The sequence below is a fragment of the Actinacidiphila alni genome (genome assembly GCF_900112845.1).
Classification (GTDB): Bacteria; Actinomycetota; Actinomycetes; order Streptomycetales; family Streptomycetaceae; genus Actinacidiphila; species Actinacidiphila alni.
On sequence record NZ_FONG01000015.1, the window covers coordinates 173,014 to 215,856 of the forward strand.

General features: G+C 71.3%; 18 protein-coding genes (1 of these 18 only partly in view). 7 read left to right on the plus strand and 11 right to left on the minus strand.

Annotated features, from left to right (window positions below):
- On the plus strand, positions 1 to 14,078 hold the 3' portion of the coding sequence (locus tag BM076_RS23960; RefSeq protein WP_093715746.1) for a hypothetical protein. 2,488 nt of this gene lie to the left of the window's left edge; only the last 14,078 of its 16,566 coding nucleotides appear in the window; the start codon falls outside the window, past its left edge; the stop codon is at positions 14,076 to 14,078.
- A 362-nt stretch (positions 14,079 to 14,440) separates the two neighbouring features.
- Entirely contained in the window at positions 14,441 to 17,821 is a 3,381-nt protein-coding gene (locus BM076_RS23965; RefSeq protein ID WP_093715747.1) for a right-handed parallel beta-helix repeat-containing protein, read from the plus strand.
- A 130-nt stretch (positions 17,822 to 17,951) separates the two neighbouring features.
- Here the strand turns inward: BM076_RS23965 and BM076_RS23970 are convergent, their stop codons facing one another.
- From BM076_RS23970 to BM076_RS23980, 3 genes are all read right to left on the minus strand, one after another.
- Positions 17,952 to 19,361, minus strand: coding sequence for an FAD-binding oxidoreductase (locus tag BM076_RS23970; protein WP_093715748.1), 1,410 nt, complete (start codon positions 19,359 to 19,361; stop codon positions 17,952 to 17,954).
- A gap of 230 nt (positions 19,362 to 19,591) precedes the next feature.
- Positions 19,592 to 20,056, minus strand: a complete 465-nt coding sequence (locus BM076_RS23975) for a MarR family winged helix-turn-helix transcriptional regulator (RefSeq protein ID WP_093715749.1) — start codon at positions 20,054 to 20,056, stop codon at positions 19,592 to 19,594.
- A 42-nt stretch (positions 20,057 to 20,098) separates the two neighbouring features.
- On the minus strand, positions 20,099 to 20,356 hold the full coding sequence (locus BM076_RS23980) for a hypothetical protein (protein ID WP_093715750.1): 258 nt from the start codon (positions 20,354 to 20,356) through the stop codon (positions 20,099 to 20,101).
- A gap of 317 nt (positions 20,357 to 20,673) precedes the next feature.
- Here BM076_RS23980 and BM076_RS23985 point away from each other — a divergent pair, with 317 nt between their 5' ends.
- Both BM076_RS23985 and BM076_RS23990 read left to right on the plus strand, forming a co-directional pair.
- Complete coding sequence (locus tag BM076_RS23985; protein WP_093715751.1) at positions 20,674 to 21,276, plus strand: sigma-70 family RNA polymerase sigma factor; 603 nt, start codon at positions 20,674 to 20,676, stop codon at positions 21,274 to 21,276.
- A 163-nt stretch (positions 21,277 to 21,439) separates the two neighbouring features.
- The gene (locus BM076_RS23990; RefSeq protein WP_322936186.1) at positions 21,440 to 21,946 is read left to right on the plus strand and encodes a MarR family winged helix-turn-helix transcriptional regulator; all 507 of its coding nucleotides are present in this window, start codon (positions 21,440 to 21,442) and stop codon (positions 21,944 to 21,946) included.
- Here BM076_RS23990 and BM076_RS23995 read toward each other — a convergent pair.
- The 6 genes from BM076_RS23995 to BM076_RS24020 all read right to left on the minus strand — a co-directional run bounded on the left by BM076_RS23995 (position 21,916) and on the right by BM076_RS24020 (position 29,668).
- A complete protein-coding gene (locus BM076_RS23995) occupies positions 21,916 to 23,010 on the minus strand; it encodes a trypsin-like serine peptidase (protein WP_093715753.1) in 1,095 nt (364 codons plus the stop codon). The genes BM076_RS23990 and BM076_RS23995 overlap by 31 nt on opposite strands.
- Positions 23,011 to 23,121: 111 nt before the next feature.
- A complete protein-coding gene (locus BM076_RS24000) occupies positions 23,122 to 24,180 on the minus strand; it encodes an esterase-like activity of phytase family protein (RefSeq protein WP_093715754.1) in 1,059 nt (352 codons plus the stop codon).
- Between the two features lie 28 nt (positions 24,181 to 24,208).
- Positions 24,209 to 25,162: a carbohydrate ABC transporter permease gene (locus tag BM076_RS24005; protein WP_093715755.1), complete on the minus strand. Its 954-nt coding sequence runs from the start codon at positions 25,160 to 25,162 to the stop codon at positions 24,209 to 24,211.
- Positions 25,159 to 26,523, minus strand: a complete 1,365-nt coding sequence (locus BM076_RS24010) for an ABC transporter permease (protein WP_093715756.1) — start codon at positions 26,521 to 26,523, stop codon at positions 25,159 to 25,161. Before BM076_RS24010 ends, BM076_RS24005 begins: the two co-directional genes overlap by 4 nt.
- 7 nt (positions 26,524 to 26,530) lie before the next feature.
- Entirely contained in the window at positions 26,531 to 27,850 is a 1,320-nt protein-coding gene (locus BM076_RS24015; protein ID WP_093715757.1) for an ABC transporter substrate-binding protein, read from the minus strand.
- A 177-nt stretch (positions 27,851 to 28,027) separates the two neighbouring features.
- A complete protein-coding gene (locus BM076_RS24020) occupies positions 28,028 to 29,668 on the minus strand; it encodes a glycoside hydrolase family 13 protein (protein WP_093715778.1) in 1,641 nt (546 codons plus the stop codon).
- 486 nt (positions 29,669 to 30,154) lie between these two features.
- Here BM076_RS24020 and BM076_RS24025 point away from each other — a divergent pair, with 486 nt between their 5' ends.
- Together BM076_RS24025 and BM076_RS24030 are read left to right on the plus strand one after the other, a co-directional pair.
- Positions 30,155 to 30,919, plus strand: a complete 765-nt coding sequence (locus BM076_RS24025; protein WP_093715758.1) for an ABC transporter ATP-binding protein — start codon at positions 30,155 to 30,157, stop codon at positions 30,917 to 30,919.
- A 4-nt stretch (positions 30,920 to 30,923) separates the two neighbouring features.
- Entirely contained in the window at positions 30,924 to 33,224 is a 2,301-nt protein-coding gene (locus BM076_RS24030) for an ABC transporter permease (protein ID WP_093715759.1), read from the plus strand.
- 21 nt (positions 33,225 to 33,245) lie between these two features.
- On the opposite strand, the gene BM076_RS24035 is transcribed toward BM076_RS24030, so the two are convergent.
- Entirely contained in the window at positions 33,246 to 33,782 is a 537-nt protein-coding gene (locus BM076_RS24035) for a PadR family transcriptional regulator (protein WP_093715760.1), read from the minus strand.
- 163 nt (positions 33,783 to 33,945) lie between these two features.
- Complete coding sequence (locus tag BM076_RS24040) at positions 33,946 to 41,337, minus strand: hypothetical protein (protein ID WP_093715761.1); 7,392 nt, start codon at positions 41,335 to 41,337, stop codon at positions 33,946 to 33,948.
- A 1,312-nt stretch (positions 41,338 to 42,649) separates the two neighbouring features.
- Here BM076_RS24040 and BM076_RS37090 point away from each other — a divergent pair.
- A partial coding sequence (locus BM076_RS37090; RefSeq protein ID WP_218160113.1) for a hypothetical protein occupies positions 42,650 to 42,843 on the plus strand: 194 nt, incomplete at its 3' end.

Below are 42,843 nucleotides of genomic sequence, written 5' to 3' on the forward strand. Positions count from 1 at the left end.
AACTCGCGGCCGATCTCGCGCGGCCGGTCGAACGGCAGGTGCTGTGGCCGCAGTACGCACCACTGATCGCGAACGCGAGCGCCCACGCTCCCGGAGCCGGCTCGGTCGGCACTGATCCGCGCCGGATCATCACGGCCATGCGCACGCCTGGCCAGTACGACAACGTGGCCGGCGACCTCGCCCCGTACCTGGCCGCGCACGTCTACCGGCTGCCGTTGCGCATCGTCGGGGTGGACCGCCGGGTGTCGGGCGGCCGGTCGCAGTACGCCTTGGGGAGCGGCCACGTCATCGGGGAGGAGGACGCCTCGACGGTCACGCTGGCCCGGCGGAACTACCGGTCGGTGGACGGGCCCGCCGTCGCCGAGACGTCCGGCCTCGAACACTGGATGATCGTGCGCGTGCCCGCGCACATGGACCGCAACGACCCGCTCCTGTGGGCGGCGGACAGCACGCAGGCCCGCATGCGGCAGCTGCTCGACGCCGCCGGGGTACGGCCGCCCGCGCCGGCCGGGGACGCACCGGACGACGCGGCGCACACCGGGCTCTACCGCGATGCCGTTCGTGAGATGTTGCGCGAGCTGCGAACGGGTGACGAAGAGACCGCAGGCCAGTTGGCCATGGCTTTCGGCATGTCATGGCCTGATCACGCACCGTATCGGACCGAGGACGCTCCGTCCGACGCCGATCCGCTGCCGCCGCCGCATGCCGTCCCGACGGTCTCGGAGGACGGTGGGCACGAGCACGACGACGCCGCGAGCGCCTCGAGCCACGCCACGGAAGCAGAGCCAGAGCACGACGAGGCGGTCACGGCCTTTCTCCGGGCATGGGCGAAGTCACCGATCATCCTCGACGGGACGCATCCGGTGCACGCGGCGCTGAGGAGGGCGCACAAGGCGGTGCTGGGACGCGGATCGTGGACCGAAGTCGCCGCACGCCTGTATGCGGCGGACGGCCGTCGACCCACGGCGGCGGACCGGGAGATCCTCGCCACCGCCTCGCTCCTGCTCCTGCGGCCCGATCGCGCCGAGTCCGAGCCCGCCGATCGCCGGACCGAGCCAGTCGAATCCGAGCCCGCCGATCCCGCGCTGACGCCCGACACGGCAGTGCCCGACCGGGAGACCGTCCGGCGAGCCGTCACCGTCGATCCGGCGGAGCCCGGGGTGCCGGACGAGCCGGCGGAACCCGGGACGCCGGACGAGCCGTCCCCCGCCGACGTCCCGGCCGCCGGAAACCCCTGGTACAGCGAGCACCGCATGATGGGGGACGCCGCCGTCCTGCGTGCGGCGGACTGGACCGCCGAGGAGGCGGGAGCGGCGGCGCGGGGCACCGTCGCGCAGGACGCCGCCGTGGACGCGCGGCTGCGGGCCGAGATCGAGGCCGGGGTCGCGGCCGTGCTCGCGGAGAACGACGTCAAGGCGTGGCGCGAGCTGCTGACGCACGGTGTCATGCGGGTCATGCGTGGCAGACTGGTGTGGATCCGGCCCGTGCTCGACGGGATCGCCCCCACCGCGACGCCGTCCGCGCCGTCCGCGGTCCGCGAGTACGGCGTGTCCTTCGGGTCCACGGCCGCCGCGCGCGAGCAGAAGAAGATCACGGTGAACACCGCGGACGCGCTCATGTTCAACGCGCTCCACATCGGCTCCGCGGTCGCGTCCGGCGTGGTGCCCGGTCTGCCCATCATCTCCGGCCGGTCTTCCGACGCACGGCAGACGGGGGCCAAGCAGACGGTCATCTCCGGCCGCAAGCAGTTCGTCCAGGCGCGCGGCGAATTCGACAGCGGCGTCCGGATGCTCGTCCATGTGGACGGTCGGCCGGTCGGCAGCGACAAGCCGATCGCACGGGCCCTGACCGTGGCCTTCCCCGCCGCGCACACCGGCCCGCAGGAGCCGCGCCCCGGCGTTCTGCCTCCCGTCGACGCAGCCGAGGGAGCCGGGCCCGCCCGACCGCGGCGGGCCGGCGAAGTGCTCAACGCCATCGACCTGATCCCGCTGATCGCGCAACTCCAGGCGGATCTGCGGCAGTCGAACCTCCCGGCCGCCGCTGTCCGTGACATCGTCGCCCAGGCGCAGAGCACGCTCAACGAGACCACCGCGCGCAACCGCGGCCGGTGGTGGCTCGGCGGTGGGGACACCGCGAACCGGATCTCCTACGGAGTCGCCCTGCCCGGACTGCACGGCTTCCGCGGCCACTTCCGGGTCCGCGCCGAACCGGAGAGCGTCCAGCTCCTCACGGTCACCGACGCGGTCCGCAACCGGGACGACACCGGCCTGACCTCGGCCGCGAGCGGCAAGCGCGGCGGCGGCAGCGCGGCCACCCTGATGGGCAGGGTCAACGGGGCCTGGCTGCCGGTGCCCGCGCCCACGCCCGGCTCGCACCGGGTGGCGGCCGCGCCGGTCGGACCGCTCTTCTCCGTGGCGGGCACGTCGGAGCGCGGCTGGAACTACGGCCTGACGTCACAGGCCCAGACGCACACCATCCTCAACGGCGCCGAACCGCAGGCCCGTTACCGCACCGTGCTGCGCGTCGTGCTGGAGTGGACGTCCAGCACCCACCCGGGTCTGCGGGCCACCAGCGCCTCGGTGAACGCCGACATCGGCGTGCCGTGGCGGGACGGGAAGGGGGCAAAGGAGTTCGAGACGAGGGCGCTCGGCGCCGTCCGCTCGCCGTTCCTCGCCGACCACCTGAGCCGTCCTCCGGTCCGCCCGGGGCCGGTCGCCGCCCAGCCCCACGTCCGGGCGCTGCTGCGGGCGTCCGGCCTCCCGCCGGTGCGCCGGACGGAACGGCCGGACCGGCTGCTGCCGGGGTACGCGGTCATCAAGGACCCGCGCGAGCCGTTGGCGCTCGCCAGCAGACGCGGACTGGGATTCGCGGCGGAGGTCGGACTGCCGGGCGCGGAACAGGTCGGCGACCACTTCCACGCGGCGCTGCGCGAACTGGCGGGGCGGCGACGGCTGTCGGGGGTGAAGTGGGCGGACGTGGACCGCACGCTCGCCGTCCACTTCGGCCGGCCCGCTCTGGAAGGCGACCTGACGCGACTGTTGGCGGGTGTCACGCACACCCTGACCGTCGACGGGGTTCCTGTGACGCTCAGGGCTCGCGCGCACCTGCTCGACTCGCGCGGTGTCAGCTCGTACCCGCTGACCGTCAATTCCCGTGCGGTGATGGGGGAGACGGTGACCAGCGGGAAGGACCTCCACCGGTCGGTCCAGGTCGGAGCGGGGGCGGGGGTGCGGCTCACCGTCAAGGAGTGGTTCCGGCTGCAGCTCGGCGGCCTGCGGCTGCTCGGCGGCTACGGGCGCGGAACCGCGGACTCCTTCACCGGCGCCAGCAAGACGTACCGCCGGATGGAGAACGTCGCCGGGGTCGACGAGCACCTGCTCGACGTCGTCTACGAGTTGGTCATGGACGCCAAAGGCGAAGCGGGGCCGAGCCGTTGGTATCTGGAGGACCCCGGGAACCTGGTCGCGCAGATCGTGGTGCCGCACGAGCACGTGCCCGCGCTGCCGGTGCCGGCGCGGGAATCGGAGGACGCGGGCCGCCTCACGGGGTCCCGCTCCTGGCCCGCCGGACGGGACCGGTTCGACTTCTCGCACGGTACCTCGGCGCTCTACCCGGCGTTCCTGGCCCTGCCGCCGCTCGCACACGTCACCGCGCGGCTGTACGCGGGACTGCACGGCCTGTCAACGGCCTGGCTCGGCAACGAGGCGGGCTGGCCCGCCGCCATCGCGGGCCTGGCCCAACCCCGCACGCTGGCGGCCTACTTCGGGCCGCTCACCAGCGAGCGCGGCTGGAGCGTCGAACTGCCGGAACGCAACGGCTGGCACACCACCCTGCGGGTGCGGCTGCGGGCGTACCGGCCACGGCCGCTGCCCGCCACCGAGGGCGAGACGGAGATCGAGCAGTACTCGCAGGCCCAGGAGAGCCACACGCGGGAGAAGATGCGCTCCCGTTCTGCCGGACTCGAAGGCACGATCGGCTTCCTCTTCGGCGTCGGGAGCGACACGTTCGGCGGCAGCGCCTTCGACGCCGCGGAAGCGGGCGACGGTACGTTCGGCGGCGACGAGCTGGCAGGCGACGGCGGGACCGCGCCGGGCCACGGCCACGGGGGCGCGACGCCCGGAGGGCGGATCGCCCTACTGGCGCGGGGCGAGGCGGTCAAGGGGTGGCACAGCGGCGACGGCACGACCCGAGGCGGTGTGGACATCAGCCGGGCCACGTACGGCGGCGCGCGTACCTACCGCGTCGACCCGGTCTTCGAGGTGGCGATCAGCCGGTCCAAGGGGCACCGGGTCGAGGAAGAACAGCCCCGGTACCTGTCCTTCGCCGACGCGATGGACCTGCTGGTGCCCGAACGCCGGGTGGCGGACATCCTGCCCCCGTCATCGGCGCCGGAGGTCTCCTCCGCGCCGCCGCTCTCCGCCGCGCCGGAGGCGTCCTCCGTCCCGCCGCTCTCCCTTACGCCGGAAACGTCCTCCCTCCCGTCGTCTTCCGCCGCGCCGGTCGCGGATCCGGCGCCGCCGCCTGCCGAGAGCTCGGCGCCCGCGGTGACCCGGACCTATCTGGACGGCGGAAAGCTTCCCCGAACCCTCGTCCATCCCGAACTCCTGAACGCCGACAGGGTGTTGGACGCGATCGTCGGCCGGCTGCGGGCGCGCGGGCTGCTGCCCGCCGCGCCGAAGGGCGGGGTCGGCGCGGCGAGCCCGCTGCTGCGGTCGCTGGAGGCGACTTTCCGCGGCGAGTCGTTGATCGCCCGGTTCAGGAGTCTGCTCAGCACCGGAGTATGGGCCTGGTTCCCCGTGACGGGTTTCGCGGGGTCCACCCACTTCCTTTTCGTGCGGGTGTCCGTGGCGCATGTCGGCGCGGCGACCTCCGAACACCCGCGGCCCGGAGTGAAGTTGACGCTGCGCGCCGAGAAGCTGACCACGACCTCGGCGCAGACCGCGAGCAGCCGTACGCTCATGGCCGCGCTCACCGCCATCGCGCGGGGCGGCACCCATGCCGTGGCGCCGGACGGCACCAGACGCGGCGGTCACGGTGGGCTGGACTACACGGCGGGTTACCTCGACGTCGTCACGGAATTCGAGGAGAGCGCCACCAAGACCCTGGCCATCGCCCGCGCCGGCACGCTGGGCGGCGAGGCGATGCACGAGTTCGAGCACGACCTGACGTTCACCGTGGAAATGGGTGAATCCCGTCAACTGCCCGAAATCATCAGTGCTTTGACACGCGGCGCACACGCCGGGGTCGGCAAGGCGGCCCGATTGCTCGGCGCGGGCGACGGCTGGGAGCGCTTCTGGCAGTCGCACGAACCCTGGCACTGGTACGAGGACGGGGCGAACCGGCCGGTGTCCGGCAGCGTCCGGCTGCTGGTCCCCACCCATATGACCGTGCCCACGGCCCATAGGGCCCCGCCCACACCGCTCCCCGCCCTGTCGGCGGGCCCGACCTTCACCCGATCCTACGGTGAGAATCCGCGGTGGGAGCCGTTCACCGGGCCGCCCGCGCCCCGGTTGTCCCAGGATCTGCTGGGCGTCCATCCCTGGGACGTGCCGGCGGCCGACGCGGTGAACAGGTGGGCGCACATGGCGGCATCGCGAGCCGTACGGGCTCCCGCGCTGGACGGCACCACCGTGCTCAACCACCGCGGCCGGGACTTCAGCACTCCCGCGGGGCTGGTCTACGACCGCCGGACCAGCCACAGTGCCCTGCGGCCGGACATCGCGGCGCTGCTCACCATGACGTATCCGGTACGGGTGGGCGACCGTGACGTGCGGATCGGTTTCGAACTCACCGCGGCCCGGCCGCTCGGCCCCGAGGAGGGCGTGCGGTTCAAGGCCCGGCGCTACGAACAGGAGGACACCGAGGAGCGGAGCGGCGGCGAGCACGTGCGCGGCTTCTTCCACGGCCCCGGGCCCGAGGGCGGCGGTCCCTCGGGCGACGACATGCTGCTGGTGCGGCTGGCGGGGGAGCGCATGGGGCTGACCGCGGACGGCGCCGAGGCCGAACTCGCGGAGACCGACGAGCACAACAGGGAGGGTGTCCGGACCTTCCGCTACTACAGCTTCGACGTGACGGTGCTGGCGTGGGCCGCGGACGGTCCGCCCCGGACGCTGAAGGTCGATGTGCCGGACGGCTTCGTCGGCATGTTCCCGCTGGAGAGCGACGGGCGGCTCGCGGCACCGCTGGAGGCCGAACTGGCCGCCCTGGGCGCCGAATTCCCGCGCCGCGCCCCGACCGCTCCGGCTGCCCCGACTGCTCCGGCTCTCCCGGCCGAGCGGCTGCCGGCGGGGCCGCTTGCCGTGGACCCGGAGCGTGTCGGGGATCCGGAGCACGTCGCGGTCCCTGAGCGTGTCGGGGATCCGGAGCACGCCGCGGTCCCTGAGTATGTCGGGGACCCGGAGCGTGTCGCGGTCCCTGAGCATGTCGGAGAGCCTGAGCACCCGGAGACGGTGCTGCTGCTCCCGGTACAGGTGCCCCCCGAGGTGCGGCCCCTGGGCGTACCCCGCTCCGCCTTGCCGCAACTGCCGGACGTCATGGCGACGTTGCGGGAGATGGTGAGCGAACTCGGCGAGCAGGTGCCGCAGCCGGAGTGGGACCGGTTGCCGCAGACGCTGCTGAGCAACTACCGCTACCTCGCCGGGGGCCAGGGCGACGCGGTCGCCGGCCTGCTGCTCCCGCTCGGCCCGGTGGAGATCCTGGTCTCGCTCGGCCTCGACGAGCCGCACCGGGTCATCGAGGCCGCCGGCCCCGACACCGGGCACGCCGTGCTGGAAGCCGTCGAAGAAGCCGAGGAGGAGGCCGGGAGCGAAGCGCAGGAGGAAGCATCGACCTGGGAGGGCCACGCGCCGCCGCCCGAGGAGACGGCCGAACCGGTCCGTCAGACGCCACAGCACCCGCTGCCCCGCCAGGAGCACCCGGAGCGGCCGTTCCGGGCGACCGAGACCGTCAACAGCGCTTACCTCACCGGCGCGTTCGTCCAGTCCCACGCCGGTCCCACGAGCGGCACCCGCGCCAGCGCGTCGGTGTCCTTCGGGCTCGGCGCCACCCCCGGCGTCTTCCACATCGTCAGGGTCGGCGCCGCGGCGAGCTACTCGGCCAACCAGTCCTTCCGCACCACGAACCGGGTCGGGGACGCCGAGGGCGGTCATGTCGAGGTCAGCCGGTCCGATCACACGCTGCTGTCCCTCACCGCTCGCTGGACGCTGCGCGTGCGTGCCCGCGGCCGCGACGACTGGACCGGCGACGACGGCCCCAGGACCGTACCGCCCTCGCCGACCGAGCGGCTGCTGATCTGGCTGCCCGAGCACTACCTCCAGCCCGCGCCCACCCGGCAGATCGTGGCGAGCACTCAGGCCCGCACGGCCCTGCTGCCCGAGACCTACTTCGCGGCCGGGCTCACCGGCCTGCCGACGCTCTTCGACGCCATCGTCGGCGCCATGCGCGAGCAGGGGCTGCGCCTGCCGACCGACTCGCTCGGCCGCGGTGAGCTACGGCACAAGCTGTGGAACCTCGAAGCCCATCTGGACCGGGCGGTCAACAATCCGGGCGGCTACCGCTTCGTCGTGCACGCGGAGTCGGGCCGGCCGGCCGCCATCGTCCAGCTGAAGGCACGACGCCTCGGCGCCGACCTGCTCGGCGGCACCAGCGACACCACACACCTGGAGAACGTCAGGACCGGGATCGACGGCACCGGCGGCGGCCACACCGTCAGCCGCTCCCTGTCGGTGACCTTCCCCTCGGTCGAGTTCGACCTGCTGCCGACGCCGTTCAAACCGTCCGGCCTCGACACCGCGATCAGCCTTCAGCCCAGTGTCACCTGGTCCAGTTCCGACGGGATCGGCGCGGGCCGTACCGGCCTGTGGGTCGTCGTACCGCGCTACGTCGGCTACACCAGTGCCTACCGGACCGTGTTCACGCTCACGGCCACCGTGGCGGTGCGCGGCCACGACGCTGTGCCGGCCGGGCCGCCGGTGGCCGGCCAAGCGGTGCTGCGGCTCCCCGAGCCCGAGGCATTCCGGCACGGCTTCCCCGTCGAGCGCGCGGCGCTGCTCCGGCCCGACGACGCCTCGTCCGCCTCGTCCACCGACTCGCGGAGTTTCCACACCGCCCGCACGCGGCTCACGCGGACGTCGAGCGTGTCGTCCGGCTCGGACGGCTACGACACCGCGCCGCAGAGCGAAGCCGATGAGATGACGCCCGCACCGGACGCGGTCACGGCCTCTGACCCGGTCGCTCTGCCGGCCCCGGACCTGGCTCCTGATCCGGCCCTGGACCTGGCTCCTGATCCCGCCCCGGACGCGCCTTCTGAGCTGTTGGCGGACGCCGCGCCCGAACCTGATGCGGACCCTGACCGCGATCTTGCGGTGATACCCGAACGGGTGCCGCTGGACTCGCCGTTGCGGACGGCCAGACCCGCGGACGGCACGGCGGCCTCCGAGCAGCTGCCTCTGCACGTCGCCGAGGGCAAGGGCATCGGCACCGGGCGGGTCGAGATCGACGACGAGACCGTGGAGGGCCTGTACCGGCCACTGGAGCAGTTGTTGCTCGACCGCGGCTTCCTGGTCAACGAGAGCAACGGCATGGCGGGACGCCACTGGTGGTCCCACGGCAACAATCTCGACAGCAGGCTGGCCAACCGAGAAGTGCTGGACAAGTTCGTCTCCAAACGCGGCCTGGAGACGCACTACGACCAGATGCACCAGTCCGGCCTGACGTTCACGGTCCACCGGCGGGCGGGATTCGCGGGAGTGGACTTCACGGTCGACGCGGTGAAGGTCACTGTCACCGCGCGCAGATCAGCGACTCCGGCCCGGTTCGTCAAGCACACCAAGGACTACCACTCGGTCAACCTGGCGATGGGCCTGGACACGGCCGGACAGTCCCACGGCGCCAGCCGGAAGATCGCGCTGGGGCTCCGTTTCCGCGCGCTGTTCCGGGCGCTGCGGACGGGAGCCGTTGGCGTGGAGGTGCAGCGGACCGTCGGTGTCGGCAACAGTGTCAACTTCGTCCAGAACCGCCCGGAACTGATGGAGTACAACGGCGTTCTCGCCGTCCACGAGCTCTACAGCGACTACGAGGTGACCCTGGAGTTCCAGCGCAGGAACCGGCCGTCGTTCAACTCCCGTGCCGTCGAGCGCGTACAGCTGCCCGACCTCACCGAGAAGCGGGCGACGGCGTATCTGCTGCCGCTCAACACCGAGCGGCACGGCACGCCGGACGCGGCCCCCGTACCCACTGCCGCACCGTCCGCCGCCACCACCGCCACCGCGCCCGCGGCCCAGCCCATGCCCGCCGTGGCGCCGGTCCGCACGCCCGTCTCCGTGCTCGACCAGGCCGTCGTCTACCACCTGGACGTCTCGGACGTCCATCGACAGGCGATCACCGCCCTCGGGCCGCTGGTCGGCCCGCACGGGGGCGCGGACCAGGAACTGTCCAGCTTCACCAGCACCATCGAGATGCGCGCCCATCTCAAGGAGATCCTCGGCGGCGGCTACACCACCGACCAGTTCTTCGAACCGGGCTGGTTCCGCGACACGTTCGGCGGGGTCGACATCCGCGGCTCGATGGGGGAGTCCGTCTTCGCGGGCGCCACCCCCGACCCCTTCGTCCTCGGCATCATCAAGCTCTGGCTCGCGCAGACCAGAGGAACCGACACCGGCTCGCACGGTGTGCGTCCCATCCTGGACCTGGCCTTCGGCGGCCCGGTCGGCACCGGCGACGGTTCGCTCCAGGGCGGGTTCGACCTCAGCAGGACCTGGCAGTGGGACCGCTCCTCCGGCGAGGGCCGGACCGGCGGCAAGGAGCTGATCCAACTCGACTTCAGCCGGGCCTACCTCTTCAGCACCACTGTGGACTTCGCCGTCAGGAGCCTGCGGGAGAAGCACGGCAAGCTGGCCCGCGCCGCGCACCGGGCGGCCCCGGGCACGGTCCCCGGAAGGACGATGCTCTACCTGCTGGCGGAGCCCGACGCACTCGAACGCTACGCCGCGGGTCAACTGCCCCTGCCCGCAGCCCAGCTCACCGATGCCATGGGCCGCTGGGAGACCGGCGAACTCCGGCTCAGCGGCAACACCGTCGCCGGTGTGCTGACCCGCTGGTCGCGGCAGACGCGTCCGGGAACCGCCGTGAGCGGGGCGGCGCACGGGACGGCCGGCAGACCAGAGAACGCCGAACCCCTGCGACTGGCGGTCCTGCTGGCCGGTCTCACCGTCGATCCACCGAGGCCCGGCGACCGGCGGGACCGGCTGCCGGTCCTGGACGAGACGGTGCGGGCCGCCTTCGACCAGGAGTTCGCCGCACATCCCGGTGCCGAACTCGGCAGTCCCGCCGACGCGTTGGCGGCGGTGCGGCTGCCCCCGTATCTGACCTCGGGCACTCCCGCCGCCACCGCGCTCGGCCACAGCGGAGTGCACACCATGTCCTTCGACAGCCAGGCGACCACCTATCGCCTGGTGCGTGAGCAGATTGACGCCGTCGCCCCCGGGCTACTGGCGGCCGAGCCGCAGGTGTGGACCGCGAACGGCCACCACATCGGACGCCTGCAAGGCGCGCTCGACAGCCTCCAGGCGCTGCTGGCCGGCGGTCGCGACGGCGCCATGTGGGAGGACGTCCTGTCGCCCAACGGGCACACCTTCTACCTGGTCAACCCCATCGACTGGCTGGCCGCCGACGTCGTCGAGGTCAGACTCTCCGCCGTCCTCGATCCCCATCCCCAGGTCACCGACTTCCACCCGGCGAGCGGTCTGGAGAACTACGGCCACGGCTACGTCGACTCCGCCCGCAGCACCGGCAGATCCGCCGCTCAGGGCATCACCTTCGGCAAACTCAGCGGTGGCACCGCCGACGGCGGCGGCTCCGGCACGATCGGTGTCTCCGGCGGCCACCACCGCGGCATCACCGCGGCCGAGACCGGCACGACGGAACAGACCGTGTACGACTGGAACGGTCACTACCGGGTCCGGTTCGGGCAGCAACTGACGGTCAGTGTCCGCCGGTTGAAGACCGACGGATGGCCGCTCGCCAACGCCCTGGTCGACCTGAGGCGATTCCTCGGCCTTGGCACGGCACTGGCCGACAGCAGCAGCTCCACGCGGGGTGAACTCGTCCTCCAAGTGCCGCGCGGCCTCGCCGAGACCCCACGGATGTACGGTCCGCTGCCCGCCCGCGATCCGCGCCCGCTGCCGCCGCTGCCCGGGGACGCCTTCGTCACGGCCGTGCTCATGGACGACGCACTGCCGGCCGCTCGCGCCCTGCTGACCCGGATCCTCGGCCCCAAGGCGACCCGGGACGAGGTCCGCGGCAGCGGCATGCTGCCGGTGCTGCTGTCGCGCTCGCACTTGACGAATCACCTGCTGGAGGCGACCGCGGGCAGGCGCTACCAACTGGCTGACAACCTTGTCGTGCCCGGCAACGAATCCGCGCGGCTCCAACTGTGGCTCACCGGTGACCTGGTGGATCTGGAAGTCATCGGGCCCGTCCACGGGACGGGAACCGGCCGGTACAGCAAGCACCAGCGTGGCACCGGCATCAGCGTGGGCAACGACGGCTGGCGGCCCTCCGCGGGCGCCGGTGCGTCGGGCAACGGAGTGCTGCACACTCCGGCCGCGGCCACCCCGGACCCGGGCGCACCCGGGGCGCCCGCCGCAGACCCGACGCCGATGCCCGCGCCCCCCACAACCGCGCCCCACACCGGCTCTGGCGGCGGCGGGCTGTCCCGTGCCACGGGCGCCGGACACACAGACACCGGCACCACCAACTACCGGCGCGAGCAGCACGTCAAACAGCAGGGACCGGTCTACCTCGTACGGATGCGTGGCAAGTACCGGCTGGAGGCACAGCGCACCGACAAGCACCTGTTCTGGTTCGACACGCTCGGAGGCAGCCACACCAGCGACGCGGTGACCGGTGACGTGTACGCCGAACTCTTCCAGGCCGAAGTGGACGAACTGCGGGCCCATGTCGCCGCCTCGACGTACCCGCCCGCCCCGGTGGAGCCGAGCGCACCGCACTGGGCGGAGTTGCGCGACCGGCCCGCCGACGACATCGCGGACGAGCTGCTGCGGGCGATGGGCCGCCCGGACGCCGATGTCCGCGACGTCCACCGCGAACTAGCGCGATGGCAAAGGGCGTTGGGGCGGGACGCAGGTGCGGCCCGCCGATTCTGTCTCGACACCGCACGCTTGGGCCGTGCCGTCCACCGACGTGCCCTGCGGTGGGCGGTCGACACCATGCGGAACGATCTCGTGGCGGCGGGTGAACCGCGCCGTCGGAGCGACGAGTCGGCGGCGGCCTTCGACGACCGGGTGAGCCGCCTGGAAGGCCTGCGCACTCGCTTCCGCGAGTACGAGGCGCTCGCCGCGCGAGAGCGCGTCGGCGGTCCCACCGCCGAACTGGAAGGCGGGGCCTTCGCTTTGGCCCGTTCGGTCAACGACCTGCGCGGCTGGCTCGACGAATCCCGGGGCCTGCCGCCGGGACCGCCCGTCGCGCTGCCCGCCGCCCTGGCGCTGACCGGACTGTCCGCCGACTACCTCGCCCGTGACCTCGCGCTCGAACTCGACACGCACGTCCGCCTGGACGTCGTGCTCCCCGGCGGGGCGGTACGCAGCCGCTGGGCCCAACCCTCCGGCCACGTCCACGCGTTCGACCCGTCGGACCCGAACTCGCCGGAGACCACGGGCACACTGTCTCCGGCAGCGGCGGTGAACGTCGGCCTGCTGCCGTCCGACCTGCTCGACGACATCGGCCTCTGGGGCGTGACCGACGCCGAACTCGCCGAGGCGTACCGCGCGTCCTGGGACCGCGGACGGACGCTCGAAGAGCAGGTGCGGGAGATCATCGAGGGCCGCGCGCATCGCTACGAGAGGTTCGGCAGAGCGTTCCGCCACTGGGACGCGGACCGTGTCCTCCTGGCGGCGGACCACGTGGAGCGGTCACTGCTGACGGCGGGGCCCGGCGCCCGCTCGCTGGTGACCGTCGTACGGCCGGACGGCAGCACACGGCAGGTGTTCGCGGTGAACAGGGCCGGGCGCGTGAGATGGGCCGAGGGCGACCGCTGGCTGACCGCGCGACCGGTCGCCGGGGACGACCTGGTCGCGTCGATCGACATCGGGCCCGACGACCGCCTGCTGAACCCTTCGGCCGAGCTGGCGGCCGGTGACCCGCGGGACCTGTACTTCCCGGATATCCGGCCGGACGAGGGCCTGCCGGGGCCGACGCCGCCGGGATCTCCCGTCATGTCCCCGAAGGCCGAGGCCGGGTCCGACACCGACATCCGGACGATGCTTTCCGAGGATCCCGACAGCTCTGGGGATTCCGAGGACTCCGAGGACCCGGCCGCTTCCGACAGCTTCGCCCCGGAGGCGCGGTCGCACGCGGCCCCTGAGCCGGACGCCGCCGCGGACCAGTTGCGTGCCCCGGACGATCGGGACGCCCGACCGGACTCGTGGGCGGACGTGCTGGAGGCCGACGCGGGCCCGCAGACCGCGCCCGCGGCCGACCGGCCCGCCGACTTCCCGTTCCCGCGCACACGGCTTGAGGCGTGGCGGCGCTACGCGGCCGCGTACGAGCGGGCCGAGCGGGCGAGGGAGCAGTACAAACTGGCGCGGAGCGTCGTGCCCGGACGCGCGGGCCTCACCGCGGCGCAACGCGACGCCATGGGCAGCAGCGAAATCGAACGGCGCTCCGCGCAGGGGGAATTGAGACGCAGTGAGGCCGATCTGAAGAGCTGGGGCCACCCTGTGCCCCCGTCCTTGATGGCGCGCTGCCGCGCCTGGTCCGCGGACGCCGCCACGCGCGCCGTCCCGCACTCCCCGCCCATGAACCCGGCCCCGTCCTCTGAACCCAGTTCCGCGCTATTCTCCGTACCTTTCGCCTGGAAGCCTGCGCCGCTCGAACCGCCGGTCGCGCCATCGGCCTCCGACCCGCCCACGGTGCCACCGCCTCCCTTGGTGACTCGGGCCGCGCCGTCGCGTGGAATCGTCCGGCACGGTGCGCGCAGGCGGCCTGAGTCTTTGGCGGATCGTGCCTTCGCGATCCTGACGGGCATCGCCGAAGAGGCCGAGGAGGAAGCGGAGCCGTAGCGCGGTGCGCGGCCGGGGCGCGTATCGGAACCGTGGTCCGGGACGCGTCGGTGGCGCGCGTCCGGTCCGGCGGCGGACGCGCCATGAGGACGCCGGGGCACGCGCGACACGCCCGGGATCGCGCGGCGATTGATCCCGCGCGGCCCCGGCTCCGTATCCATCCGTGAGGGGAGAACTGTCGCCCGTGCGCACCGTGCCCGGAGGAGGAGAGGAACCGTGACCGTCCCCGCCGACGGACGGGCGCCGCGCGGCCCCGCGTCGTCCTCGGCCGCCCCGCGGTCGTCGGGACGCGCGGCTCTTGCCTCTTGGACAGCACCGGCCGCGAGGCCGCGGGGGAGAACCACCACGGAGGAGGACCGGGCGTGGCACGCCAGCATTTGACGGTGGGGCAGGACGGCGGCGGAGGACACCGGACCATCGGTGACGCCCTGGAACAGGCCCGCTCGGGCGCGGTGATCAGCGTCCTTCCCGGTCGGTACGCCGAACAGCTGGTCGTCAGGACGCGGGTCACGATCGTCGCCGACGGTCCGCGCGGGAGCGTGGAGATCGCGCCTTTCCAGGGCAGCGCCGTCACCCTGGTCGCGGACGGCCTGATGCTGAACGGCCTGACGCTCAGCGGCGGCGAGGACGACGCACCCGTCGTGGACGCCGCGCGCGGCCAGGTCGCGCTGGACGGCTGTGAAGTGATCGGCACGGGGTGGACCGCACTGCTCAGCCGGGACACCGGATCGCTGGCGATGCGCGGCTGCCGGATCACCAATCCGGAGGGCGCCGGGATCGTCATGGTCGGCTCGGTCGCCAGTGCCGTCGAGGACTGTGTGATCGAGCACCTCGGCAGCTCCGCCGTCGTGCTCGGCGAAGGGGGCCGCGCGGTGCTGCGGTCCTGCACGCTGCGCGACGCCCGCGGCAACGGCCTGCTCGCCAACGGCGAGTCCGGCGGCAGCGTGGAGGACTGCGAGATCTCCGCCACCGACAAGCCCGCGGTCGCGCTGGAGGGCGACACCACCGTCGGCATGAAGCGCGGCTCCGTCCACGACTGTGCGACCGGCGTCTATCTCAACAGCGCGGGCCGCACCGAGCTGACGGACGTCACCGTCCGCGACATCGCCGGCCACGCCGTCGTGGTGGCCGGCCGGTCCGACCCGAGGCTGTCGAACTGCCGGACCGAACGCACCCGTGGGAGCGGCCTGTTCGTGACCGGACGGTCGCGCGGCCACTACACCGGCTGCGTGTTCGCCTCCGCCGCACAGCCGGCGATCCACGTCGGAGATTCGAGCACCCCGTCGTTCACCGGGACGAACGTCGTGGACAGCGAAGGTGACGGAGTGCTGCTCACCGAGGAATCCGGTGCGGAATTCGACCAGTTGGAGATCACGGGGGCGGGCGGCACGGGCATCAGGGTGAGCGCAGGGGCCAATCCGCTGCTGCGCCGGGCCCGCGTCCGCGGCTCGCGCGGCCCCGGCGTTCTGGTCACCGGCGACGGCCGGGGACGGTTCGAGGACTGCGAAGTCCACGACGCGGCGGGCGCGGCGCTGAGCATCGAGGACCGCGGCAATCCGCATGTGCGCAATTGCGTGTTCGCCGGCGCCAGGGACGCGGGCGTGTCCGTCGGCGCGCACGGCCGCGGGTCGTTGCGCGACTGCCAGGTCTCCGGCAGCGCCGGTTCCGGTGTCATGGTCAAGGCGGACGGCGACCTGTCGCTGGTCCGGGTGCGTGTCGTGGACTCCCGCGCGCACGGCGTGCTGGTGACAGCGGGGGGCCGCGCCGCGCTCAACGGCTGTGAGCTGCGCGGCAACACCGGCGACGGCATACGGGTGGACAGCGCCGAGCCGGTCACCGTCACCGGCTGCACCGTACGGTCCAACCAGGGCGCCGGGCTGCGGCACTCACAACCGGGCCCCAACGTCACGGTGGACGCCCTCACCAGCGCGGACAACAAGCTGTCCGACACGGTACGGAGCACGCAGGAGGAGAAGGCGACGGCGGACGCTCCGGCATCCGGCGGCACGGAACAGGACGCGGATGCCGAGCCGGAGACGGGCGCGCTGGCCGAACTCAACTCCCTGGTCGGCCTGTCGGCGGTCAAGCACCAGGTGAAGACACTGATCAACCTCGGACGGCTGGCCCAGCGCCGTGCCCAACTCGGCATCCCCGCACCGCCGATGAGCCGCCATCTGGTCTTCTCCGGGCCGCCCGGCACGGGCAAGACGACCGTCGCCCGGCTCTACGGCAGCATCCTCGCCGAACTCGGCCTGCTGCGCTCCGGCCACCTCGTCGAAGTGTCCAGGTCGGACCTGGTCGCCCAGGTCATCGGCGGTACCGCCATCAAGACCACCGAGGTGTTCACCAAGGCGCTCGGCGGCGTGCTGTTCATCGACGAGGCGTACACCCTGCTGTCGGACGGCCGCGGTTCGGGCGCCAACTTCGGCCAGGAGGCCATCGACACCCTGGTCAAACTGGTCGAGGACCACCGTGACGACGTGGTGGTCATCGTGGCGGGCTACTCCAAGGAGATGGAGGGCTTCCTCGCCGCCAACCCCGGTCTCGCGTCCCGCTTCACCCGCGCCATCGAGTTCGCCAACTACTCGGTGGAGGAACTCGTCACCATCACCGCGAACATGTGCGAGGCGCACAGCTATGTGCTCGACCCGGTGGCCAGGAAGGCGCTGGGAGTGCACTTCGGACGGATGACCCGCGACGCCACTTTCGGCAACGGCCGGGCGGCGCGCCGCGCCTTCGAGGAGATCGTCGACCGGCAGTCGTTCCGGCTGGCCGTGCAACCGGACGCCGGCGAGGCGGACCTGCTGCTCATCGTGCCGGAGGACATCGGCGAGGAGGAAGCGGCCGAGGCGCGCGCCGACGGCGAGGGCACGGCCGCCGCCGACTCCGACGTGCTGGCCCGGCTGCGCGGCATGATCGGCCTGGGCGCGGTGAAGCGCGAGGTCGGCGGCATCGTGGACCTGCTGACCACCTCGCGGCAGCGCGCCGCGGTCGGTCTGCCGGTGCCCAAGGTCAGCCACCACCTGGTGTTCTCCGGGCCGCCCGGCACCGGCAAGACCACGGTCGCCCGGCTCTACGCCGATCTGCTGCGCTCCTTCGGCATCCTGCCGCGCGGCCATCTCGTGGAGGTGGCCCGCGCGGATCTGGTGGGCCGGTACATCGGGCAGACCGCCCAGTTGACCGCGGAGGCGTTCAACCGGGCCCTTGGCGGCGTGCTGTTCATCGACGAGGCGTACACGCTGACGCCCGCCCACTCGCCGCAGGACTTCGGCCGCGAGGCCGTGGACACCCTGCTGAAGCTGATGGAGGACCACCGGGACGAATGCGTGGTCATCGTGGCCGGTTACCCCGACGAGATGCGCCGCTTCATCGACTCCAACCCCGGCCTGGCGTCCCGCTTCTCGCGGCACGTCGCCTTCGAGGACTACACCACGGACGAACTCCTCGCCATCATCGCGGAACAGACGGCGGCGGCCGGTTACGCGTGCGCGCCCGAGACCGTACAGGCACTGCGCGCGCACCTGGACGGCCTGCCGCGTACCCGGTCCTTCGGCAACGGGCGGCTGGCGCGTCAACTGGTCGAGTCGATGATGACCCGGCAGGCGAGCCGGCTCGGCTCGGTGGACGCGCCCGGCATCGACGCGCTCACCCTGCTGCTCCCGCAGGATCTTCCGTACGGCGGCGTCGGCTTCGAGGCCGGGGCGCCGGGGGCGGTCTCGGCGGCGGAGCCGGGCGGACACTGAGACGCCGGACGGAGCAGGCCGGCCGGCACATGGAAAGGACCGGGCCCGTGCCGAGGCCCCTGAGCGGGGATCTCGGTACGGGCCCGGTGTGCGGGTGCCGGACTGTGCGGGTGCCGGGTCGTGCGGCCGGTCAGCTCGGCGCGATGTTGTAGTTGTCGCGGAACATGTTGGTCGGGTCCCACACCTTCTTCGCGGCCACCAGCCGGGCGTGGTTCTCCGGCCCGTACCAGCGCTCGATCGCGTCCGGCCCGTCGATCTGCTCGGGGGAGAGGAAGTTAGCGTCCGTCCTGGGGTCCGCCCACGGCTCCAGCGCGTCGGCGAGGCCGGACAGCGCGGCGCGCATCACCGGGGCCGTGTCCGCACCGCCCACGCCGCCGGCGAACACCAGGAAAGCGGCGCCGCGGCCCGGCACGACGTTGTCGACGGCGGGCGGCCTGCTCAGCGCCCCGCCCAGCGCCCGGATCTCGGCACTGACCAGCGGGCAGTCGGACCCGGGACCTGTGGCGGTCACGAAGGCGTCGGCCGCCTCGGCGGGGAACGAGGCGAGGGACAGGGTCCGGTCGTGGTACGGGAAGGGCGTGTCGGGGTCGCGGTGGATGGCGGCCGCCGCCGCGTACGACAGTTCCTCGACACCGTCCGCCAGGACCGGCGCGACCGCGCGCAGCGGTGCGACCAGCCGCTCGCCCTCTTCCGCGGATCCGGTGTAGCCGATGCGGACGGCGGTGACGAAGGCGCCGCGCAGGGGCTCCGGCACCTCCGGAATGTCCGGGAAACGCTGGACGGCGAGCGAGGACGACATCTCCTCGGGCGCCGCGGCGATCCACTCCCGCCACAGGTGCACGATGTCGGCGAGGTTGTCGCCGGGGAAGAGCAGGCAGCCGCCGTAGAAGCGGTTCTGCGGCACGAGGGCGAACTCCAGGGCGGTGACCACACCGAAGTTGCCCTTGCAGCCGAGCACCGAACGGAAGAGTTCGGCGTCCGACTCGGGTGTGACGCGGCGCAGTTCGCCGTCGGCCGTGACGATCTCCAGCGCGAGCACCTGATCGGCTGCGTACCCGTGGCTGCGGCCGAACACCGGGCTCAGCCCGCCGCCCAGGGTGTAGCCGACCACTCCGACGCCGGGCATCGAACCGCTCACCGGGGCCAGCCCCAGCGGCACCGCCTGGTCGATCACCTGCTGCCAGACCGCTCCGGCCGCGACCCGCGCGGTGCGCCGGCCGGCGTCCACGGCCACCGCGTTCATCCGGTGGGTGGTGATGAGCAGCGAGCCGTGGGCCGGTGTCACCACCTGATGACCCGTCGACTTCACCGCGACCGGCAGACCCAGCCGCGCGGCGACCGCGACCGCGGCCTGGACGTCGGCGGCGCTGGTCGCGCCCACCACGATCGACGGGCTCAGCGCGGTGGCGAGGTTGAACACCGCGCACTCCTGCGCGTACCCCTCGTCGTCCGGCAGCAGCACCGGTCCGCGCACCTGCTGGGCGAGCTGGTCCCTGTCCTGGAGGGAGAGCCGGGTACGGAGGGAAAGGGTCGAATCCATGACGGTTCCTGGGGTGTCGGGTGTCAACGCGGTCTGAGGGTTCCGGGGGCGACGGGGGCTGCCTCGCCGACCGGGCAGCCGCCCGTCGCCCTGCTCCGGCCGGCGGCACCGGGGGTTTGAACCGCCCGGCCGGCGGCGGCACGGCGCACTCCGCGCGTCTCGTGCCTCAACCGGATGTACGGCGCGCGGATCCGTGGGGTTCACCGGGGACCGGCCGGCCGGGGCCGTCGTCAGGTGCGGCCGCTGGACGTCGGGGACTTCAGGCCGCGGCTGACCAGCCTCAGCAGGTCCACCTCCGCGGGGCTCAAGCACGCCGTGACGTGCGTGCGGAGGAATTCGGCGTAGACCGCGCTCGCCTCCGTCACGGTGGCGCGGCCCTTTTCGGTGATGACGGCGTACCGGAAGCGCCGGTCGTGTCCGTCGTTCTCCTCGGTGGTGAGATGACCGCTGCCGCGGAGCTTGGCCACGGTGTGAGCGAGCCGGGAGCGCGGTGTCTCGGATTCCTTGGCCAGCGAATTCATGGTCATGCGCCCGTGCGGCGCCTCCGAGAGGGCGCGCAGCACCATGAAGGGATTGACGGCGAGACCCGTGCGCTCGCGGAGCACCTTGTTCGCGTCCACCAGCACCGCCCGCGCCGCGCGGATGAAGGTGTCCCCGGTGAGTTCGTCCGCGGCCGGGTCATGAAGTGTGTGCACGTGCTGCCTCCGTCGTCTGGGAGCGATGTCCGGCGCCCGGCCTCACAGGGGGAGTCCCACCCGGACGCGGAAGCCGGCCGATGTCAGCAGTCCGGCGATGCTCCGCACCGTCTCGGCGGCGTCCTCGCCCGGATCGCGCAGAACGTACAGACTGCATTTCAGCCTCTGCTCGAAACCGACGGACCGCATGGCCGCCGGAACGACGGAACTCGTCCCGCTGTCGATCGCTATGACTCCGAGATCCGGGTGCGTGCCGACGACGAGATGGGGATAGGCGCCCTCGGACCGTTGGTTCTTCACTGTGCCGCCCGTCTGCTGTCGCGTGTGTTTGGGAACGCCGGGCGCCGGAGATGATCAGGCGTGGAGCGGGCACCCCGTGGCGCCGACACTTCTCAGCACGTAGGCCGCGCGCGCCGGGTTCATCCCGTGTCCGAGCCCTCCCGGACGGCGAACCCCGCGCAGGACAGCGCCGCGAAAGGCCCACGACCGCCGGGACAGCGCCCCGCAATCAGACGGCAAGCGTTCAGCAAGCGGAGTCCAGGACCGTGGACGCGTTCTGTAGTCCATGTCATGACGCGCCGGCGCCAGCAGTCGCCGCCGCGCTGGAGATCTCCGTGATGAGGCGCAACCGTTCAGTGGCCGATCCTGGCCCCGGACGCGAGGGACCCCCCGCGTCCGGGACACCCGACGAGGATGCCGAGTCCGGTCCTGCCGGGGACGAGGCGTTCATCCGGGCCGTCTACGGGCGGCACGGCACGGCGTTGCTGCGCTACGCCACCGGGCAGCTCGGCGGCGACACCCATCGTGCGCAGGACTTCGTGCAGGAGGCGGTGCTACGTGCCTGGAAGCACAGCGGGTCGCTGAGCGTGACCGAGATCGGCTCCATGCGGCCGTGGCTGATCAGGGTGATCAAGAACCTGATCATCGACAGCCACCGGGCCCGGATGGCGCGTCCGCAGGAAGTCGCGGAGTCCGAGCTGACCGAGGTGTCGATCTCGGACCCCGCCGACCGCCTCATGACGAAACAGATCGTCCTCGAAGCGCTGGGCGACCTGTCGCAGCAGCACCGGGAGGTCCTGCTGCACGTGCAGTACCTGGACCGGAGCGTCGCGGAGACCGCCGAGATCCTCGGCATCCCCCGCGGCACCGTCAAGTCCCGCACCCACTTCGCCGTCCGCGCGCTGCGAGTCGCGCTGGAGGCCAGGGGCTACCACGTGTGACGGCGGGGCAGGCGGGACACCGGGGCCGCCGACCCGGTTCTTCTTTTTGCCCCATTGCCTCGTGCGCGCGGTAACCGTGTACCAGGTACACGTGCGCACCCTCGGCGCGCGGTGCGGCGGAACGCCGGCGGACCGCGGACAGATTCCCGGCAGGAATGGGGCCATGGCCAGAATGCGAACCGTCCGTATACGTCCCGCCCGGTCCGGGTGGGACGCCGGTTCCGCGCTCGACGACCGGATCTGCTTCGCTCTCTACGCCGCCTCCCGCGCCGTCACCGGCGTCTACCGTCCGCTCCTCGACGGCCTGGGTATCACCTATCCGCAGTATCTGGTGATGCTGGTGCTGTGGAACGCGGGTGGGGAGGGCGTCACGGTCAAGGAGATGGGCCGGGCGCTCCACCTCGACTACGGCACCGTGACGCCGCTGCTGAAGCGGCTGGAGGCGGCGGGCCTGGTGCGGCGTGCGCGTCGGCAGGACGACGAGCGCGCCGTGCAGGTTACCGTGACCGAGTGCGGCGCCGCGCTGCGGGACCGCACCCACGGGATCGCCGGGGCGGTCGGCGAGGCGATGGGCCTGGCGGCCGAGGAGAGCGACCGCATCCGCGACGTTCTCCGCCGCCTCACCGACAACGCCGCGCGTTACGCGAACCGCCCGCTCACCGCCGAGTAGACGTCCTCGGCCTCCTTGCCCAGCCGCGGGCCCGCCAGCCAGGTCTGCGACGACGGGCCGATGGAGGTGTTGCTGACCAGCACGCTCGTGCCGTCGGAGGCGCGGACGAACCAGCCGCCGCCGGAGGAGCCGCCGGTCATGGTGCACCCGACGCGGTAGAGCGACGGCTCGGCGGAGTTGATGGACAGCCGCCCGGGGCGTCCGGCGCAGGTGAACATCCGCTCACCGTCGAAGGGCGCCGCCGCCGGGTACCCCCACAGGCTCATCGCGTCGATGTCCTTGGTGGCGGGCGCCGAGAAGTTCACCCGGGCCGCGCCGCCGACGGTCTGCTCCAGCGTGGCGGGCCCCGTACCGGTCTTGCGCCGGACGTGCAGCACCGCGAAGTCGAACGGCGAGCCCTTGCCGCCGGTCTCCTCGCCCTCGGCGATCCACTGCGGCGAGGTCTGCGCCCAGTCCGCCCACCAGACGCCGAACGGCGCCACCTGGTCGGCGGTCGCCGCGCCGCGCGCCGCGCCTTCCAGTGCCCGGTCGTTGTAGGACGGCACGAAGACGAGGTTGCGGAACCAGCCGCCCTTGGCGCCGGCGTGCACGCAGTGCCCGGCCGTCCAGACCAGGTCGGACGCACCGGGCTGCGCCGGGTCGGTGACCACGGTGGCGGAGCACACCGACGGTCCCTGGGGCGAGTCGAAGAACAGCTTGCCGACGATGGGCGCGCTGTCGTGGTACGGCGCCGACACCGCCCGCGCCGGGTTGGGCTTCGGCTCGGGGTCGGAGACGCCCGGCTCGTCCTTGCCGACGTCGTTCGCGACCGGCTGGTCGGCGCTGCCCGCCTTCCGCATCCGCTCCGGATCCCACAGTCCCTTGATCACCGGATTGCTGAAGTCCGGTGCCTCCCGCGCCCAGTGCGAGGGGTTCCAGTCGTGCCAGTCGGCCGCCTGCGATCCGAGCCGGCCGCCCGACAGCCGGGACAGCACCCGGCCCGGGGAGTCCGCAGAGACGACGAACGGCAGCAGGGCCGCCGCACAGCCGATGACTACCGCCAGCCATATCAGCCTGGTCCGCACGAATCGCACTCCTTAGTGGTGGTGACAGTGCTGGAACGCACAAGCTGAGACACGGCGCGTCGCGCCGTCGGGTTCATCCAGAACCCCGGCGGCGCGACGCGTGAACCGCCCCTAGCGGCGGGGGAGTCGGGCGGTGAAGGTGTAGAGGCGGGTGGTCTGGGCGGGGTTCTCGTTGTCGTCGCTGACCAGCAGGAGGCGGAGCCGGCCGTCGTGGGTGCGGCCGGTCACGGTGACGCCTTCGATGTTGTCCAGCAGGGGGTTGGGCTGGGGTTGTTTGGTGGTGGCGCCGAGGCTCGGGCAGTCCGCGATGTCGGCGATCAGGGTCTTGCGGACGAGCCGGACTCCGGACGAGGAGGTCACGTTCTCCACCCGCGTCACGTCGGAGGCGTGGGCGGGGTCGGCGAGGTAGAGCCGTACGGTGTTGCCGACGTCCGGGGTGTAGCCGCGTTCCAGTACGAGGAGCCGGCCGTCGCCGGCCGCTGTGACGTCGGAGATGTCCAGGCCCGGGTCGGCGGGATAGGCGTACTGGGTGCTGAGGCGGAAGGCGGAGCCCGGCCCGTACCGCTGCCAGGTCTGGACGCGGCGGACGTCGGCGTCGTCCCCGCTCAGGGCGCCTTCCATGGTGGCGACCAGGGTGCGGCCGCCGGGCTGGAGGGTCAGCCCTTCGAAGGTGGCGTTGTGCCGGGCCCGTCCGGCCGGTGCCACCAACAGGGGTTCAGGGACGGGGAGTTGTCCGATGGGCTGGCCCTGGCGGGTGAAGCGCTGAATGGACGGCTCCTCCTCGGAGGTCACCAGTCGGCTTCCGTCGCGGTCGACGGCGACGGCCTCGGAGTCCAAGGGCTGTCCGGCGGCATCGGTCAGCGGCAGTACCGAAGTGGGCTGCTTCGTACGGGGGTTGAGGGTGAACAGAACGGACTGGTCGGAGACGGCGACCAGTTGGCCGTCGGTGTCGGTCGTCAGGCCGGAGAGTTCGCCGACGAACTGGCCCTGGAACGTGGTTTTGTCCAGTGCGTCGGAGAAGCCGTCGATGTCCGCCCACCGGGAGCACGCGTGGGCCGGCGGGTGAGCGGGCGGGTGGCCCGCCGGGCGGGCGGAGGCGGCGGGCGCGGTCAACGACAGGCAGGAGGCCGTCAGCAGCGCGGCGGTGGTGGTCAGGACGCTCAGTCGCACGGAGGAACCTTTCGCTGGGAGGGGCGCGTCACTTCACGGAGCCTGCCATCACTCCCTCCACGAAGTGCCGTTGGAAGGCGAAGAAGACGAGGAGCGGCACGATGAGGGAGAGGAAAGCCCCCGGGGCGAGGACGTCGATGTTGGAGCCGAACTGGCGCATCTGCGACTGGAGGGCGACGGTGAGCGGCTGGCTGCCGGCATCGGCGAAGATCAGGGCGACCAGCATGTCGTTCCAGACCCACAGGAACTGGAAGATGGCGAGGCTGGCGATGGCCGGCCGGCCCATCGGGATGATCAGCCGCCGGAAGATCATCCACTCGGAGCCGCCGTCCATCCTGGCCGCCTCCAGGACTTCGCGCGGAATCTCGGCGAAGTAGTTGCGCAACAGGAAGATCGCGAACGGCAGCCCGTACGCGACATGGAACAGGACGACGCCTGGGATCGTGCCGAACAGGCCGACCTCGCCGAAGAGTTTGGCCACCGGCAGCAGGCCGATCTGGACAGGCACCACGAGCATGCCGATGACCACGAGGAACACCCAGTCGCGGCCGGGGAATTCGAGCCAGGCGAAGGCGTATCCCGCCAGCGCCGCCAGCAGGACGACCGCCAGCGTCGCGGGCACCGAGATCAGCACCGTGTTCCAGAAGGCGTGCGTGATGCTGCTGTCGGACAGGATGGCGCGGTAGCTGTGGAGGCCGAGCGTGCCCGGCCGGGTCAACGCCGTCCACCAGCCGCTCGCGGCGTTGTCGTCCGAGGACCGCAGCGAGGAGACGAACAGGCCCACGGTCGGCGTGAGCCAGACCAGGGCCACGACGACGAGGACGCCCTGCACCAGTCCGCCGCGCAGCAGCGCGACGGCCCGGCCGGCCGGTGACGGCCCCGGCCTCCGGGAAGCGCCCGGCGCACCCGTGGCGCCGTTCGCGCGCGGCGGGCGCGGCACGGCCGTCTCGGCGCCGGTTCCCGCGGTGTGCTGAATGGTCATGACCTGCCCCTGCGGAAGCGTCGGATGTTGAAGGCCATCGCGGGCATCACCAGCAGCAGCAGGACGACGCCGATGGCGCTGCCGAGCCCCTGGTTGTTGCCGCCGCCGAAGGAGACCAGCCACATCTGGAGCGCCAGTACGTTGGCGTCCTGCTGGACCGGGCCCGGCGCGATGATGTAGACGAGGTCGAAGACCTTCATCACATTGATCACCAGAGTGACGAAGACGACCGTCAGCACCGGCGCCAGCTGCGGCACGGTCACCTTGCGGAAGATCTGGAACTCGCTCGCGCCGTCCATCCGGGCCGCCTCCAGGGTGTCGCGCGGCAGCGCGGCCAGTCCGGCGCCGATCAGCACCATGGAGAAGCCGGTCCAGATCCACAGGTAGGCGGCCATGATCGCCGGGGTGATCAGCCCGGGGCCGAGCCAGGTCACCCCGCCGTAGGGCTGGGCGAAGTTGCCCGCGGGCAGGCGTACGCCGTACGAGCCCGGCGCGGTGCCGGAGAAGCGGAAGGAGCCGTCCGGCGCCGTCGTGGTGTGCGCCACGGTCCTGCCGTCCCGCGTCAACTCGACCTTGACACCGGGGAGTCCGGACTCCTTCGGGTCGACGACGCCGGGCCTGCCGCCGCCGCCCGGCACGAAGTCGAGGTACACCACGCCGTCCACCGTGCCCGGCGTCGCGTGGTGGGCGGCGGGATCCATCGCGGGCCGCGCCCGGGACGGAAGCTTGGCGGCGGGGATGCCGACGAGGCCGAGGGTGACACTCCGGCCCGGACGTACGTCCTGAACGGTCCGGTAGCCGTGGCCCTTGTCCTCGCGCAGCGCCTTGGCGCCGGACGGCCGGGCGCCGGGGTAGGCGGAGGAGTCGGTGACGGTGTCATGCACGCCGACCGCGACCGCGTTGAGCACACCGCGGTGCGGGTCCTGGTCGTAGACGAGGCGGAAGGTGATGCCCGCGGCCAGGAAGGAGATGGCCATCGGCATGAAGATCAGCACCTTGAACGCGGTGGCCCAGCGCACCTTCTCGGTGAGCACGGCCAGGACGAGGCCCACGCCGGTGAGCAGCGCGGGCACGACCAGTACCCACACCGCCGTGTTGCGCAGGGCCTTCTGCGTCGCGGAGTCGGTGAACAGCTCGTGGTAGTTGTCGACGCCCACGAAACGGTGGCCGCCGGCGTCGAAGAAGCTGCGGACGACGGAGTAGAGGATCGGGTACGCCACGAGGGCGCCGAGCAGCAGCAGCGCGGGCAGAGCGAAGAGCACGGCGACGGTGACGCGCGCGCGACGGGACCGGGCGGGCCGGCCGGGGGAGGCGCCGCCCGCCGCAGCGGACGGCACCCGTCGGGTGGTGACGGCGGACATCGGACCCTCAGCCCTGGTAGGCCTTGGCCGCGGCGCTCTCCAGCGTCGCCGCGGTGGCCTTGGGGTTCGAGGGGTCGCGCAGGAAGTCCTGGAGGATCTTCCACTCGCCGGTGCCCTGCGTGCCGCCGAAGGCGGCCGGCGCCTGGTCGGACATGTCGAACCGCACCGCGTCACCGGCGTCGACCAGCGACTTGCCCATCGCCCGGGTGGTGTCGTCCGGGTACGACGTGGCTGCCACGCCCTTGTTGGGGGAGAGGAAGCCGCCGAGCTTGGCCCATATGGTGGCGGCCTCCGGGCTCGCCAGGTACTCGACCAGCTTCATCCCCGCCTTCTGGTTCTTGCCCGCCTTGAGGACGACGGCCGCGTCACCGCCGCTGACCACGGGGGCCGGACCGCCGTCGACCGACGGGAAGGGGAAGAACTTCGCGTCCGTCCCAACTGTCTTGTGCAGGTCGCCGGAGACGATGCCGCTGACGAAGTCGCCCTCGTACGTCATGCCCGCCGCGGGCTTGTCGCCGAAGACCTTCTGCACGGAGGTGGCCAGGTCCGTCTGGAGGGCGCCCTTGCGGCCGCCGGCGAGGAGGGTGTCGTCGCCGAAGACCGTGCCGAGGGTGGTGAGGGCCTTGACCACGGTCGGGTCGGTCCACGGGATCTTGTGCTGGGCGAGCTTGTCGTAGTTGTCGGGCCCGGCCTGAGACAGGTAGACGTTCTCGAACCAGTCGGTGAGCGGCCATCCGTCCTGACCCGCGACCGCGAAGGCGGGAGTGCCGGAGTCGGAGACGGTCTTGGCGGCGCCGAGGAGATCCTTGAAGGTCTTGGGAGCGGTGACGCCCGCCGTGTCCAGGGCGGTCGGGCTGTACCAGACCGTCGACTTGTCGGACGCCTTGTAGTACAGGCCGTAGAGCTTGCCGCCGACCGAGCCGTAGTTCTTCCACGCGGCGGAGTAGTTGCTCGTCACCGACGCCTGGGCCGTGGCGGAGAGCGGGACCAGGTAGTTCTTCGCGGCGAACTGCTGGAGCACGCCCACCTGCGGCACCATCACCACGTCGGGGGCGTCGCCGCCCTGGACCTTGCTGTCGATCACCGTGGAGACGTTGTCCCCGGTGGAGACGAATTCCGTCCTCGCGCCGGTGGCGGCGGAGAAGGCGGCGAGCACCTTCTTGAAGTTCGCCTGTTCCGTGCCGGTCCAGACGCCGGCGACGGTCACGGTCTGGCCCTTCAACTCCTGGTTCGCGGAGGAGGCGGAGTCCGAACCACCGCCGCCGCAGGCGGTGACCGCCAGTGCCAGGGCGCAGGTGGCGCCGGTGACGGCAAGGGTGCGCTTCATCGAGCTGTCCTTTCGTCGGATCCGCCGGTGTGAGGAGCGGAGCTGAGAACTGTGGTTCCGGAGAAGGCCGGAGGAGGGGAAATACGGAGGCGGCCGGGCGGAGAGGGAATGAGGGGGCCGCGCGAAAAGAAGCCGGGGCGGCGCCGGATACGGGGGAGTACGGCGCCGCCCCGGCGGTCACTGGAGGGTGCGTGTGTCGGCGATCCACCAGGCGGTGGTGTTGCCGGGAAGCACCCCGGTCGGGCAGGCGGCGCTGGACAGCAGCGGCTGCCCGGTGACGGGAGCGGGCACCGGGTGGTCACCGAAGTTGACGGCGACCACCAGACCGTCGCCGCGGGTGAAGGCGAGCACGTCGGGCGTGGAGTCCAGCCAGCGCAGCGAGCTTTCGCCGAGCTGCGGGAGTTGCTTGCGCAGGCTCAGCGCGTCGCGGTACAGGTGCCAGAAGGAGCTGGTGTCGGTCAGCGCGCGGTCGGTGGTGTGCTCCGCGAACCAGGCGGGTTGCGGCAGCCAGGGCCGCGCGGCGCTGCCCTCGGCGGTGAAGCCGAAGGGCGAGGCCTTGCCCGACCACGGCAGCGGCACCCGGCAGCCGTCCCGGACGTAGCGGCGGCTGCCGGTACGCAGGAAGATCGGGTCGGTGAGGGCCTCGTCGGGCAGGTCGAGCACCTCCGGCAGGCCCAACTCCTCGCCCTGGTAGACGTACGCGGCGCCCGGCAGCGCGAGCATCAGCAGCGCGGCGGCGCGGGCCCGTGGCGAACCCAGCACGCCGGAGTCGCCGCCGTACCGGGTGACGCTGCGCACCTGGTCGTGGTTGTTGAGCACCCAGGTGACGGTGGAGCCGGTGCCCGCGATGTCGCGCAGTGCCGAGCCGATGGCCCCGCGGAAGCGGTCGGCGTTCCACGGCGCGCTCAGCAGGTGGAAGAAGAACGCCTGGTGGAGTTCGTCCTGCCGTACGTAGCGGGCCTGTTCCGCGGCGGTGGGCACCGACACCTCGCCGACCAGTAGCCGGTCCTGGCCGTCGCGCGCGGTGTACTCCTCGCACACCGCGCGCCAACGCCGCCAGACGGTGTGCACCTCCGGCTGGTTCCAGGCCAGCGGGTTGACCGAGTCGCGGGTCCGCTCGTCGGCCTCGGGATCGTCGGAGTCCGGCAGGTACGGGTGTTTGAACAGGCCCGCGGCCACGTCGATGCGGAAGCCGTCCACGCCGCGGTCCAGCCAGAAGCGCAGGACGTCGTCGAAGTCGGCCGCCACCCGGGGGTCGCGCCAGTTCAGGTCGGGCTGCTCCGGGGTGAACAGGTGCAGGTACCACTGCCCGGGACGGCCGTCCGGCTCGGTGATCCGCGACCAGGCGTGCCCGCCGAACATCGCCCGCCAGTTGTTCGGCGGCAGTTCGCCGTGCTCGCCGCGGCCGTCCTCGAAGTGGAAGCGCGCCCGAGCCGGGCTGCCGGGGGCCGCCGCGAGCGCCTCGGCGAACCAGGGGTGCGCGCTGGAGCAGTGGTTGGGGACGATGTCGATGACGGTCTTCAGACCGAGCCGGTGCGCGTCGGACACCAGCAGGTCGAACTCCTGGAGGTCTCCGTACACGGGGTCGACGGCGCGGTAGTCGGCGACGTCGTAGCCGTGGTCGTGCTGCGGCGAGGGGTAGAACGGGCTCAGCCAGATGCCGTCCACGCCCAGCTTGCGCAGGTACGGCAGACCGATCCGGACGCCGGCCAGATCGCCGATGCCGTCGCCTGTGCTGTCCAGGAAGCTGCGGACGTAGATCTGGTAGACCACCGCGTCCCGCCACCACCCCTGGCCGGCAGGGGCGGGCCGGGCCACGGCGGCACTCTCGCGGACGCCGGATGCCGTGACGTCGGATGCCGTGACGCCGGCAAGGGGAGGCTCGTCCTCCAACGGAAGTGTGAACACCCTTCACCATCCTGAGTCGGGCGCGCGAACGGGTCGGCGCTGAAAGCTGTGCTGATTCGGGTCGATGCGCCGGTACGCGACTCGGACGGGCGAGTGCGGCGTGCTCCCTCGTTATGCATACATGTTAAGTATGAGCGACGGTCTCATGTCAATGGGCTGCGTGAAAGACGCTCTGTGCGAGCCTGTTTGCCCAGGTCGAAGACGGCAGCGGGCGACTGTCGACATCCGCCGTACTTAACGTGTATTTACGTGCGCGCAGAAAGTTGGTGTGCCTGCCCCCGACGACTGATCCGTACCGTCTCCCGGTCCGTATCAAGGGATGACGACGGGGACGCCGCGCCGCGGTGCGCCCCGGCATCGGGCCGAGACGATCCGAGACGATCCGGGAGGCACGGCATGACACAGGTCGAACGGCCGCCGACCGCGCCCCTCATGCTCGACGTACGGGGCCTGGTCAAGACGCACCGCTCGGACGGCGGCGAGGTGCACGCCGTGCGCGGCGTCGACCTGCGGGTGAGGGCCGGTGAGTTCGTCGCGGTCACCGGACCTTCCGGCGCGGGCAAGTCCACCTTGCTGCACCTGCTCGGCGGCCTGGAGAAACCGGACGCGGGCCGCATCGTGCTGGACGGCCGACGGGTCGACGGGCTGAGCGAGGCACGCTGGGCCGTGCTGCGCAGACGGCACATCGGCATCGTCTTCCAGTTCTTCAACCTCGTCTCCACCCTCACCGTCGCCGACAACATCGACCTGCCCGGACTGCTGGCCGGCCGCCCCGCCCGGCAGGTCCACGCCGACCGCCGCCGTCTGATGGACGAACTCGCCCTCGGCGGCCGGGAGGACAGCACTCCCGGCGACCTCTCCGGCGGTGAGCAGCAGCGCGTCGCGCTGGCCCGCGCCCTGGTCAACCGGCCCGGCCTGCTGCTCGCCGACGAGCCCACCGGCAGCCTGGACAGCAGGGGAACGCGGGAAGTGCTCCGGCTGCTCACCCGCTACCACGCGGCCGGACAAACCGTCCTGCTCGTGACGCACGACGCCCGGATCGCCACCGCCGCCGACCGGGTGATCAGCCTCTTCGACGGCCGGATCGCCGACGACCTCACCCTCGACGCGGCGTCGGCGGGCCCTCGCACGGCCGCCGAAGTCCTCAGACTCCAGGACTGACGGGATGAGGGCGACGAGCCGCTGGGCACTGGCCGATCTGCGCACCCATCGCGGCCAGGCGCTGTCGATCGTCTGCGCCACGGCCGGCATCACCATGGCCCTGCTGCTGTCGGTGGCGCTGCTCGTCTACGCGGCCAACCCCTGGGAACGGGCCTTCGCCACCACCCGGGGCGCCCATGTGTGGCTGCGCACGGACGCCGTCGCGGACACCGGCGCGCTCGCCGGACTCGACGGGGTCACGGCCGTCTCCGGCCCCTTCCGCACGGTGCTGGCCACCGTCCGGCACGGCGCGGACCAGGCGACCCTCGGGCTGCGCGCCACCGGGCCCGTACCGCCGAAGGCGGCCCGCCCCCAACTCGTCGGCGGCCAGTGGCTCGACGGACGGCAGACCGACGCCGTCGTGCTGGAGAAGACGGTCGCCGCGGCGCTCTGGGCCGCCACCGGCGACACCCTGCGCGTCACCGTGGCGGGCCGCTCCCGCTCGCTGCACGTCGTCGGCGTGGCCGAGACCGCCGAACCGGGGTTCGGCACCGGCGGCGCCCCGGGCATCGGCTGGGCGAACCCCGCCCTGGTCGCCGAACTCGGCCGGGCCGGCGGGCGTACGGGTCAGACCGTGGGCCTGCGGCTGGCCGACCCGGCCGACGCCGACTTCACCGTCCAGCGGGCGGTGGCGCTGGTCGGCCCGGAACGGGTCGTCAGCGTCTCCACCTGGCGGGAGACCAGGGCGGAGGCCGAGGGCGACAACCACATGCTCGGCCTGATCCTGGGCCTGTTCGGCCTCGGCGCGCTGCTCGCGGCGGCGGTCGCGGTCACCGGCGGCGTCGGCTCCAGGGTGCTGGCCCACGTCCAGGACATCTCGGTGCTGAAGGTCGTCGGCTTCACCCCCGCGCAGATCGTCCGCATGTTCCTGATCCAGCACGCGGCCCTGGCCACGGCGGGCGTCCTGGCCGGGACCGCCGCCACCGAGCTGCTCGGCACGCGCGTCCCCGGCAGGCTCGGGCAGGCCATGGCCCTGTGGCGCACCCTGCCGGAACACGCCTGGGCGGTGCCGGTCACCGCGACGGTGACCGTCCTGGTCTTCGCCGCGGCCACCGTGCTGGCCTCCTGGCGGGCGGGCCGCATTCCCCCAGTACCGGCAGTACGGCAGGCGGCCGCGGCCGGCCGCGGCCTGCTGCCGCGCGCGGCCGGTGCGGCGCTCGGGATGCGGGTGCCGCCCGCACTGGTCCTCGGCTGGCGCGGGGCCGTCCGGCGGCCGCGCCGCTCGGCCGCCGCGGTGGCGCGGCTGGCCCTGCCGCTGTTCATGATCACCCTCGCGCTCGGCGCCTGGGCAACCGTCGGCAGACTCGGGAGCGACCCGGCGGCGGCGGGGCTCGCCGAACGGCTCACCGCGCGTCCCGTCCACCTCTCCGACCCCGCCGCCCGCCGCGCGCTCGCCCGGCAGCCCGGGATCGCTGTCGCGCACCCGACCGTCGAACTCCCCGCCCTGGCGCCGGGACAGACGGCCACCGTCGTCCTGCGCGGCGTCGGCACCGCCGCGCACCCGTACCCCTTCGTGATCGCCGACGGCCGGGCGCCGGCCGGCCCCGACGAAGCGGTCGCGGGGCAGGGCCTGCTGGACGCCCTGCACGCCCATGTCGGCCAGTGGGTACGGCTCACCGTCGGCGGCACCCCGCACATCGTGCACATCGTCGGGCGGAACATCGAGGCCCGGCACAGCGGCCGGGTGGTCTCCATGTCCTACGACGCGCTGCGCCGGCAGGACGCCACCGTGACCCCCGACTTCTACAGCCTGGTGCTGCGGTCCGGCGCCCGGCCCGCGGCCGTCCGCGCGGCGCTCACCGCCCCGGGCGCCGCGGCGTTCGAGGTCCGCACGGTCGCCGACCCCACGGGCGGGCTCGCCGCGGGACGCGGCGTCGTCCTCGGCGCGATCGCGGTCCTCGCGCTGATCGGACTCGGCGAACTGTCCACCGCCGTCGCCGTCTCGGTGCGCGAGCACTCCCGCGACCTGTGGGCGTACCGCACCGTCGGGCTGACCCCGCGGCAGAGCGTCGCCGCGGTCGCGACGACCACGGCCCTGATCACCCTCTGCGCCGCCGGCACGGGCATCGCCCTCGGCGTGCCGACCGCCTGCCGGCTCATCGACCTCCAGGCCGACGCCGTCGGCATGGGCGCGGGCGTCGCCCGGCCGCCGTGGTGGGCCGCGCTGCTGCTGGTCGCGGGCGCGGCCGTGTCGATCGCCACCGCGGCATCGGTGATACCCGCGCGGCGGGCGGTGCGGCGGCGGGAGGGGCGGCTGCGCTACTGACGGCTTCCCGGCGGGGCCGGGTCACTGCGCGGAGCGGCCGTCCTCGCTCTGCTCCAGCTCCTCCTGGCAGCGCTCCAGCCAGTCCAGGTCGGCCTGGAGGTGCAGCGTCGCGCCCTCGATGAGCAGCCGGGCGATCGGACCGCCCTCGGCGTCCTCCTCGCCGTCCATCCGGGACAGCGCCCGCATCAGGTTGAGGTAGTGCCGCCGCTGCTTGTTGATCAGCCCGACCTCGTCCGGGCGGCCGGTACGGTGGGCCAGTGCCAGCTTCATGAAGAAGTCGTCGCGCACCCGGGGCGCGTCCGACGGCGTCTCGTACCAGGCGTCCACCGCCTCCCGCCCGGCGGCGGTGATGCTGTAGATCCGCTTGTCCGGACGGTCGGACTGGCTCACCAGCCGCCCCTCGATCAGCCCGGCCTGTTCCAGCCTGCCGAGCGTCACATAGATCTGCCCGACATTCGGATGCGGGTAGGCGGAGCCCAGCAGCCTCTCCAGCGCCTGCTTCAGCTCATAGCCATGGGCAGGGCCGGCGACGAGCAGCGCCAGCAGGTGGAGACGCACGGTGCCGGATTCCCTTCTCGGCCGGACGATTCCCGCGGCGCCGCGGCCCCGGCACGTCCCGCGACGCCGGCGCCCGGAGCGGCGCCCCGTTACTGCTGTACATCATGCCTGCTCCCGGGACGGGCCGCGGGGGCAGGTGAGCGTTGTTCGGGGAACGGCGCTGTCACCTCGGGGGGCGCGGCTCGTCGCGCGACGGCAGCGGCTGCGGTCGGCCCGCCGCGGGGAAAGCGCCGCCGAGCGCTGTGTAGAGATCGAGTACGGCGTCGCTGAAGCGGCGGCCGTACACGAGGCCGGTGAACACCTCGGCGACGAAATCCCGGGGGCCTGCCGCAGCCCGTCGGCTGACCGTGGCCGCCAATCGCCTGTTGTGAATCAGCGCGCCGCCCTGAAACGAGGAACCGTTGAATTGGGCGAATCCAAGTTCATGATAATTCGGCCCCGCCCACTGGTGATGCAGCGCGCGTCCCAGTTCGCGAACGAGATCGGCCTGGTGCGGCGGGCCGCCCGGAAACTGCGGGTCGATCACCAGCGCTCCGGGGGCGAAATATTCCACGGCGCCGCCCAGGAGGCCGGACGTGTCCGCTCCGGATGCCGTGTTCTCTGCGGGAGGACCCGGTCGGCTGGGCAGTAGATGGACGTCAAGATGCGGAATCATGAATCCCGCTGCCTTGATCCTGTCCGACGCATTCTTCAACGCGTGGATCTGCGAAGGCGCCCACGGGTCGTTCTTCCGATGGTGCACGGACATTTCTGTGCCGGGCAGAACCGTCGGGACGGCCGAGCCAGCCGGTCCGGGCCCTTCGTTCGCGGCAGCGAGCCGTGCTCGCAGTCGATCGGCGTCGACGTCGTCGAATGCCCGAACGGCCTCATCGGTCAGTCCGTGCTGTGCATTGCGTTGGGCCAGCAGCGAGTGGTGGAGCGGCGCGTTCACACCGGGTGCCACCTCGTCCGCAAGGGGGCGTCGCACGTAGGGCGCCAAGTCCGGGGAAAGCCAGTGCGGCGCGGCTGCCACTGCCACCCGTTCTTGTGCCCGCCGGTGCTCCCGGGCAGCTCGTTCGGCCACTCTCGACCGGTCAAGAGCGATCCGCAGCAGATGAGCGGTCACATGTGCGTCCAGTCGGTTGACGGCGGTCGCCTGTGGGCCTCTTGCCTCGTCCGACTTCTGCCAGTGGCGGATTGCCTGCTGAACGGCGGTCAGCGCCCGGCGGTTGGCGTCGGAGTCCGAGGGTGTCCGCCGCGCTCCCGCGGCCCAACTGCCGAGGGTAGTGGTGACTGCGCGGAGCGCGGTGGAACGGATTGTGTCGGTCCGGGCGCCGTCCTTCAGCCACCAGTCGACGATTGCGGTGTCGTCCAGCGCGGCCTGCGAGAATTCCGGGCCGGCCGGGACGGCTTCGCGCCCGCGTTGCGCGTCCGCCGCGCGCTGATATTCCCTCCGGTAACCGTCCTCGCTCACCAGGGTGCCCAGCAGTTGCAGATAGCGGCCGCGCATGCCGCTTTGCGGCAGGCCGTGCTCCTCTTTCGCATGTGTCGCGCCCATCAGACTCCCGCGCACACCGCTGAAATGCGGATACTCAGGGCTGGCGTACTCGTCCCGCAGCCCCAGTTGATGGCCGAGTTCGTGGGCGTAAACAATTCCCTTGGCTTGGACCGGCCAGCGCCTCTGGTTGGGAGGCGACCAATCGCGGGTCAGCGTCACAATGGTATGTGCGTCATCGCTGATGGTGAATTCCAAGGTGACGTGGAGGATTTCCCCGCTGGGCAGCTGGTACTGCGGAAGGTTGTACAGCTCCTCGACTGCCTGGCGGGCGCGTTCCTCAACGGCTGATATATGGTCGGGCATCACGGCGCCTTCGGTGATGAAACCGATTCTTATTGTCAGGTCAGCGACCGGACGGCCGCGAAAAACGAAGTGCCGGACGTCGAAGGCCGACCTCACCACGATATTGGACATCGGATACGCGAACGAGTGGGTATGCGGTATCACGACCGCCCTGCTGCGCACGGTATCCCAGTCGTCACCAGCGGGCAGCGGAATACCGGGAGGTGCCTGTTCCGAATCCGTCGTACTCTCGACCGTGGTCGGGCGCTCAGGTGATCGGTCGTCCTCGCGTGCTGCGTCGGCCATGAGGTGCTGCACGTTCGCGGCAAGGGGTCGGCGCATGGTCGACGGATCGCGGCGAGGCGTGCGGATCATCATGGCGAGCCGCTTGGCCCCGAGAAGGGAAAGGTCGTTGACACTCGTGATGAGTTGGTCACTGGCCCCGTGCGCGCGCAGTACATTTTTGAGCAATCGCAGGTCCGACGCGATCGGCTTGTCATGCCGCGTCGGGCGCGGCGGCGCCGACGCGCCCTGGTTCGCGTCGGTCGGTGCTGTGCGGCCGTTGACCGGATTCAGTGCGGAATAGGACGTGCCGTCGCGGTACACATACAGCCGCTGAGGGGAGCCCGGGCCAAGCTCCAGCGGGCGGTCCCCCGTCACGCTGACGATGTTCATGCCCATTGCCGCCGCGGTGATCTCAGGAACCCGATCGAAGAATAGTGTATGGCGCAGGCCTCTTCGTAGCAGGGCGAGTTCGACGACTTTACTGGTCGCCAGGCTGCGCAGCCCGGCGAGGGTCGGGAAAATTTCCTTCAGCTCGGGTTTGAGGTCGAGTAGCTTGTTGTAGTAACTCTTGCCTGCTTTGCTGTTTCGTTTCATTTCTTTGACGATGTGCTCGCGAAGGTGCGCGGCCTGAACCTGCTGGATGTGTCGCTGGCGTACAGCCTGATCAATCCGCGAGCGGTCCGCCGTGAAATCATGGAGAATACGGCTGGCTGCGTGTGCGCCGAATTTTCGGACGATCTCCTGATCATTGGGGTGCGATATTCTTTCTACCAGTTCGGAGGTGTACTGGCGTGACAGTAGATCCGTTTCGATTTCGATCTGTTCGAGCTCCGACAATTGAGGTGCCGTGCGCCCCGTTATCTGCTCCAGTTCCGCCAGTGACGTGATGTCGTCCACCAACGTCGTGATCGCGCTCGGCCCCGCATCTATTGTTTTCCGCATTTTCACCGCCGCAGCGGAATTCCCGGAGAACCAGAGGGCGGCATCACGACGAAGTTCGCGGGGGCCCAACCGGTGCATCCCGGAGTTCGCGTGCTGTCGGGCGCCGCTCTCCAGTACCGAGACAAAGAAGTCGTTATTGTTCTGTGGGACCAGTACCTGCTCGAACGTGGTGCCGTCCACTGAGCGGACGGTGGGCATCTCGTTGCGCCGCGCGGCCGGTCGAGGGGGCGGTGTCGTCATGGGGGACCGCTGCTGGGTCTTCGTTCCGGAATTTCCCATGAGAGTTTCGTACGCTTCGGTGGCGAGATTTTGTGCGGAACGCTGTGGATCCGGGCCCGGCTGGGGCTGTGTGGGCCGGTTGTGGTCACTCCGCGGATTGATGCGGACAGTGACATCCAGGCGCTCACCAGGTTGCCAGGTGCCGACGGTCTCCGTGAACGTGATGCCGGCGATCGACGGCTGACTGGGTGGCGAGTCTGCCTGCTGATCGTTGAGTTCATGGTGCACTTTGATCTTCAGGTAGTGCCTGGCCTCGGACAATCGCCAACGTGCCTGCTCCGAGTCGAGCCTCCCTCTGGCGATCTCAACCGTTGGCATTTCCATGCCGGCCCGATGATTCACGAGGGCGGCTCTCGCTATGTGCACCGCAAGCGCGGCCAACAGCGTTTCGTGTTCGCTCGACAACCCGGTCGAACTGACACCGAACATCAGCGTGACCGGATCCGGAACAGACAGAGGAGACGCGACGCGATCCGCCCGCCCAACGCCTGTTCGCCGGGAAGCGCCGGTAGGGAGTCCGGTGCGGGTCGTCGCTTCGTCACCGGCCGACGACGTGGCTTCCGTCTGACGGCGGCCCTGGCCACGGCGCTCCCGCGCGGACTCGGAGGCGCGGAACATCGAACCCGTCACTCGAGGATCAAGGGCATCGATCTGACGTGCCTGTTCATCCTCCTCGGACCGGTTCCACTTGGCCCGGCGGTCTCTCCCGTTCAGCGCGGAGCCAACGTCTTCGCCGTGCAGCCGTCCCAGCGACAACATAGTGTTGAGCTGTGCCGTCGCGGCCGGGGACAGAGTGTCGAGACGTGCGATGAGCGACTCGCTAGCCTCGTTCTGGCGCAGCATCCCTGCCAGGATCCGCAGTTCGGGGCGGATCTGCGGACGGGCCGCGGACACTGGATGATCGTCGGGCGTCGCGTCCGACCCTTCGTGTGCCGAGCCCGCGTCGGGGGCCTTATGGACCACGGAGGCTGGATCACCGACCGGATTCAGTGCCGTGTAGTGGGTGCGACCGTCGTAGAACACGTACAAGGAACGGGACGCACCCGGGTTGAGATGATGTGTGTGTCCCTCCTGTGCCGCGGCGATGTTCATGCCGAGTGCCAAGGCGGTGATTTCCGGGATCCGGTCGTAGAACGGCGTGGTCCACAGTTCAACCTGCCGTGCCGCGGCCGCGGTTGCTTCGACATTCGTCAGGTCAAGGAGGCTCCGCAGCGTCGGGAATATTTCCCGCATCCTGTCGGAATGTTTCAGAAGCCGGTCGTAATACCGCTCGCCGAGCGGTCCGCCCTCTTCCAGCGCTTGGGCGAGCCGTTCGCGGAGATGTGCCGCCTGCGCCCGTTCGATGAGTCTCTCCCGATCGACCTGGGAGGGGGTCGGAACGAAATCCGGGAGAAGACGCCTGGCGACGTTGGGCCCGAAATCTCCTACAATATCGCGGTCGTTGCTTTCAGTGAACCTCCTGGCCAGTTCGCGGCTGTACATCGGTGACTTCAAGCCCTCGTCAATGGCGTCCAGTTCAACGCCCGACAACGGCTGCGCCAGTTGACCCATGATGTCTTCGAGGCGGCGCAGCGACCTGATGTCGTTCGTCAGCGTTCTGACCGGGCTCGGACCGGACGCGATGTGTTCACGCACTGCTGAAGCGGCCGGATCGCTTCCCATGAACCAGTCGGCGACCAGAGCACGAAGACCGCGCACGTCCAGACGCCGCGTCTCCGAGTCCATGTGCTGCAGCCCGGCACTCACCAGCACGGAGGTGAAGAAGCAGTCGCCGTCGGCATTGACACGCAAGCGTTCGAATGGCACGCCGTTAACCGAGCGGGTGTCCAGCACGTCGCGTTCGTGCGTGGTCACGACGGGCGGCTGCGGCAGGCGTCGGAGAGCGGATGGCTGTTGCCTGTGGGGTGTGGCTGGCTGTGCGGTGTCCCGGCTGCTGGACGGTTCCGGCCACGGCCGAATGGTTTTTGTGTGCGACTGCGGTGCGACGGGCGCGGGTTGAGAGGACTGCGCCGTTGGCGTCGGGCGGGGCGGCTGGGAAGCGGGCGGGGGCGGTGGAAGCGGGCGGACCGACTGGCTGCCGCTGGACGAGCCGCCGGTCGTATTCGCGTCTCGTGGGGCTTGAACCGAGTCCCTGGCTCCGCCGGGCAGGTAGGCCCGCCGCGGCTTTGGCTGCCCTTGTGCGAGCTGCCGTGACAGTGCTTCGGCCGCAGCCCGGTGACCGCCGCTTGTCATCAACTCCCGAGCGACGGCGTACACCGCGACATGAGAAGTTTCCATGGAGGCGAAGTCGGGTCGCTCCTGCGGACGGAAGCCCTCCACCGTCTGGTGGGTACGAACGATGTTGAGAGCCGTCGTCAGCGATTCCGCTGACGGTGCTGCGGTTGGCCACGTAGCCGCCAGTGTCTCGCGGAGCGTACGGGTGTCGCCGGCGACGGGTCCGGCTCCTGCGCCGGGGTCGGTCATGGCGCGTACGGCCGCGGCCAGGCCGTGCCCAGGCGGGAGGGCCTGCCGCCGTGCCCTGCGGCTGCGTGACGGGGCTTCCTGGCCGGGGCCTGACCGGATGTCGTCTTGCCGCTGCTGTGATCGCTCCGGATGGAAATACGCCGTGACGTCCAGCTTATTGCTTGATTCCCCAGCGTCGATGACCTCTTCGAAGGCGATGTCGTCGTCCGACAGGCGATAGGACAGCGAGTCCGACTGGAGGTCGTTGAGCGTGGTGGTCAGTCGTATGCGCAGGTATCGCTTGATCTCGGCGGACCGCCAGCGGGACAGCTCGGATTCGAGGCCGCCTCTGGCTATGCTCACCGTCGGCATTTCGAGCCCCAGCGTATGGCTCAAGATGGCCGCCTCTGCGATTGTCGCTGCGGCTGTGTCCAGCTGTTGTTCGTGTGACGCTGTCAAGCGGACGGACCGGCTGTCGAAAGTCAGCGGGACCGGACCCACGACATGCTCTCGACTCGTGTGTCGGTGCGCTTGCGGGAGTTCAGCCGGCCGCTCGTCGGCGTCGGCACGGCTGTCACCGGTTGGGAGGTGCACCTCGGTCCGGGCGGGCGGCGGGCCGTCCGGGTGGGGACGGGCCGCCGGGACGGCCGTCGTGCGCTGCGGCACGCCGGACCCGGAGCCGGCGCCGCGGGGGCGTGCGGGGGTGAGCATCGCGTTGAGCTGTGCCACCCCTTGAGGGGACAGATCGTTGAGGCGCGCGATGGCTGCCTCGCTCACGTCGTTCTCCCGCAGAATGTGCGCCAACTGCTGCAGCACGGGCTTGACCGGCGCGCGCCACTGGGTCATGGGCGCCTGTTCACCATCCGGCAGTGACGACAGGTCCGGCAGGGAAGCTCCCGAGAGGGGACGAACCAATGGGTCGTGGCCGCCGACGGGGTTGAGTGCCGAATAATGTGAATCGCCGTCGTAGTGCACGTACAGGGGTCGGGACCCGCGCGGGTTGAGCGGAGTGGGCACGACGTCTTGGACAAGGATGTTCAGGTCGAGCGCGACCGCTGTGATCTCGGGAACCCGGTCGTAGAACGGGGTGGTCCACAGCTCGGTCCGCCGCACGGCGGCCTTGACGATGTCGCTGGTGGAAAGACTCCTGAGGTTACGGAGATCCGAAAATTCAGTTTGCAACGCCTGATGGTAGTCAAGCAGCCTCCGGTAGTATTTGATGGCCGTCGGGGTGTCTCCCTCCAGCACCTGGATCACATGTTCACGGAGGTGTGATCTCTTTGCGGACTCGATTTGTTTTCCAAGACGGGTCTGATCGATTTTCGAACGGTCGGGAGTGAAGTCGTCCAGGAGATGTTTGGCCACACTCGCTCCGAAGTCTCCCACGATGGCGCGGTCCCCGCTGTTCGTGATCCGACCGCGCAGTTCTCCCGTGTACTGGCCGGCCATGAGACCGAGCTCGATCTTTTCCGTTTCCTGTTCGGACAACTTGGGTGCGGAGAAGCCTGTGATCTGCTCCAGCTGGTCCAGGCGCAGATCGTTGACGAGTATCTGGATCGGGGTGAGCTCGGAGTCGAGCTGGTCGCGGATCTCCTGGGCACGTGCGTCAGGTCCGCCGAGCCAGTCGGCGACACGGTCTCGGAGCCGGCGCACGTCCAGATGCCGCAAGTCGGAATCGGTGTGCTGGCGGGCGGCGCCGGCGAGCACCGAGGTGAAGAAGCAGTCACCGTCCGGTTCGACACGGAGCCGCTCGAACGGGCGGTCGTCGACCGTGATCGTTTCCTCCACGGCGCGCACCTGCGCGGCCGGGACGGGCGGCGTCGGCCGGGGGCGCGTCGCGGCCTGTGACCCGTCCGGCAGGTTCGGCTGATCGGAGTTCTGTCGGCCGGGCACCGCTGGAAGGCGGCGGACTGCCGTCGGCTGCGGTGCGGTCATGGACCGCCCAGGAGCCGGCCGGAAAGGCGGTACGGGTCGCGGCTCGTGAACGGAAGGGGCTTGGACTGGGTGGGGTCCGGCGCCCTGCCGCATCGCGGGGATTGCCGGCATAGGCCGAGGGGCGGTGGAGCGGGGCACGGGCGGTTGGGCGGGGGTTGTCCGATCGCCGCTTCCCGAACCGCTTGCCGTGTTCCGGCCCGGTGGGTTCTGGGTTTCGGAGTCGCTCCTGGTCCCGCCGGGGAGGAATCCCCGTTCTGGTCTCGGCTGCCCCTGCGCGAGCCGCCGTGACAGGGCTTCTGCCGCCTCCCGGTCGCCGTCGCCGGACGCGAGTTCCTGCGCGACCGCGTACACCGCCAGATGGGAGGGGCCCATCGAGGCGAAGTCCGGTTCGTCCTCCGGGTGGAACCCTTCCACCACCTGGTGGGTCCGGACGATGTTGAACGCCGTCGCCACGGTCGCGGGAGGTGGTGGCGCGGACGACCACGTACGCTCCAGCCGCTCACGTTCCGCGCCGGCGTCTACGGGGGCAGAGCTCGTCTCCACGGCCGGCGCGGGCACGGCGCCGGTCAGGGTGGAGTAGGCATCTGCGGCCAGACCGTCCGAGTCACCCGGGTGCCGGGTCGGCTCCGTGAGCGGCGAAGTGTTGCCCAGGAGCGAACCAAAACCCTTCCGTCCGGTCAGCAGCGGTTGTTGCTCCAGCTCCGCCATGGGTTCCGGAACATTGTGTGCGTCGTCGGGCCGGATGTTGGTGGCGGGGTCGGACCCGGTGGTGGTCGTGGGTGTGGGTCGGGGTGGGGTGGGTGTCCAGGTGCCGGGGGCGGGTTCGGTGAAGCGGAAGGTGCGGGGGTGGGGTGTGGGTGCGGGAGCCGGGCGGTTCTCGTGTGCGGTGGTGGGGGTTCGGTTGGGGTGGTCGTGGTCCGCGGCCGTGGGGGTGGTTTCACGTGCCCCGGGCCTGCCAGGTGTGATGGGTGTGGTGGTTGGCGGGTGGTCGAGGGTGTCGGGTCGGTTGAGGGGTGTGGTGGGTGGCAGGGGGGTGGGGGTGTTGGTGAACGGGCGGGGTGTGGTGGACGGCGGGGGGGCGGTGAACGGTGACGGGCCGTCCGGGCCGGGCCGGGTGGTGGTGTGGTCGGGAGTGTCGGCGGCGCTAGTGGGTTCGGTGGTCTTCTTGGCGCTGCTGGTGCTGGTGTCCGCGGACTTGGTGCCGGGTCCGGGTTTGGCCGGGCTGGTGGTGATGTCGGGTGTGCTGGTCTTGATGTCAGCGGTGGGTGTGCTGGTGGTGGTTGGGGTGGGGGGTGGGGTGTCGAGGCCGAGTTTGGTGCGGAGGCCGGAGCCGAGATTGGTGGCGTGGAAGGCCAGGGC

Coding starts and splice junctions, on each gene's coding strand:
- BM076_RS23990 (WP_322936186.1), top strand. CDS start 21,440: ATGGCCAGAATGCGAACCGTCCGTATACGTCCCGCCCGGTCCGGGTGG.
- BM076_RS24005 (WP_093715755.1), bottom strand. CDS start 25,162: ATGACCATTCAGCACACCGCGGGAACCGGCGCCGAGACGGCCGTGCCG.
- BM076_RS23970 (WP_093715748.1), bottom strand. CDS start 19,361: ATGGATTCGACCCTTTCCCTCCGTACCCGGCTCTCCCTCCAGGACAGG.
- BM076_RS24010 (WP_093715756.1), bottom strand. CDS start 26,523: ATGTCCGCCGTCACCACCCGACGGGTGCCGTCCGCTGCGGCGGGCGGC.
- BM076_RS24015 (WP_093715757.1), bottom strand. CDS start 27,850: ATGAAGCGCACCCTTGCCGTCACCGGCGCCACCTGCGCCCTGGCACTG.
- BM076_RS24030 (WP_093715759.1), top strand. CDS start 30,924: ATGAGGGCGACGAGCCGCTGGGCACTGGCCGATCTGCGCACCCATCGC.
- BM076_RS24025 (WP_093715758.1), top strand. CDS start 30,155: ATGACACAGGTCGAACGGCCGCCGACCGCGCCCCTCATGCTCGACGTA.
- BM076_RS23985 (WP_093715751.1), top strand. CDS start 20,674: ATGAGGCGCAACCGTTCAGTGGCCGATCCTGGCCCCGGACGCGAGGGA.